The organism is Pseudoduganella umbonata (assembly GCF_014192225.1).
Lineage (GTDB): Bacteria > Pseudomonadota > Gammaproteobacteria > Burkholderiales > Burkholderiaceae_D > Rugamonas > Rugamonas umbonata.
The window spans coordinates 1-48,025 of the sequence record NZ_JACHXS010000020.1; the positions used below are offsets into that span (position 1 = coordinate 1).

General features: G+C 64.9%; 46 protein-coding genes, 1 tRNA gene and 1 other RNA gene. 27 read left to right on the plus strand and 21 right to left on the minus strand.

Annotated elements, in window-relative coordinates; translation table 11 throughout:
- Window positions 1-8 precede the first annotated feature (8 nt).
- Window positions 9-893, plus strand: coding sequence for an IS1595 family transposase (locus tag FHS02_RS30710; RefSeq protein WP_371870610.1), 885 nt, complete (start codon window positions 9-11; stop codon window positions 891-893).
- A 110-nt stretch (window positions 894-1,003) separates the two neighbouring features.
- On the opposite strand, the gene groL is transcribed toward FHS02_RS30710, so the two are convergent.
- On the minus strand, window positions 1,004-2,650 hold the full coding sequence (gene groL / locus FHS02_RS30715) for a chaperonin GroEL (protein ID WP_130187818.1): 1,647 nt from the start codon (window positions 2,648-2,650) through the stop codon (window positions 1,004-1,006).
- A gap of 38 nt (window positions 2,651-2,688) precedes the next feature.
- Window positions 2,689-2,979 carry a co-chaperone GroES gene (groES, locus tag FHS02_RS30720; protein ID WP_130187819.1) on the minus strand — a complete coding sequence of 97 codons (291 nt, stop codon included), beginning with the start codon at window positions 2,977-2,979 and terminating at the stop codon, window positions 2,689-2,691.
- 349 nt (window positions 2,980-3,328) lie between these two features.
- On the opposite strand from groES, the gene FHS02_RS31890 reads away from it, so the two are divergent.
- The 5 genes from FHS02_RS31890 (at window position 3,329) to FHS02_RS30740 (ending at window position 5,004) form a co-directional block, all read left to right on the plus strand.
- The gene (locus FHS02_RS31890; RefSeq protein WP_259772414.1) at window positions 3,329-3,463 is read left to right on the plus strand and encodes a hypothetical protein; all 135 of its coding nucleotides are present in this window, start codon (window positions 3,329-3,331) and stop codon (window positions 3,461-3,463) included.
- A 170-nt stretch (window positions 3,464-3,633) separates the two neighbouring features.
- Window positions 3,634-3,864 (plus strand): hypothetical protein, encoded by a 231-nt coding sequence (locus tag FHS02_RS30725; RefSeq protein WP_137314413.1) that lies wholly within the window; start codon window positions 3,634-3,636, stop codon window positions 3,862-3,864.
- Entirely contained in the window at window positions 3,861-4,172 is a 312-nt protein-coding gene (locus tag FHS02_RS30730; protein ID WP_137314412.1) for a cell division protein ZapA, read from the plus strand. Before FHS02_RS30725 ends, FHS02_RS30730 begins: the two co-directional genes overlap by 4 nt.
- Before the next feature lie 56 nt (window positions 4,173-4,228).
- A non-coding RNA gene (gene ssrS, locus FHS02_RS30735) (6S RNA) lies at window positions 4,229-4,409 on the plus strand.
- A gap of 130 nt (window positions 4,410-4,539) precedes the next feature.
- On the plus strand, window positions 4,540-5,004 hold the full coding sequence (locus tag FHS02_RS30740) for an EVE domain-containing protein (protein ID WP_229422712.1): 465 nt from the start codon (window positions 4,540-4,542) through the stop codon (window positions 5,002-5,004).
- 123 nt (window positions 5,005-5,127) lie between these two features.
- Here the strand turns inward: FHS02_RS30740 and lgt are convergent, their stop codons facing one another.
- Both lgt and FHS02_RS30750 read right to left on the minus strand, forming a co-directional pair.
- Complete coding sequence (lgt, locus tag FHS02_RS30745) at window positions 5,128-5,946, minus strand: prolipoprotein diacylglyceryl transferase (RefSeq protein WP_137314411.1); 819 nt, start codon at window positions 5,944-5,946, stop codon at window positions 5,128-5,130.
- Complete coding sequence (locus tag FHS02_RS30750) at window positions 5,947-6,843, minus strand: LysR family transcriptional regulator (protein WP_137314410.1); 897 nt, start codon at window positions 6,841-6,843, stop codon at window positions 5,947-5,949. It lies immediately after the preceding gene.
- Between the two features lie 146 nt (window positions 6,844-6,989).
- Here FHS02_RS30750 and ilvD point away from each other — a divergent pair, with 146 nt between their 5' ends.
- Window positions 6,990-8,852: a dihydroxy-acid dehydratase gene (gene ilvD / locus FHS02_RS30755; RefSeq protein WP_137314409.1), complete on the plus strand. Its 1,863-nt coding sequence runs from the start codon at window positions 6,990-6,992 to the stop codon at window positions 8,850-8,852.
- A 200-nt stretch (window positions 8,853-9,052) separates the two neighbouring features.
- Here ilvD and FHS02_RS30760 read toward each other — a convergent pair whose 3' ends face one another.
- Window positions 9,053-9,283, minus strand: a complete 231-nt coding sequence (locus tag FHS02_RS30760; RefSeq protein ID WP_137314408.1) for a TIGR04438 family Trp-rich protein — start codon at window positions 9,281-9,283, stop codon at window positions 9,053-9,055.
- 188 nt (window positions 9,284-9,471) lie between these two features.
- On the opposite strand from FHS02_RS30760, the gene FHS02_RS30765 reads away from it, so the two are divergent.
- Window positions 9,472-9,783, plus strand: a complete 312-nt coding sequence (locus tag FHS02_RS30765) for a c-type cytochrome (protein WP_137314407.1) — start codon at window positions 9,472-9,474, stop codon at window positions 9,781-9,783.
- 73 nt (window positions 9,784-9,856) lie between these two features.
- Here the strand turns inward: FHS02_RS30765 and FHS02_RS30770 are convergent, their stop codons facing one another.
- The 6 genes from FHS02_RS30770 to folD form a co-directional block, all read right to left on the minus strand.
- Complete coding sequence (locus FHS02_RS30770) at window positions 9,857-10,987, minus strand: branched-chain amino acid ABC transporter substrate-binding protein (protein WP_137314406.1); 1,131 nt, start codon at window positions 10,985-10,987, stop codon at window positions 9,857-9,859.
- A gap of 108 nt (window positions 10,988-11,095) precedes the next feature.
- Window positions 11,096-12,232 (minus strand): branched-chain amino acid ABC transporter substrate-binding protein, encoded by a 1,137-nt coding sequence (locus FHS02_RS30775; RefSeq protein ID WP_137314405.1) that lies wholly within the window; start codon window positions 12,230-12,232, stop codon window positions 11,096-11,098.
- Between the two features lie 170 nt (window positions 12,233-12,402).
- Window positions 12,403-12,969: a hypothetical protein gene (locus FHS02_RS30780; RefSeq protein WP_137314404.1), complete on the minus strand. Its 567-nt coding sequence runs from the start codon at window positions 12,967-12,969 to the stop codon at window positions 12,403-12,405.
- Entirely contained in the window at window positions 12,966-13,427 is a 462-nt protein-coding gene (locus FHS02_RS30785) for a DNA polymerase III subunit chi (protein WP_137314403.1), read from the minus strand. The genes FHS02_RS30780 and FHS02_RS30785 overlap by 4 nt, the downstream gene beginning before the upstream one ends.
- A gap of 87 nt (window positions 13,428-13,514) precedes the next feature.
- Entirely contained in the window at window positions 13,515-15,593 is a 2,079-nt protein-coding gene (locus FHS02_RS30790) for a M3 family metallopeptidase (RefSeq protein WP_137314402.1), read from the minus strand.
- 47 nt (window positions 15,594-15,640) lie between these two features.
- Window positions 15,641-16,486, minus strand: a complete 846-nt coding sequence (gene folD / locus FHS02_RS30795) for a bifunctional methylenetetrahydrofolate dehydrogenase/methenyltetrahydrofolate cyclohydrolase FolD (RefSeq protein WP_137314401.1) — start codon at window positions 16,484-16,486, stop codon at window positions 15,641-15,643.
- Between the two features lie 428 nt (window positions 16,487-16,914).
- Between folD and aceE the strand changes: the two genes are divergently transcribed.
- Genes aceE through lpdA form a run of 3 tightly spaced genes read left to right on the plus strand, consistent with a single transcriptional unit; the run spans window position 16,915 to window position 23,163 of the window.
- Window positions 16,915-19,611 carry a pyruvate dehydrogenase (acetyl-transferring), homodimeric type gene (aceE, locus tag FHS02_RS30800; RefSeq protein WP_137314400.1) on the plus strand — a complete coding sequence of 899 codons (2,697 nt, stop codon included), beginning with the start codon at window positions 16,915-16,917 and terminating at the stop codon, window positions 19,609-19,611.
- A gap of 21 nt (window positions 19,612-19,632) precedes the next feature.
- Window positions 19,633-21,297: a dihydrolipoyllysine-residue acetyltransferase gene (aceF, locus tag FHS02_RS30805; RefSeq protein WP_137314399.1), complete on the plus strand. Its 1,665-nt coding sequence runs from the start codon at window positions 19,633-19,635 to the stop codon at window positions 21,295-21,297.
- Between the two features lie 12 nt (window positions 21,298-21,309).
- Window positions 21,310-23,163: a dihydrolipoyl dehydrogenase gene (gene lpdA, locus FHS02_RS30810; protein WP_137314398.1), complete on the plus strand. Its 1,854-nt coding sequence runs from the start codon at window positions 21,310-21,312 to the stop codon at window positions 23,161-23,163.
- A gap of 259 nt (window positions 23,164-23,422) precedes the next feature.
- Here the strand turns inward: lpdA and FHS02_RS30815 are convergent, their stop codons facing one another.
- Window positions 23,423-24,442 carry a GlxA family transcriptional regulator gene (locus tag FHS02_RS30815; RefSeq protein WP_229422710.1) on the minus strand — a complete coding sequence of 340 codons (1,020 nt, stop codon included), beginning with the start codon at window positions 24,440-24,442 and terminating at the stop codon, window positions 23,423-23,425.
- 80 nt (window positions 24,443-24,522) lie between these two features.
- Between FHS02_RS30815 and FHS02_RS30820 the strand changes: the two genes are divergently transcribed.
- The 4 genes from FHS02_RS30820 to FHS02_RS30835 all read left to right on the plus strand — a co-directional run bounded on the left by FHS02_RS30820 (window position 24,523) and on the right by FHS02_RS30835 (window position 26,614).
- Window positions 24,523-24,831 (plus strand): DUF1272 domain-containing protein, encoded by a 309-nt coding sequence (locus tag FHS02_RS30820; protein ID WP_137314397.1) that lies wholly within the window; start codon window positions 24,523-24,525, stop codon window positions 24,829-24,831.
- Between the two features lie 132 nt (window positions 24,832-24,963).
- Window positions 24,964-25,581 (plus strand): glutathione transferase, encoded by a 618-nt coding sequence (yfcF, locus tag FHS02_RS30825; RefSeq protein ID WP_137314396.1) that lies wholly within the window; start codon window positions 24,964-24,966, stop codon window positions 25,579-25,581.
- A gap of 29 nt (window positions 25,582-25,610) precedes the next feature.
- A complete protein-coding gene (locus FHS02_RS30830; protein WP_175424821.1) occupies window positions 25,611-25,823 on the plus strand; it encodes a hypothetical protein in 213 nt (70 codons plus the stop codon).
- A 110-nt stretch (window positions 25,824-25,933) separates the two neighbouring features.
- Window positions 25,934-26,614 carry a hypothetical protein gene (locus FHS02_RS30835; RefSeq protein WP_137314394.1) on the plus strand — a complete coding sequence of 227 codons (681 nt, stop codon included), beginning with the start codon at window positions 25,934-25,936 and terminating at the stop codon, window positions 26,612-26,614.
- A 143-nt stretch (window positions 26,615-26,757) separates the two neighbouring features.
- On the opposite strand, the gene FHS02_RS30840 is transcribed toward FHS02_RS30835, so the two are convergent.
- The 4 genes from FHS02_RS30840 to FHS02_RS30855 form a co-directional block, all read right to left on the minus strand.
- Window positions 26,758-27,993, minus strand: a complete 1,236-nt coding sequence (locus FHS02_RS30840) for an MFS transporter (protein WP_229422823.1) — start codon at window positions 27,991-27,993, stop codon at window positions 26,758-26,760.
- Window positions 27,994-28,200: 207 nt separating this feature from the next.
- Window positions 28,201-29,523, minus strand: a complete 1,323-nt coding sequence (locus FHS02_RS30845; protein ID WP_137314392.1) for a GH1 family beta-glucosidase — start codon at window positions 29,521-29,523, stop codon at window positions 28,201-28,203.
- Between the two features lie 193 nt (window positions 29,524-29,716).
- The gene (locus FHS02_RS30850; protein WP_131144221.1) at window positions 29,717-29,896 is read right to left on the minus strand and encodes a hypothetical protein; all 180 of its coding nucleotides are present in this window, start codon (window positions 29,894-29,896) and stop codon (window positions 29,717-29,719) included.
- A gap of 120 nt (window positions 29,897-30,016) precedes the next feature.
- On the minus strand, window positions 30,017-30,685 hold the full coding sequence (locus FHS02_RS30855; protein ID WP_229422708.1) for a TetR/AcrR family transcriptional regulator: 669 nt from the start codon (window positions 30,683-30,685) through the stop codon (window positions 30,017-30,019).
- Between the two features lie 160 nt (window positions 30,686-30,845).
- Between FHS02_RS30855 and FHS02_RS30860 the strand changes: the two genes are divergently transcribed.
- Genes FHS02_RS30860 through FHS02_RS30870 form a run of 3 tightly spaced genes read left to right on the plus strand, consistent with a single transcriptional unit; the run spans window position 30,846 to window position 35,155 of the window.
- Window positions 30,846-32,015, plus strand: a complete 1,170-nt coding sequence (locus tag FHS02_RS30860) for an HlyD family secretion protein (RefSeq protein WP_137314391.1) — start codon at window positions 30,846-30,848, stop codon at window positions 32,013-32,015.
- A 12-nt stretch (window positions 32,016-32,027) separates the two neighbouring features.
- Window positions 32,028-33,647 (plus strand): DHA2 family efflux MFS transporter permease subunit, encoded by a 1,620-nt coding sequence (locus FHS02_RS30865; protein WP_137314390.1) that lies wholly within the window; start codon window positions 32,028-32,030, stop codon window positions 33,645-33,647.
- A gap of 17 nt (window positions 33,648-33,664) precedes the next feature.
- Complete coding sequence (locus tag FHS02_RS30870; RefSeq protein WP_137314389.1) at window positions 33,665-35,155, plus strand: efflux transporter outer membrane subunit; 1,491 nt, start codon at window positions 33,665-33,667, stop codon at window positions 35,153-35,155.
- Between the two features lie 3 nt (window positions 35,156-35,158).
- Here the strand turns inward: FHS02_RS30870 and FHS02_RS30875 are convergent, their stop codons facing one another.
- The gene (locus FHS02_RS30875) at window positions 35,159-36,079 is read right to left on the minus strand and encodes a LysR family transcriptional regulator (protein ID WP_137314388.1); all 921 of its coding nucleotides are present in this window, start codon (window positions 36,077-36,079) and stop codon (window positions 35,159-35,161) included.
- A gap of 116 nt (window positions 36,080-36,195) precedes the next feature.
- On the opposite strand from FHS02_RS30875, the gene FHS02_RS30880 reads away from it, so the two are divergent.
- Window positions 36,196-36,831 (plus strand): nitroreductase family protein, encoded by a 636-nt coding sequence (locus tag FHS02_RS30880; protein WP_137314387.1) that lies wholly within the window; start codon window positions 36,196-36,198, stop codon window positions 36,829-36,831.
- A gap of 42 nt (window positions 36,832-36,873) precedes the next feature.
- Here the strand turns inward: FHS02_RS30880 and FHS02_RS30885 are convergent, their stop codons facing one another.
- Window positions 36,874-37,755, minus strand: a complete 882-nt coding sequence (locus tag FHS02_RS30885) for a LysR family transcriptional regulator (protein WP_137314386.1) — start codon at window positions 37,753-37,755, stop codon at window positions 36,874-36,876.
- Between the two features lie 96 nt (window positions 37,756-37,851).
- On the opposite strand from FHS02_RS30885, the gene FHS02_RS30890 reads away from it, so the two are divergent.
- From FHS02_RS30890 to FHS02_RS30915, 6 genes are all read left to right on the plus strand, one after another.
- A complete protein-coding gene (locus FHS02_RS30890) occupies window positions 37,852-38,451 on the plus strand; it encodes a short chain dehydrogenase (RefSeq protein ID WP_137314385.1) in 600 nt (199 codons plus the stop codon).
- A gap of 252 nt (window positions 38,452-38,703) precedes the next feature.
- Window positions 38,704-39,402 (plus strand): hypothetical protein, encoded by a 699-nt coding sequence (locus FHS02_RS30895; protein WP_137314384.1) that lies wholly within the window; start codon window positions 38,704-38,706, stop codon window positions 39,400-39,402.
- 100 nt (window positions 39,403-39,502) lie between these two features.
- Entirely contained in the window at window positions 39,503-40,417 is a 915-nt protein-coding gene (locus FHS02_RS30900) for a BON domain-containing protein (protein WP_137314383.1), read from the plus strand.
- Window positions 40,418-40,588: 171 nt separating this feature from the next.
- Window positions 40,589-41,542, plus strand: coding sequence for an alpha/beta hydrolase (locus tag FHS02_RS30905; RefSeq protein ID WP_137314382.1), 954 nt, complete (start codon window positions 40,589-40,591; stop codon window positions 41,540-41,542).
- Between the two features lie 86 nt (window positions 41,543-41,628).
- Window positions 41,629-42,489, plus strand: a complete 861-nt coding sequence (locus FHS02_RS30910; protein ID WP_137314381.1) for a PhzF family phenazine biosynthesis protein — start codon at window positions 41,629-41,631, stop codon at window positions 42,487-42,489.
- Complete coding sequence (locus FHS02_RS30915) at window positions 42,489-43,478, plus strand: lysozyme inhibitor LprI family protein (RefSeq protein WP_175424820.1); 990 nt, start codon at window positions 42,489-42,491, stop codon at window positions 43,476-43,478. Before FHS02_RS30910 ends, FHS02_RS30915 begins: the two co-directional genes overlap by 1 nt.
- Window positions 43,479-43,494: 16 nt before the next feature.
- Here FHS02_RS30915 and FHS02_RS30920 read toward each other — a convergent pair whose 3' ends face one another.
- Window positions 43,495-43,824 carry a DMT family transporter gene (locus tag FHS02_RS30920; protein ID WP_137314379.1) on the minus strand — a complete coding sequence of 110 codons (330 nt, stop codon included), beginning with the start codon at window positions 43,822-43,824 and terminating at the stop codon, window positions 43,495-43,497.
- A gap of 139 nt (window positions 43,825-43,963) precedes the next feature.
- On the opposite strand from FHS02_RS30920, the gene FHS02_RS30925 reads away from it, so the two are divergent.
- A complete protein-coding gene (locus tag FHS02_RS30925) occupies window positions 43,964-45,094 on the plus strand; it encodes an L-dopachrome tautomerase-related protein (protein ID WP_137314378.1) in 1,131 nt (376 codons plus the stop codon).
- A gap of 100 nt (window positions 45,095-45,194) precedes the next feature.
- Here the strand turns inward: FHS02_RS30925 and FHS02_RS30930 are convergent, their stop codons facing one another.
- Entirely contained in the window at window positions 45,195-45,917 is a 723-nt protein-coding gene (locus FHS02_RS30930) for a PEP-CTERM sorting domain-containing protein (RefSeq protein ID WP_137314377.1), read from the minus strand.
- 269 nt (window positions 45,918-46,186) lie between these two features.
- On the opposite strand from FHS02_RS30930, the gene FHS02_RS30935 reads away from it, so the two are divergent.
- Complete coding sequence (locus tag FHS02_RS30935) at window positions 46,187-47,380, plus strand: acyltransferase family protein (RefSeq protein ID WP_137314376.1); 1,194 nt, start codon at window positions 46,187-46,189, stop codon at window positions 47,378-47,380.
- Window positions 47,381-47,779: 399 nt separating this feature from the next.
- On the opposite strand, the gene FHS02_RS30940 is transcribed toward FHS02_RS30935, so the two are convergent.
- Window positions 47,780-47,855, minus strand: a tRNA-Lys gene (locus FHS02_RS30940).
- Window positions 47,856-48,025 lie beyond the last annotated feature (170 nt).

Consider the following 48,025-nt stretch of genomic DNA (forward strand, 5'->3'; position numbering starts at 1 on the left):
TGCGTGCCCTGCTCGAGTCGGCGTCCTCACTGGCGACCTGTCTTGAACTGATCGAGAAGTTCGGCCGGCCCTGCGATCGTTGTCCGCATTGCGCGACTACCCGCATCCATCGTCACGGCAGCACTGGTGGGCTGCAACGCTACCGCTGCGTAGCGTGCCGCCGCACCTTCAATGCGTTGACTGGCACACCCTTCGCTTTCTTGCGCCTGCGCGGCAAATGGCTGCCGTTCCTGGAGGCGGTGCTGGATTCGCGCACGGTCCGGGGCGCCGCCGAAAACATCGGCATCCACCGCAATACCAGCTTTCGCTGGCGCCATCGTTTCATGGGCGCAGCACGGCACGACCGGCCACCCCGGCTGCAAGGCATCGTCGAGGCGGATGAGACCTACCTGCTCGAATCGCAGAAAGGCAGCCGGCACCTTGACCGGCCGGCGCGCCGGCGTGGCGGCAAGGCCAGGCGGCGCGGCATCTCCAAGGAACTCGATTGCATCCTCGTGGCACGCGACCGTGACGGCAAAACCCGGGATTTCGTCTGCGGCCGAGGCCCGGTCACGGCGCACCAGCTGGCGCGCCACCTGTCCCCAGTGTTGGCCGCCGATGTCTTGCTGGTGTCGGACAGCGCTGCCGCTTACCGCACGTTCGCGCGCCGCGCCGGCATCCTGCATCAAGCAGTCAATCTGAGGGCAGGCATGCGCACCCGCGTCGCCATCCACCTGCAACATGTGAACGGTTATCACAGCCGTTTTCACAGCTGGCTGTCGCGGTTCAATGGCGTAGCGAGCAAATACCTGCCGAACTACCTGGGTTGGCGCCATGGCCTCGACGGGCGGCGCTGGCTTGCTCCTGCAGACTGCCTGATCGCTGCGCTGCGCGGCAATGACACTCTTTCTTGATGACCTGGCGAAACTTCCAAAGGTTCGGGTGACAGCGCCAATAAAAAAGGCCGCTTCCGAAGAAGCAGCCTTTCAAGGTGCAGCCGACCGGAGCCGGCTTGACCGCATGATTACATCATGCCGTCCATGCCGCCCATGCCACCCATGCCGCCCATGCCACCCATGCCGCCGGCTGGCTTGTCTTCCACCACTTCGGCCACCATGCAGTCGGTCGTCAGCATCAGGCCGGCGATCGACGCGGCGTTCTGCAGTGCCGAGCGGGTTACCTTGGCCGGATCCAGCACGCCCATTTCCACCATGTCGCCATAGGTGCCGTTGGCAGCGTTGTAGCCGTAGTTGCCGGTGCCGCCCAGGACAGCGTTGACCACCACCGACGATTCTTCGCCGGCGTTCTGCACGATCATGCGCAGCGGCTCTTCCATCGCGCGCAGCACGATCTTGATGCCGGCTTCCTGGTCAGGGTTGTCGCCCTTCACGGTCAGCGCAGCGCGGGCACGCAGCAGGGCCACGCCGCCGCCAGGAACGATGCCTTCTTCCACGGCAGCGCGGGTGGCGTGCAGTGCGTCTTCCACGCGGGCTTTCTTTTCCTTCATTTCGACTTCGGTGGCAGCGCCAACCTTGATCACGGCAACACCGCCGGCCAGCTTGGCCACGCGTTCCTGCAGTTTTTCACGGTCGTAGTCCGAGGTCGCTTCTTCGATCTGCGCGCGGATCTGGCGAACGCGGCCTTCGATGCCGGCAGCTTCGCCAGCGCCGTCGATGACGATCGTGTTTTCCTTGCCCACTTCGATGCGCTTGGCCTGGCCCAGTTCGGCCAGCGTGACTTTTTCCAGCGTCAGGCCGACTTCTTCAGCCACCACCTGGCCGCCGGTCAGCACGGCGATGTCTTCCAGCATGGCCTTGCGGCGGTCGCCGAAGCCCGGAGCCTTCACTGCGCAGGTCTTCAGGATGCCGCGAATGTTGTTGACCACCAGGGTCGCCAGCGCTTCGCCTTCGATGTCTTCGGCGATGATCAGCAGCGGACGGCCGGCTTTCGCCACTTGCTCCAGTACCGGCAGCAGGTCGCGGATGTTCGAGATTTTCTTGTCGAACAGCAGGACGAACGGGTTCTCCAGGACAGCGACTTGCTTTTCCTGGTTGTTGATGAAGTACGGCGACAGGTAGCCGCGGTCGAACTGCATGCCTTCCACGATGTCCAGCTCGTCGTTCAGCGACTTGCCGTCTTCCACGGTGATGACGCCTTCCTTGCCCACTTTTTCCATCGCTTCAGCGATGCGCTCGCCGATCGAGTAGTCCGAGTTCGCGGAGATCGCGCCAACCTGGGCGATTTCTTTCGAGGTGGTGCATGGCTTGGCGATCTTCGTCAGTTCTTCGACGGTGGCGGCGACAGCCTTGTCGATGCCGCGCTTCAGGTCCATCGGGTTCATGCCGGCGGCAACGAACTTCATGCCTTCGCGCACGATGGCCTGGGCCAGCACGGTTGCGGTGGTGGTGCCGTCACCGGCGTTGTCGGAGGTCTTCGATGCGACTTCCTTCACCATCTGCGCGCCCATGTTCTGGAGCTTGTCTTTCAGTTCGATTTCTTTGGCGACCGAAACGCCGTCCTTGGTCACGGTCGGGGCGCCGAACGAGCGCTCCAGCACCACGTTGCGGCCTTTCGGGCCCAGCGTGACTTTGACCGCGTTGGCCAGGATGTTGATGCCTTCAACCATTTTGGCGCGCGCTGCGTCGCCGAAAATCACTTCTTTAGCTGCCATGTTGGAAATCTCCAGATTCTATGTAAGGGGTCGGCCGATTACTTGTTGACGATCGCCAGGATGTCTTCTTCGCGCATCACCAGCAGCTCTTCGCCGTCAACCTTGACAGCCTGGCCGGAGTATTTGCCGAACAGAACGCGATCGCCAACTTTGACTTCCAGTGCGCGCAGCGTGCCGTTGTCGGCAACCTTGCCGTTGCCCACTGCCAGCACTTCACCCTGGTCCGGCTTCTCGGCGGCGGCATCAGGAATGATCAGGCCCGACGCGGTCTTGGTTTCCTGGTCCAGGCGTTTAACGATGACGCGATCGTGCAAGGGGCGAAGGTTCATACAAAACTCCTTATGTGTACAGTGAGGTTGATTCGTTGTTAGCACTCTCGACTAACGAGTGCCAACAATTATAGGGATGGTCATAAGTGATTTCAAGAGAATTCATATTAGGAAAATTTCTAGGGGCCGGCGGGCATGCCCGGGCATCGATGGCCGGGACCACGGCGAAGCCCGTTTGTGTTTTGACAAAGCCTCGCGGGAGGTGCAAACTGTCCTACGCATTTGGAAGCATCATCCAACACTGCACCAGCAACACTGCTTAGCAACACACCAGCAACACTGCACCAGCGATTCCCAAGAAATTGCATTGAAAACATTGCATTGATATCTTTGTTTTGCGGAGGCTGCGATGTTCCAGACGAAATTCCCGAGAGACTTGCATGCGCCCGAGTGGGTGCGTGTCGCGATCAACGTGGCTGCCGGTGCCGCGCTGGGCGTGCTGGCTGGCGCCATGCTGCTGCTGGCCTTGGGCACGGTCACCTGACGTTCCCGGCAATTCTCGCCATGCCGCCGCCCGGTGGCATGGTTCCAGACGCATGGCCCAGCCGCTTGCTGCGGCTGTCTTATCGTCACGTTCCCTTATTAAGATGTAATTAAGTGTAGAACGCTGCCGATTCGGTTGACCATGTTATCGCGCCGCCCTATAGTGGCGGGATGATTGCAGACTTCCAAGAACTTTCCGACAAGATCGAGCAGTTGGCCGAACTGACGCAATCGCTGCGTCGCGAAAACGCGCAGCTGCGCCAGGCCAACGCTGCGCTGGTGGCTGAAAACCTCGGTCACCAGAAGCGCCTGGCCGAAGCGCATGCACGCGTGTCGGCATTGCTGGAACATATTCCGCCGCTGGAAACGGCAACCCCCGAGAAAGAGGACATCCAGTCATGAGCAATGTGGACGTCAACATCCTCGGTTCGTCTTACCGCCTGGTCTGCAAGGAAGGCGAAGAACGCGCGCTGCGCGAAGCGGCCGCGCTGCTGGACAAGAAAATGACCACCATTCGCGACACCGGCAGGGTGAAGGGCAACGACCGTATCGCCGTGATGGCGGCGCTGTCGATGGCGGCCGAATTCCTGACGGCGAAGGCGCCGGCCGGCCCGCTGTCGGAGATCTCGCTGCTCGAAGTGCAGCACAAGATCGCCGCGATGCACCGCGTGCTCGACAGTGCGTTGACCCCCCAGGAAAATCTGTTCTAGTGCTTCCATTTGCACGATAAGACTTTCCCTCAGGCCGTTTGAGGAGTAAACTGCGTCTCACCCTGCGGTGTTCGAGAAGTGCCATATATTCCTTGAACCATTAACACGCATAGGTCGCGGAACATTGTTCGGCGGGTGTGAGCGTCGCTAGTCCGATGAACCCGAAGTTGAACTGACTGTGGCCGCCTTGAACCGTTAGGTTCAGGATGCCGGCATGACGGCACAGGCGGGGCCCTATACTGCAGTACTGAAAGCGGTTGTCGCACTGAAAGGTGCGCAGCCGCTTTTTTACGCCCAGCTTTTTTACGCTCAGATTTTTGGGCCCAGCTTTCTCGCGTCCATCCTATTCATGTCCGGAGCCGTGCCGATGCCGAAACAGTACTGGCTGATGAAGTCCGAACCCGACGACGTCAGTTTCGACGACGTGCTCGCCTCGAAGAACCAGACCACGTCCTGGTATGGCGTGCGCAATTACCAGGCCCGTAACTTCATGCGCGACGCCATGCAGGTCGGCGACGGCGTGCTGTTCTATCACTCCAGCTGCGCGGTACCGGGGATCGCGGGCATCGCGGAAATCGCCAGCACGCCATATCCGGATGCCACGCAGTTCGATCCGGCCAGCCCTTACTACGACGCCAAGGCCACCGCGGAAAACCCGCGCTGGACCGGCATCGACGTCAGGGCGGTGAAGCAGGGGCGCTATGTGGAGCTGAAGGAGTTGCGCAGCCATCCCGAGCTGGAGAACATGCGCCTGCTGGCCAAGGGCAGCAGGCTGTCCGTGATGCCGGTGGAAGCGGACGAGTGGCGCTTCATATTGAAGCTGATCGGCTGAAGGGCCAGCCGGGAGACTGGCCGAGGAACTGGCCGAGGACTAACTGAAGGACCGGCGATGAAGGACCGGCCGTGAGACCGGCGGCGCAGGCTTGACCGCCTGCGCATGCGGCGACAGGGCGCGCTAGGCGTGCGCCGGCGCCACGCCGTAGCTTTTGCGCCGGTACGACCACACCAGCATCGCGATGGCCGCAACGATCATCGGCAGCGACAGCACCTGGCCCGACGTGATCGGCAGCCCCAGTACCGTGGTTTCCCAGTCCGGCGTGCGGAAATACTCGGTGAAGAAACGCGCGCAGCCATACAGCAGCGTGTACATGGCGCCTACCGCGAGGCGCGGCCGGGCATGGCGGGCGAACATCCACAGGATGATGAACACGAGGATGCCGTCCACCAGCATCTGGTAGATCGGCGACGGGTGGCGCGGCAGCGCGTCCACGTTCGGCCAGATCATCGCCCACGGCAGGTTCGGGTCGAGTACCGGGCGGCCAGGCAGTTCGGCGTTGATGAAATTGCCGAGGCGCCCGGCGGCATACCCGAGCGGCACCATCGGCGCGATGAAGTCATACACGTCCAGCAGGTTGCGCTTCGCCTTGCGCGCCCAGAACCACATCGCGATCAGCACGCCCAGGAAGCCGCCGTGGAAACTCATGCCGCCTTGCCAGACCTTGAAGATCTCCAGCGGCGTGGCGAACAGGTGCGGCTGGTAGAAGATCACTTCGCCCAGCCGGCCGCCGACCACCACGCCCAGCATGCCGTAGAACAGCATGTCGTCCAGGTCCTGGTTCTTCCAGCCCAGCGCGGCGATGTGCGGCTGTTTGATGCGCACGCGGCCCAGCGCGATGAACAGCGCGAATGCCAGCACGTACATCAGGCCATACCAGTGGATCGCGACCGGGCCGAGATGCAGGGCGACGGGATCGGGCATCGGGTGGATCAGCATTCAGAGTCTCTTTCTCATCAAGTCCAGGAAGCCCTTGAGGACAGGGGATGTATTGTCTCGGCGCCATGCCAGGCCCGTCTCGACGAGCGGCGTGGCCTGCGCCAGCGGGCGGTATTCTACTCCCGGGCGGCGCAGGTTGGAGACCGATTGTGGCACAAGTGCGATGCCCATGCCGGCCGACACCAGGCTGACGATCGTTTGCATCTGGATGGCTTCCTGCCCGATGATCGGCGTGATGCCGGCGGCGCGGAACACGGCCAGGATCGCGTCGTACAGCCCCGGCGAAATCGCGCGCGGGAAAATGATCAGCGGCAGTGGCGGCAGCGTGCGCAGGTTGGCTTCGGGCTTGCCGCGCAGTTCCGGCAGGCTGGCCGGCGAGGCCAGGATCAGGGGCTCGTTGAGTACCGGCAGGTAGTCGAGATCCGCTTTCGCCTTGTCCGGCAGCGGCGGGATCAGCAGGCCCGCATCGACGCGGCCGTGCAGCAGTTCTTCCAGCTGCAGGTCGGAGGTGGCTTCCTGCAGCGTGATCTGCACCTGCGGAAAGGCGGCGCGGTAGGCCCGCAGCGAAGGCGGCAGCACGCTGTAGTCGGCGGACGACACGAACGCCAGTACCAGCTTGCCCGTGGTGCCCGACGCGGCCCGCTTGACCAGGCCCGGCAGTTCTCCGGCCTGGGCCAGCAGGCGGCGCGCTTCGGGCAGCAGCGCTTCGCCGGCCGCGGTCAGTGCCACGCCGCGGCGGTTGCGGTCGAACAGGGCGGCGCCCAGCAGGTCCTCCAGCGCGAGAATGGTCTGCGACAGCGGCGGCTGCGTCATGTGCAGGCGCTTGGCCGCGCGGCCGAAGTGCAATTCCTCGGCAACGGTGACGAAGTAGCGCAGCTGGCGTAGTTCAATGTTCATTTCAGTGATATCTCCAGGCTCTCACAGGGCATTAAATCATATATTTGACAACTGATGGCAACGCGCGCAAGCTGATGCCCTTTCGCGCATCTGTCCGCGTGTGCCGCGGTTGCTGCTGTTTATATAAGTCCGAGGAGACATCCATCATGCCAACCTACCGTTCCTACACCACCACCCAGGGCCGCAACATGGCCGGCGCCCGCGCGCTGTGGCGCGCCACCGGCATGAAGGATGGCGATTTCAGCAAGCCGATCATCGCCGTCGTCAACTCGTTCACGCAGTTCGTGCCGGGCCACGTGCACCTGAAGGACCTGGGCCAGATGGTCGCGCGCGAGATCGAGGCCGCCGGCGGCGTGGCCAAGGAATTCAACACGATCGCCGTGGACGACGGTATCGCGATGGGCCACGGCGGCATGCTGTACTCGCTGCCGTCGCGCGACCTGATCGCCGATTCGGTCGAGTACATGGTCAATGCGCACTGCGCCGATGCGATGGTGTGCATCTCGAACTGCGACAAGATCACCCCGGGCATGCTGATGGCCGCGATGCGCCTGAATATCCCGACCATCTTCGTGTCCGGTGGGCCGATGGAAGCGGGCAAGGTCGTCAAGGTCGTCAACTCCGACAAGAAGATCATCAAGCTGGACCTGGTGGACGCGATGATCAAGGCGGGCGATGCCACCGTGTCGGATGCCGACGTGGCGGAGATCGAACGCTCGGCCTGCCCGACCTGCGGCTCCTGCTCCGGCATGTTCACCGCGAACTCGATGAACTGCCTGACCGAGGCGCTCGGCCTGTCGCTGCCGGGCAATGGCACGATCCTGGCCACCCACTCCGACCGCAAGGAGCTGTTCCTGCGTGCCGGCCGGCTGATCGTGGAGATCACCAAGCGCCACTACGAGCAGGACGATTACTCGGTCCTGCCGCGCAATATCGCCTCCAAGGCCGCCTGGGAAAACGCCATGGCGCTGGACGTGTCGATGGGCGGCTCGACCAACACCGTGCTGCACCTGCTGGCCGCCGCGCACGAAGCCGAGGTGTCGTTCACGATGGCCGACATCGACCGCATCTCGCGCAACGTGCCGTGCCTGTGCAAGGTGGCGCCGATGACGGACAAGTACCACATCGAGGACGTGCACCGCGCCGGCGGCATCATCGCGATCCTGGGCGAGCTGGCCCGTGCCGGCCTGCTCGACACGTCGCTGCCGACCGTACATTCCAGGACGCTGGGCGAGGCGATCGAGAAATACGACATCAAGCGCAGCGACGACCAGGCGGTGCATCAGCTGTTCCGCGCCGCGCCGGGCGGCGTGCCGACCCAGACGGCGTTCTCGCAATCGGAACGCTTCGAGGCCAACGACCTCGATCGCACGGCCGGCTGCATCCGCGACCGCGAGCATGCCTATTCGCAGGATGGCGGCCTGGCCGTCCTGTACGGGAACATCGCCGAGAAGGGCTGCATCGTGAAAACGGCCGGCGTCGATGAAAGCATCCTGAAGTTCTCCGGCAAGGCGCGCGTGTTTGAAAGCCAGGACGCGGCGGTGGAAGGCATCCTGGGCGACACGGTCCATGCGGGCGACGTCGTCATCATCCGCTACGAAGGCCCGAAGGGCGGCCCGGGCATGCAGGAAATGCTGTACCCGACCTCGTACATCAAGTCGAAGGGCCTCGGCAAGGCTTGCGCGCTGTTCACCGATGGCCGCTTCTCCGGCGGCTCCTCGGGCCTGGTGATCGGCCACGCCTCGCCGGAAGCGGCCGAAGGCGGCGCCATCGGCCTGGTGGAAGAGGGCGACATGATCGACATCGACATCCCGAACCGCACGATCAACCTGCGCGTGACGACCGAGGAACTGGCGCATCGCCGCGGCAAAATGGAAGACAAGGGTGCCGCCGCCTGGCATCCGGTCAACCGCGAACGTGCCGTCTCCCAGGCACTGCGTGCCTACGCCGCGCTGACCACCTCCGCCGACCGCGGCGCCGTGCGCGACCTGTCGCAGCTGAAGCGGTAATTTTTAAACGGTCGAGGCCGTGTCCGCGTGCCAGGCACGGTGACACGGCCTCAGCGGCAACGTTATTTATTTTCCGCGAGCCGAACCCGTGTCCGCGTGCCAGGCACGGTGACACGGCCTCAGCGGCAACGTTATGCATTTTCCGCGAGCCGAACCCGTGTCCGCGTGCCAGGCACGGTGACACGACCTCAGCGGCAACGTTACTTCTTTTTCCGCGAGCCGAACCGGCCGGCGACGCGGTCCTTGCGGCGTTGTGCATCCACGTCGTGCGCCTTGCGCTTGTCCAGCCCCAGCATCGGTTCGACGAACTCGAACCAGATGAACGCAACACCCATCAGCCCCACGATCCACCACCACGACAGGTCGGCAAAGCGCCAGACTTCGAAAAAGCGCAGTGTGCAAAGTACAATGATGGCAAGGATGATCGGCATGGCTGGCTCCGGTGAGCGGTCCATGGTACTTACAAAATTTACGTATTGCAACAATTCGAGGTCAACGGACTGCCGGGGCAACCCGTTGTGGCAATAGACGCTATACGTACCCCGCCATACGTACTCGCCGATGCGAAACGCGTTAGAATCACCGCGGGTTTAATGTAGAGAAATCGTTGGAGAGATCGATGAAACGTTTCGTGATGGGTGCAATGGTAGTGGGCGCGGCGTTCGTGTCGCAGTCGGCGATGGCGAATGCGGACCTGGCGAAGGCAAAGAACTGCATGGCTTGCCACGCTGTTGCGAACAAGCTGGTGGGTCCGGCCTACAAGGATGTGGCCGCCAAGTACGCGGGCCAGAAGGATGCCGAAGCCAAGCTGGTCGGCAAGGTGATCAAGGGCGGTTCCGGCGTGTGGGGCGCGATCCCGATGCCGGCCAACCCCCAAGTGAGCGAGGCGGATGCGAAAACGCTCGTCAAATGGATCCTGGCGCAGAAGTAATCTTCCGCGCCGTAGCAATAAAAAACCGGGCAATGCCCGGTTTTTTTACGCCAGCTCGTTCACAGCCGCATGCTTATTTCACCACCTCGATCAGCGTCTTCTTCCCGCCGCGGAACGTGAACAGTGTCAGCGCGCCATCCTTGATGTCGCCGGCGGCATCGAAGGCGATCGTGCCGGTAATGCCCGGATAGCTCACTTTCGACAGGGATGGCAGGTATTGCTTCGGATTGGCCGACTTCGCGTTCGCCATCGCCGTGGCCATCGCCATCACCGCGTCATACGAATACGGTGCGTAGATCTGCAGCTCCTGGCCATAGCGCTTCTTGTAGCGGCCGGCGAATTCTTCCATTTTCTTTTGCTGCGCCGGCGTCACGCCGCCCGCCTCCGCGCACACGATCGCGTCGTCGCCCGCGGTCGGGCCGGCCAGTTTCGGCATGGCTTCGGTGCAGATGCCGTCGCCGCCCATCAGCTTGGTCTTGATGCCCAGCGCCTTCATCTGGCGCAGCAGCGGGCCGCCCACCGAATCCATGCCGCCGAAGAAGACCAGGTCGGGATTCTTCGACTTGATGCTGGTAAGGATCGCGTTGAAATCGGTGGCCTTGTCGTTGGTGAACTGCTTGTCGACGATCTGCGCGCCTTTCGCAGCCTTGATGAATTCCGTCGCCACGCCCATGCCGTAGGCGGTGCGGTCGTCGATCACGGCGATCCGCTTCGCGCCCAGTTTCTGCACGGCGTACGTGCCCAGCGTGCCGCCCAGCTTCAGGTCGTTGGCGACCACGCGGAACGTGGTGTTGAATTTCTGGCGCGTGTAGACAGGGCTGGTAGCCGATGCCGAGATCTGCGGGATGCCGGCGTTGTAGTAGATGCGCGACGCGGGAATCGACGTGCCGGACGTCTGGTGGCCGATCACGCCGTTCACTTTCTGGTCGGCCAGCTTCTGTGCGGCCGCCGTCGCCTGCTTCGGCTCGGCGGCGTCATCTTCGGCCAGCAGCACGAACTTGACGGCCTTGCCGTCGATCTTGAAGCCCTTGGCGTTCAGGTCTTCCACGGCCAGCCGCGCGCCGTTCGACGTGTCCGTGCCCAGGTGGGCGGACTGGCCCGACAGCGGGCCCACATAGCCGATCTTGACCACTTCCTGCGCCATCGCGCCGCCAGCGGAGAGCAGGGTGGCGCCGATGGCCAGGGAAATCAGCTTCTGTTGCATATACGGTTTACTCCAATACTTATGCGGCCAGCAAATAAGGGCCGCTGAAAAAACAAAAGGCCGTCCACCAGGGGACGGCCGCACGGTTTGTCTCCGTCGTTATCCTGTTTACTTGACCACTTCCATCCGCGTCTTCTTGCCGCCGGTGTACGTGAACAGCGTCAGCGCGCCATCGTTGATGTCGCCGAACTGGTCGAACGTGATCAGGCCCGTCACGCCCTGGTACTTCACCTTCTTCAGGAACGGCAGGTATTTCTTCGGATCGCTCGATCCGGCATCCTGCATCGCCTGCGCCAGCGTCATCACGGAATCGTACACGTACGGCGCATACAGCTGCACTTCCTGGTTGTAGGCCTTCTTGTAGCGGGCGCGGAAGTCGTCCATGTTCTTTTGCAGTTCCGGCGGCACGCCGCCCGCTTCGGCGCAGGTCACCACGCCATCGGCGGCCGCGGTGCCGGCCAGGCGCGGCAGCGCGTCGGTGCAGACGCCGTCGCCGCCCATGAACTTGGCCTTGATGCCCAGCGCCTTCATCTGGCGCAGCAGTGGGCCGCCCACCGCATCCATGCCGCCGAAGAACACCAGGTCCGGGTTCTTCGCCTTGATACTGGTGAGGATCGCGTTGAAGTCGGTGGCCTTGTCGTTCGTGAACTGCTTGTCGACGATCTGCGCGCCCTTGGCGCCCTTGATGAACTCGGTTGCCACGCCCATGCCATAGGCGGTGCGGTCATCGATCACGGCGATCTTTTTCGCGGCCAGCTTGTCCACCGCGTACTTGCCCAGCGTACCGCCCAGCTTGGCATCGTTGGCGACCACGCGGAACGCGGTGTTGAACTTCTGCTTCGTATAGACAGGGTTGGTGGAGGCCGGCGAGACCTGCGGGATGCCGGCATTGTAATAGATGCGCGATGCCGGCACCGTGGTGCCGGAGTTCAGGTGGCCGACCACGCCGTTGACCTTGGCATCGACCAGCTTCTGCGCCACGGTCGTGCCCTGTTTCGGGTCGGCACCGTCGTCTTCCAGGACGAGCACGAATTTCACCGGCTTGCCGCCGATCTTGATGCCCTTCGCGTTCAGGTCGCTGACCGCCATGTTGGCGCCGTTCTCGTTATCCTTGCCGAGGTGCGACTGGGCGCCGGAGACCGGGCCCACGTGGCCGATCTTGATGATTTCCTGCGCGCCTGCCGGCACTGTGGCGACAGCCGCGAAGGCTACTGCGATGGCTGCTGCGATGGACTTCGTCTGCATTCTCGTCTCTCCAATGAAAGTGGTGGACGCCTCGTGAGCGTCATTCTGGCAGAAGGTACAACAAATTTTTCGATTGGCAAAGGTGCAAATGGCGATTGTTGCGGCGCGCACCGGCAGGGGGCATGCATGCACCGCTCCGGGCGCTTCTTCAGGCGCATTTCACCGTGCTTTCACTCTGCTGGTGCCTGCAGCGCCGCAAGCTCCTGCCGCACGGAAGCCGCCACGGCCTGGGCGATCGATTCGCCGAGACCGGACTGCAGGTCGGCGGCGAGATGCTGCAGGACCCGGTCGAGACGTTCGGCGACCAGCGCATCGACGCGCGGCATCAATTGCCGCACGATGCGTTCGCTGAGCGCCTGCTCGATGGCGGCCAGATCAACGGCGGCCAGATCAATGGCGGCCTGCGGTTCGGCGGCCTGCGGTTCGGCGGGCGCGGCGGTTTCCCTGGCCGGTTCCGCGGCCATCGCCGGTTCAGCCGCGGTCGCCGGTTCCCCTTCCATGCCGGCCTCGACGTCGGCATCGGCCGGCACGACCAGGTCGATCACCGGTGCCGGCGCAGGCACGGTTGCGGCTACCCCCGCGCCGGTGCGCCAGACCGCCGGCCTGGAGGCGGGAGCCGGCGTCGCCGCATAGGAAGCGGCGGACGCAGGGGCCGAAGTCGGAGCAGGAGCGGGCGCAATCTCCTGCAGCACTTCCGTCAGCACCGGGATGCCGGCATCGAACGGTCCCGGGCTCACGATTTGCCTACGCTGAGGTGGGTGGGCTGGAAGTCCTGCCGTTTATAGGCGACGAAACGGATGCGCCCGGCGGCCGCGTCGTCTTCGTCGGTGGACACCACTTCGATCAGGCGGGGAAAGCTTTCGAACTGCACGGGAGCACGGCGTGCCAGGTTCACCAGCAGGTCGGCCGGCGGCAGTTCCACGCTGTCGCTGTCGGCCAGCACGATCGGCGTATCGGGCGCCAGCGGGTCGTTGGCGTGCACGTGGGGCAGGAAGTCGACGTCGGAAAAGCTCCACAGCGCCGCATCGAGCGCCGCCAGCTGCGCGCCGTCTTCCGTCATCACGACGATGCGGTTCTTCGCGCCGGACGAGCTCGAAGCGTTGGACGAGCTCGAAGCGTTGTAGGCCTTGCGCAGCAGGCGGCACGCGTAGGCGATCTTGTCGGGAACGTTGGTGTGGAAATCGATGCGGGTCATGGGCGCTATTGTAGCGCGGTGGGGCAGGGGAAACCGGTGTCGGACACCCGTTGGGTGTCCGACACCATGGCGCTTACTTCGGCCGCATCATGCTGCCATGCCGCTGTGCCGGAGGAGCGCGTCGATCTGCGGCTCGCGGCCGCGGAAGGCGGTGAACGATTCCAGCGCCGGCCGCGAACCGCCGACGGACAGGATCTCGTGCAGGAACTTGCGGCCCGTATCGACCACGCGCTCGTCGGCGCCTTCCAGTTCCGCCGCTTCCTCGAACGCCGCATACGCGTCGGCGGACAGCACCTCGGCCCATTTGTAGCTGTAATAGCCCGCCGCGTAGCCGCCGGCGAAGATGTGGCCGAACGAGTTCTGGAAGCGGTTGAACGCCGGCGGGACGATGACGGCGAAGCGGCTGCGCACTTCGTCGATCACGTCCTGTACCGACTTGCCCGATTCCGGTTGATAGTCGTAGTGCAGGTGCATGTCCAGCAGCGAGAACTCGACCTGGCGCAGCGTCTGCAGGCCGGACTGGAAATTCTTCGCCGCCAGCATCTTGTCGTACAGCGCGCGCGGCAGCGGCTCGCCCGTCTTCACGTGCGCCGTCATGTGCGACAGCACGTTCCACTCCCAGCAGAAGTTTTCCATGAACTGCGACGGCAGCTCCACCGCATCCCACTCCACCCCGGCGATGCCGGACACGCCCAGTTCCTCGACGACGGTCAGCATGTGATGCAGGCCATGGCCGAATTCGTGGAACAGCGTGATCACCTCGTCGTGCGTGAACAGCGAAGGCTGCACCTTGCCGTCGATGACGGCCGGTTCCGTGAAGTTGCAGGTCAGGTAGGCGATCGGCGTCTGCAGCTGGCCGGCTTCCACGCGGCGGCTGCGCGCATCGTCCATCCACGCGCCGCTGTTCTTGCCGGGGCGGGCGTACAGGTCCAGGTAGAACTGGCCCACCAGGTTGCCGTCGCGTTCGATGCGGAAGAAGCGCACGTCCTTGTGCCACGTGGGCGCCTGGTCCGGCAGGATCTGCACGCCGAACAGGTTCTGCACCAGCTTGAACAGGCCGTCGATCACCTTGTGTTCGGGGAAGTACTGCTTGACCTCCTGCGCCGAGAATGCATAGCGGTGCTGCTGCAGCTTCTCGGAAGCGTAGGGCAGGTCCCATGCGTTCAGTTCCGTCAGGCCCAGGTGTTCGGCCGCGAAGGTCTTCAGTTCCTCCAGGTCCTTCTCGGCATAGGGGCGGGCGCGCTTTGCCAGGTCTTCGAGGAAGCCGATCACCTGTTCGGGGCTCTGCGCCATCTTCGGCACCAGCGAGACCTCGGCAAAGTTCTGGTAGCCCAGCAGCTGCGCCTCTTCGGCGCGCAGCTGCAGCAGTTTCACGATGTTCGCGCCGTTGTCCCACTTGTCGCGCTCGCTGAACACGTCGCCCAGCTCGGAAGCCTTGGTGGCATTGGCGCGATACACCTTCTCGCGCAGCGCGCGGCTGTCCGCGAACTGCAGGATCGGGTAATACGACGGGAAATGCAGCGTGAACTGCCAGCCCTGCTTGCCGTCTTTCTCCGCCAGGGTTTTCGCGGCGTGCTTCACGTCGTCCGGCAGGCCGGCCAGCTCGGCTTCATCCTCGACCAGCAGTTTCCAGTCGTTGGTGGCGTCCAGCACGTTTTCCGAGAAGCGCGTCGACGTGGCGGCATGCTCTTCCTGGATCTGCGCGAAGCGTTCCTTCTGCTCGGCCGGCAGCTCGGCGCCGCCCATGCGGAAATCGCGGATCGCATTTTCCACGATGCGCTTGCGCGCCGGCGACAGCGTGGCGAATTCCGGCGAGGCCTGCAGCGCCTTGTACTTGGCGAACAGCGCCTCGTTCTGGGCCAGCTCGGTCCAGAACTCCGTCACCTTCGGCAGGTTCTCGTTATAGACCGCGCGCAGCTCGGGCGTGTCGGCCACGTTGTTCAGGTGACTGACGATCCCCCATGCACGGCCCAGCAGTTCGGTGGCGTTTTCCAGCGGCGTCACGAAGTTCTGCCACGTCACCGGGTCCACCGGCGCTTCCAGCTGCGTCACCACGGCGCGGTTTTTCGCCAGCAGTTCGTCGATGGCCGGCGTCACGTGTTCCGGCTTGATCGCGTCGAAACGCGGCAGGCCGCCAAAGTCCAGCAGGGGGTTGTCAGTCGTCATCGGTCATTCCTATGGTTGAGAGCCGTGCCCGGCTCATTCGATACTGTTCAGCCGCGTTCTGCGGACTCGATGGTATTCATCAACAACATCGTGATCGTCATCGGGCCGACACCGCCGGGTACCGGCGTAATGTGCGCGGCCACTTCCTTGATGCCGGCAAAATCCACGTCGCCGCACAATTTGCCATTATCGTCGCGGTTCATGCCTACATCGATCACGATTGCGCCCGGCTTCACCATGTCGGCGGTCAGCGTGTTGCGGCGGCCGACGGCTGCCACGACCACGTCGGCCTGCTTCGTATACACGGAGAGGTCCGGGGTAGCACTGTGGCAGATGGTGACGGTGGCGTTGGCCTGCAAGAGCAGCAGGCCCATCGGCTTGCCGACCGTGTTGCTGCGGCCGATCACCACCGCGTGCTTGCCGCGCAGGTCGACGCCGGTCGATTCGATCAGCTTCATGCAGCCGTACGGCGTGCACGGGCGGAAGCCTTCCAGGCCGGTCATCAGTTCGCCGGCGGACAGTACCGAATAACCGTCGACGTCCTTGGACGTGGAAATGGCTTCGATGACCTTGTGCGGATTGATGTGCTTCGGCAGCGGCATCTGCACCAGGATGCCGTGGATCGCCGGATCCGCGTTCAGTGCCGCGATACGGTCGAGCAGGGCCTGTTCGCTCAGGTCGGCGTCGTATTTTTCCAGCACCGAGTGGATGCCCACGTCGCCGCAGGCCTTCACCTTGTTGCGCACGTACACCTGGCTGGCCGGGTCTTCGCCCACCAGGATCACGGCCAGGCCGGGCTGCTTGCCGTTGGCGGTCAATGCGGCAGCGCGGGAGGCGATTTCGGCGCGCAGTTTCTGGGAGAGGGCGATTCCGTCGATGAGTTGGGCAGACATGATGATTGGCTAAGGTGGGATGAAAGACCGCCATTATAAATGCGCGCTGCCGGCTGCCGGCACTTCCCGTCTCGTCATAGGGTGGGAAAGCGCGCGCAGCCGTCTCGCGGCTAGCCGGCGAAAACAACCGCTGGTTTTCGCCGCCTGCGGGTGGTCCATCCATCGCGGCGCCGGAAACGCTTCCGCTCCGCTCAAACAATTGATTTATTGCTCTCGAAAAGTGAGCGGAAACCGCGCGTTTATGCGGCATTGCAGCATTTTTTCATAGGGAGATTTCACATTGTAAAAACATCTTCCATATTTTGAAAATGGGGAAATTCACTGTTAGAATCCTCACACTTCGTAAAAGTCTTGGTAAATAATCACCCCCTCGCGTCCGCCACGATCACCGCATCGGTTCGGGCCAATTCACTCAGGAGACTAGATAGATGTCAGCTCAACTTGACCAGGTCACGGCCCAAATCGCCAATGATCCGGACGCACTGGAAACCAAGGAATGGCTCGAGGCGCTCGATGCCGTATTGCAGAATGAAGGGCCGGAACGCGCCCAGTACCTGATGGAGCGCCTGGTCGACCTGGCGCGCCGCCGCGGCGCCGATATTCCGTTCTCCGCCAATACCGCGTATGTAAACACCATCCCCGCCGACGTGGGCGCGCACTGCCCGGGCAACCTGGAATACGAAGAGCGCCTGCGCTCGTGGATGCGCTGGAACGCGATGGCGATGGTGGTGCGTGCCAACCGCGCCGACGGCGACCTGGGCGGCCACCTGTCCTCGTTCGCCTCGCTGGCGAACATGCTGGGCATCGGCTTCAACCACTTCTGGAAAGCCGCGAGCGAAGAGCACGGCGGCGACCTGCTGTACATCCAGGGCCACTCGTCGCCCGGCGTGTACGCGCGCGCCTACCTGGAAGGCCGCCTGACCGAAGACCAGCTGATCAACTTCCGCAAGGAAGTGGACGGCCGCGGCCTGTCGTCGTACCCGCACCCGAAACTGATGCCGGACTTCTGGCAGTTCCCGACCGTGTCGATGGGCCTGGGCCCGCTGATGGCGATCTACCAGGCGCGCTTCCTGAAGTACCTGCATGCGCGCGGTATCGCCAACACCGACGGCCGCAAGGTCTGGGCCTTCTGCGGCGACGGCGAGATGGACGAGCCGGAATCGCTGGGCGCGATCGGCATGGCTGCCCGCGAGATGCTGGACAACCTGGTCATCGTCGTCAACTGCAACCTGCAGCGCCTGGATGGCCCGGTGCGCGGCAACGGCAAGATCATCCAGGAACTGGAAGGCGAATTCCGCGGCGCCGGCTGGAACGTCGTGAAAGTCATCTGGGGCCCGGGCTGGGACGAGCTGCTGGCCAAGGACAAGGAAGGCATCCTGCAGCGCGTAATGATGGAAACGCTGGACGGCGAATACCAGAACTACAAGGCCAAGGATGGCGCCTACGTGCGCAAGCACTTCTTCGGCAAGCATCCGAAGCTGCTGGAAATGGTCGCCAACATGAGCGACGACGACATCTGGCGCCTGACCCGTGGCGGCCACGACCCGCACAAGATCTACGCCGCGTTCAAGGTGGCGCAGGAAGCGAAGGGCAAGCCGACCGTGCTGCTGGTGAAGACCGTCAAGGGCTACGGCATGGGCAAGTCCGGCGAGGCGCGCAACACCGCCCACCAGACCAAGAAGCTGGACGACGAGGCGATCCGCGAAATGCGCGACCGCTTCAACATTCCCATCCCGGACGACAAGCTGGCCGAGATCCCGTTCTTCAAGCCGTCCGACGACGCGCCTGAAATGAAGTACCTGCACGAGCGCCGCAAGGCCCTGGGCGGCTACCTGCCGGCACGCCGCATGAAGGCCGATGAAACGCTGGTCGTGCCGCCGCTGGAAGCGTTCAAGAACGTGCTGGAGCCGACCGCGGAAGGCCGCGAAATCTCGACGACCCAGTCGTTCGTGCGCATCATCACCGCGCTGCTGCGCGACCAGAGCCTGGGCCCGCGCGTGGTGCCGATCCTGGTCGACGAATCGCGTACCTTCGGCATGGAAGGCCTGTTCCGCCAGATCGGCATCTTCAACCAGCAGGGGCAGCTGTACGAGCCGGTCGACAAGGACCAGGTGATGTACTACCGCGAAGACAAGGCCGGCCAGATCCTGCAGGAAGGCATCAACGAAGCGGGCGGCATGAGCTCGTGGATCGCGGCGGCCACGTCGTACTCGACGAACAACCGCGTGATGATCCCGTTCTTCACGTACTACTCGATGTTCGGCATGCAGCGCGTGGGCGACCTGGCCTGGGCGGCAGGCGACATGCGCGCCCGCGGCTTCATGATGGGCGGCACCGCCGGCCGTACCACGCTGAACGGCGAAGGCCTGCAGCACGAGGATGGCCACAGCCACCTGTTCGCCGCGGCGATCCCGAACTGCCTGCCGTACGACCCGACCTTCGGCCACGAGCTGGCGGTGATCGTCCATGACGGCCTGCGCCGCATGGTGACGGAACAGGAAGACGTGTTCTACTACATCACCATCATGAACGAGAACTACGCTCATCCGGGCCTGAAGGCCGGCCAGGAAGAGGGCATCCTGAAGGGCATGTACCTGCTGCAGGAAGGCGCCGCGAACGCCGGCCAGCGCGTACAGCTGATCGGCTCCGGCACGATCCTGCGCGAGTCGATCTTCGCCGCCGAGTTGCTGGAAAAGGACTGGGGCATCGCCGCCGACGTCTGGTCCGCACCGTCGCTGACGCTGGTGGCGCGCGACGGCCAGGATGCCGAGCGCTGGAACCTCGTCAACCCGACCAAGGAACAGCGCGTGCCGTACGTGACCGGCCTGCTGAAGGATACGCAGGGCCCGATCATCGCCACGACCGACTACATGCGCCTGTACGCCGAGCAGATCCGTGCCTTCATGCCGAAGGACCGCACCTACCGCGTGCTGGGCACCGACGGTTTCGGCCGCTCGGACAGCCGCGCCAAGCTGCGCGAGTTCTTCGAAGTGAATCGTTACTACATCACGGTTGCCGCGCTCCGTTCGCTGGCCGACGAAGGCAAGATCGACCTCGCCGTGGTGGAACAGGCTGTCGTCAAGTACGGCCTGAACCCGAACAAGCCAAATCCGGTGACCCAATAACGAGAATACGGAGCTAACGCTATGAGCATTGTGGAAGTCAAAGTCCCGGATATCGGTGATTTCAAGGAAGTCGAGATCATCGAGCTGATGGTGAAGGTCGGCGACACGATCAAGGTCGACCAGTCGCTGGTCACCGTCGAATCGGACAAGGCGTCGATGGAGATTCCATCGTCGTCGGCCGGGGTCATCAAGGAAATCAAGGTCAAGGTCGGCGACAAGGTCGCCGAGGGTTCGCTGCTGTTGCTGGTGGAAGGCGAAGGCGCCGCCGCTGCGCCGGCATCGGCGCCTGCCGCCGCTGCTCCGGCACCTGCCGCGGCCGCCGCGCCGGCACCGGCGCCGGCACCGGCCGCTGCTCCGGCAGCCGCCGCCGGCCCGGTCGACGTCAAGGTACCGGACATCGGCGACTTCAAGGAAGTGGAAGTCATCGAACTGATGGTCAAGGTGGGCGACACGATCAAGAAGGACCAGTCGCTGATCACCGTGGAATCGGACAAGGCGTCGATGGAAATCCCGTCGTCGCACGATGGCGTGGTCAAGGAAATCAAGGTCAAGGTGGGCGACAAGGTCGCCGAAGGCTCGCTGGTGCTGGTGGTTGAATCGACCGGTGGCTCGGCCGCTCCTGCCGCCGCCGCTCCGGCACCTGCCGCTTCTGCTCCTTCCGCGGCTCCCGCTGCTCCGGCACCTGCCGCTGCCGCTGCTCCGGCACCGGCGCCTGCCGCCGCGCCGGCAGCCCCGGCAGTATCGGGCAAGCTGGCCCACGCATCGCCGTCCGTCCGCAAGTTCGCCCGCGAACTGGGCGTGGACGTGGCGAAAGTGCCGGGTACCGGTCCGAAAGGCCGAATCACCCAGCAGGACGTGCAGAACTACGTGAAGGGCGTGATCGCCGGCGCCGCCGCTGCGCCGACCGCTGCCGCCGCACCGGCCGGCGGCAGCGGCGCGGGCCTGAACCTGCTGCCATGGCCGTCGCTGGACTTCTCCAAGTTCGGCGAAACGGAACTGCAGCCGCTGCCGCGCATCAAGAAGATCTCCGGCCCGAACCTGCACCGCAACTGGGTGATGATCCCGCACGTGACGCAGTTCGAGGATGCCGACATCACCGACCTGGAAGCGTTCCGTGTCGACACCAACAACGCCAACGCGAAGAACAAGGATGCCGCCAAGCTGACGATGCTGGCCTTCGTCATCAAGGCATCCGCTGCGGCGCTGAAGAAATACCCGGCGTTCAACTCTTCGCTGGACGCGAAGGGCGAGAACCTGATCCTGAAGAAGTACTACAACATCGGCTTCGCCGCCGACACGCCGCAAGGCCTGGTGGTACCGGTGGTGAAGAATGCCGACCAGAAGAGCGTGTCGCAGATCGCCCGCGAGATGACGGAACTGTCGCTGGCGGCGCGCGAAGGCAAGCTGAAACCGGCCGACATGCAGGGTGCCACTTTCACGATCTCGTCGCTGGGCGGTATCGGCGGCTCGCACTTCACGCCGATCGTGAATGCGCCGGAAGTGGCGATCCTCGGCCTGTCGAAGGCTTCGATGAAGCCGGTGTGGGACGGCAAGCAGTTCGTGCCGCGCCTGATGATGACGCTGTCGCTGTCGTACGACCACCGCGTGGTCGACGGCGCGTCCGGTGCCCGCTTCGCAGTCTACCTGGCAGAAGTGCTGGGCGACATGCGCAAAGTGCTGCTGTAAGGAGCCTGCTACATGAGCATCGTTGAGGTAAAAGTACCGAACATCGGCGACTTCAAGGAAGTCGAAGTCATCGAAGTGATCGTCAAGGTGGGCGACACGATCAAGGTCGACCAGTCGATCGCCACCGTGGAATCGGACAAGGCTTCCATGGAGATTCCGGCGACGCACGCCGGCGTGGTCAAGGAGCTGAAGTTCAAGGTGGGTGACAAGGTGTCCGAAGGCTCGTTGCTGCTGTTGCTGGAAGAAGCCGCTGGCGCTGCTGCTCCTGCTGCTGCACCTGCACCAGCTGGCGTTCCCGCGGCGCCGGTTGCCACGCCTGCCGAAAAAGGCGAGGCGCCGGGCCAGGCGGCGCCGGTGTACGGCGGCCCTGCCGTGCCGGCACCGGCCGCGGCACCGGCATCGTCCGGTCCCGCGCCGGCGGCTGGTTCGTACACCGGCAATGTCGACATCCAGTGCGACATGATGGTGCTGGGCGGCGGTCCTGGCGGCTACTCGGCCGCGTTCCGCGCCGCCGACCTTGGCCAGAACACCGTGATCGTCGAGCGTTATGCAACGCTGGGCGGCGTGTGCCTGAACGTGGGCTGCATCCCGTCGAAAGCGCTGCTGCACCTGGCTTCCGTGATCGACGAGACGTCGCACCTGGGCAAGCATGGCGTGAAGTTCGCCAAGCCTGAAGTGGACATCGACGAAGTACGCAAGTACAAGGAAGGCGTGATCTCGAAGATGACCGGCGGCCTGTCGGGCATGGCCAAGGCGCGCAAGGTGCAGGTGGTGCAGGGCGTCGGCCAGTTCGTCAGCCCGAACCACATCGAAGTCACCGGGGCCGACGGCACGAAGAGGGTCGTGCAGTTCAAGCACGCCGTTATCGCGGCCGGTTCATCCGTCGTCAAGCTTCCGTTCGTGCCGGAAGATCCGCGCATCGTCGATTCGACCGGCGCGCTGGAACTGCGCTTCATGCCGAAGCGCATGCTGGTGATCGGCGGCGGCATCATCGGCCTGGAAATGGCCACCGTGTATTCCACGTTCGGCGCGCGCATCGACGTGGTCGAGATGATGGATGGCCTGATGCAGGGCGCCGACCGCGATGCCGTGAAGATCTGGCAGAAGTACAACGCGGCGCGCTTCGACAACATCATGACCAAGACCAAGACCGTCGGCGTGGAAGCGCTGCCGGAGGGTATCAAGGTCACGTTCGAAGCCGCCGAAGCCGGTGCCACCGCGCCGGAACCGCAGATCTACGACATGGTCCTGGTGGCCGTGGGCCGCAGCCCGAACGGCAAGAAGATCGCCGCCGACAAGGCCGGCGTGCAGGTGACCGACCGGGGCTTCATCAACGTCGACAGCCAGATGCGCACCAACGTGCCGCACATCTTCGCCATCGGCGACCTGGTGGGCCAGCCGATGCTGGCGCACAAGGCCGTGCATGAAGGCCACGTGGCCGCCGAAGCGGCCGCCGGCCAGAAGTCGCACTTCGATGCGACGGTCATCCCGTCGGTCGCCTACACCGATCCGGAAGTGGCATGGGTCGGCCTGACGGAAGACGAAGCGAAGGCCAAGGGCATCAAGGTCGAGAAGGGCCACTTCCCGTGGGCCGCCTCCGGCCGCGCCGTGGCCAACGGCCGCGACGAAGGCTTCACGAAAGTGCTGTTCGATGCCGAAACGCACCGCATCGTGGGCGGCACCATCGTCGGCACGCACGCCGGCGACATGATCGGCGAGATCGCGCTGGCCATCGAGATGGGCGCCGACGGCACCGACATCGGCAAGACGATCCACCCGCACCCGACGCTGGGCGAGTCGATCGGCATGGCCGCCGAAGTGTACGAAGGCGTCTGCACCGACCTGCCACCAGTGCGCAAGCGCTGATCGCAATCCCCCGCAGCACCCCAAACGCCACCTTCGGGTGGCGTTTCTACAACAAAAACTGTTGCAACCCTGCTGGGGACAGTCCCTCTGGGCGGGACAGTCCCCGGTGTTGATCGCAATCCCCCGCAGCACCCCGAACGCCGCCTTCGGGTGGCGTTTTTGCAACGAAAACTGTTGCAACCCGGCTGGGGACAGTCCCCCTGGGCGGGACTGTCCCCGGTGTTGTTTTGAGACCAGCTGGTCAGTTGCGGTGGGGCTGTCAGGCGAAGCGGGCCCGGTAGTCGCTGGGCAGCACGCCCAGCCGGGCCATGAAGGCGCGGCGCAGGTTGTATTCGCTGCCGTGGCCGCTGCGCCGGGCGGCTTCCTTGACTGTCATCCGTGGCCGTTCCAGCAGGCTGCAGGCCAGTTCCATCCGCAAGCGCGCCAGCAATTGCGCCGGCGTGACGTCCGCCTCCTGGCGCAGGCGGCGGTGCAGGGTGCGCACGGAGAGGGCGCAGGCGGATGCCATCTGGTCGACATCGAGCTGCCGCGCAAGACGAGGGCGCAGCCATGCGGTCAGCTGCGCGGTGACGCCTTCCGGCGCCGACTGGGCCAGCAGCTCGGCGCTGAACTGCCGCTGGCCGCCGGGGCGCTTCAGGAACAGCACCATGCGCCGGGCCACCGCCAGCGCGGCCGTGCGGCCCAGGTCTTCCTCGACGAGGCTGAGTGCCAGGTCCATGCCAGCGCTGATGCCGGCGGAGGTGCGGAACTTGCCGTCGCGGACGTGGATCGCATCGTCCTGCACGTCGACCGCCGGATGCTGCGCGCGCAGGGCCGGCACGTCCTGCCAGTGCGTGACGGCGCGGCGGCCTTCCAGCAGCCCGGCACGGGCCAGCACGAAGGCGCCGGTGCAGACGGAGCAGCAGCGCGCCGCTTCCTCGCTTGTCCGGGCCACCCAGCGCAGCAGTGCACGTCCTTCGTCCGTCATGGAAGAAGGCAGGGCCGCGCTGCCGCCCCCGGACACGACCAGCGTGCCGCCCGCGATCCCGCGCCGCGGCAAGGGCGCCGCCAGCATGCTGACGCCGGCCGACGATTCGACCGCGCCGCCGCCCTGCGCCACCAGGTGGATGCGGTAGGGTTCCGGCAGGCCGGCATCGCGCGCCTCATCGTTGGCGCTGGCGAAGACCTGGATCGGCCCCGTGGCATCGAGCAGCAGGAAACCCGGGAACACCAGCAGCCAGATATCGACTGGCGAGACAGGCGGGGTTGGTGCGGCAGGCATGTCGGGGGAGGGGGGCATGTGGCAGATATTCAACCATCGCTGTCATTCCTGTCAAACGCCGCCGGCCTATCATCGGGTCGTCGATGAAAGGAGATGCCATGCTCGAACTCAGGCCCACCTGCGAACACTGCAACAAGGCGCTGCCGCCGCACGCGACGGATGCGCGCATCTGCAGCTACGAATGCACGTTCTGCGCCGGCTGTGTCGACAGCCTGCTGCAGGACGTCTGCCCGAACTGCGGCGGCGGCTTCGTGCCGCGCCCGGTGCGCCCGGCGCACAACAGGAAGAACGGCAATTACCTCGGCAACGACCCGGCGCGCACGGAACCGAAATACCGGCCCGTCGATCCGGCCGTGCACGCGGCATTCGCCGCGGCCATCCGCGCTATTCCACCCGCGGAGCGGTAGCCGGCGGGCGAAGCGGAATCTGCCGTGCCGGCGATGCGCCCCACGTGCAGGCCCGCCGGTCACGTTCTTTGCACGGCGGCCCGGGGCGATGCTATCGTCGATGTCCGTTCAACTGCCGATACCAAGGAAGCCATGCTCCTGTTTGCCGATGCCCAGTACACCAGCCCCTATGCCATGTCCGTGTTTGTCGCACTGACCGAGAAGCGCATTCCGTTCGAGCTGAAGACGGTCGACCTGGTGGCCGGCGCCAATCGTGGCGGGGAGTATGCCGCGCGTTCGCTGACGCAGCGCGTTCCCACGCTTGTCGATGGCGATTTCACGCTGTCCGAGTCGTCCGCCATCACGGAATACCTGGAAGAGCTGCAGCCCGAGCCTGCCCTCTATCCGGCAGACCTGAAAACGCGCGCCCTGGCCCGCCAGGTGCAGGCGTGGATCCGCAGCGACCTGTTGCCGATCCGGCAGGAGCGCTCGACTTACGTGGTGTTCTATGGACCGTCGGACGCGCCGCTGTCCGCCGGCGCACGGGATGCCGCCGGCAAGCTGTTCAAGGCGGCGCAGGCGCTGCTGGCCCATGGCGGCGAGCACCTGTTCGGTGCCTGGAGCATCGCCGACGTGGACCTCGCCCTGATGCTGAACCGCCTCGTGCTCAATGGCGACGAGGTGCCGCCGGTACTGCGCGAATTTGCCAGGCGCCAGTGGGACCGCGAGTCGGTCCAGGCCTGGGTGAACCTGGCACGTCCGCCAATGTAAAGGAGGCGAAGGAAGAAATCGTCGACCTGATGAACATCGCCGACCCGAAAGGGCTGGGCGGCGCGGCCACCATCGGCGGCGTGTTCACGTTCCCGTTCGAGACCGTGGAAGCGGTGCGCATCATCGACCGGCACACCCTCATGCTCGTCAACGACAACAACTACCCGGGCGGCTCCGGCGGGGGCGACCCGAAAAGGCGGGAGACGACGAGTTCATTCTCGTCAGGCTGCCGGTGGGCTTGAACGTGCAGCAGGCGATGGCCATTGTGACGATCCGCGCATTTTGATGGCCCGGCCGATGCTAAGATGGCAAGTTTGCATCGCATCGTCATTCTTTACAGGGAAGGGCCCCCATGAACAAGCGTTTCATCGCAATACTGCTGGCCGGCCTGCTGTCGGCCAATGCGTGGTCGGCGGATGCCGGCGCCGCTTTGTCTGCCGACCGGCCGGCAGCGCCGGCGGGGCGCCCGCTCATCGCCGACCAGCCATACAGCGCCACGCATACGTCGACGATGCGCCGCCAGCAGCGCGACGGCGCCGAATCGGCCCACCGGACGGTGACGAAGCTGTACCGCGACAGCGCCGGCAGGGTGCGCCGCGACCTGCTGGACGGCGAGGGCAACCCGACCCGTTCGTTCATCATCGACACCGATGGTGCGGTCATCGTGCTGGATCACCGCAACAGACTGGTTACCAGGCGCACGGCCAAGCGGGAAGTTCCGGTCGTCGAGGTGGCGGCAGTCGCGCCGTACAATGCCGAGGCCATGCCGCCCGTGGAGTCCCTGGGGGAACGCGACATCGAAGGCGTGACGGCGACCGGGGAACGTACCCGGCACCGCATCAAGACCGCTGCCGGGAGCTTCGAGATCGTCACCGAAAGCTGGACGTCGAAGGAACTGGGCCTCACGCTGCATGTCAGGAACAGCGACCCGAAAGGCGAATCCGTCATCGCCATCAGTGACCTCGAGCGCGGCGAGCCGGATCCGGCATTGTTCGCGGCGCCCGAGGATTACCAGCCGAAGCCTGAAGCGTGACGTTTCAAGGGTGAAGTCTCAAGCTGAACTCTCAAGCCTGAATTCTCAAGCCTGAATTCTCAAGCCTGAATTCTCAAGCCTGAACTCTCGAGCCTGAAGTCCCAAGCCCGGGCCTTCAAGCCCGGCGGGACCGGGCAGGGGCCTCAGCCCTCCTTGTGATGGAACGGCGCGAACCAGGTCACCAGGAACGATGGAATCGTGGCCGCCATCACGAACCAGAAGTAATTCACATAGCCCATCCACTCCTGCAGGTGGCCGGACACGGCGCCCGTCACCATCATGCACAGCCCCATCAGGCCGGTACCGAACGCATAGTGCGTGGTCGAATACTTGCCCGGCGCGAGCTGCTGCATCAGGTAGATCATGAAGCCCACGGAACCGAAGCCGTAGAAGAATTTTTCGATGGCCACGCCGGCGCTGATCGCGAGCAGGCTGGTGGGCTGGTACATCGCCATCAGCAGGAACGTCACGTTCGGGATGTTGACGGCGCAGCACAGCACGAACAGCGTGGGCTTCAGGCCCCGCTTCGCCACGAAGAAGCCGCCCAGCAGCGAGCCGACCAGCACCGCCACCAGGCCATAGGTGCCGTACACGATGCCCAGCAGTTCGTTGGACAGCCCCAGGCCGCCCTTGGCCACCGGGTCGACCATGAAGAACGGGCCGATCTTTTCCAGCAGCCCGATGGAGAGGCGGAACAGGAAGGCAAAGCCCACCATCAGCCACACGTCGCGCTTCTGGAAGAACGTGACGAACGAATCCCACAGGATGCTCAAGGCCTGCCCGATCGACGCCGGGGCGTTTTCCGCCCTGGAGCCTTCCGGCATCGTGCGCAGGTGCCATGCGGACATCACCAGCGTGATGCCGGCCACGATGAAGAACACGATGCGCCAGCTGTCGATCCACGCTTCGCCGAACACCTTCGGGTCGTGGCCGAACACGTTGGCGTGCAGCCAGCCGGACAGGTAAACCATGCCGCCGGAAGCGACGATCGGGCCGACGTTCCACGACAGGCTCTGGATGCCGCAGTACAGCGACTGCGTGCGCGTGTCGAGCGCCGTCACGTATACCCCATCGGAAGCGATGTCCTGCGTGGCGCCGACGAACGACAGCACGATGAACAGCCCGATCATGATCGCCATGTAGCCGGGCAGGGACATCGCCAGCGCCACCAGGCCGAAGCCGATGCCGATGACGAGCTGCGCGCACAGGACGAAGAATTTCTTGGTGCGGTACATTTCCACGAACGGCGCGAACAACGGCTTGATCGTGTAGGCCAGGATCAGGTAGCTGGCATATTCGGCCGCCTTGCCGTTGTCCATGCCTAGGTTCTTGAACATGATCGCCGTCACGCTGGTGAGCATGACGTAGGCCAGCGCCATCGTGAAATAGCCGGAAGGTACCCACAGCAACGGGCTGACCCGTTGCGCGGCACCGGTGGTGCCGTCGGCGGGCAGGGCACCCGGCGTGGCGGCTTTCGTGTTCATGTCGTCTCCTGTCCTGTCGTCATTGTCGCGGGCGGCTATGCTGCCGCTGTGCCTGCCACGCTGCCTGCCATGATAGCGCCAACAGCGTGGTTTTTCGCGTTATCAGCGGCGCTGCATGTCGATGAATTCGCGGTACCACAGCGCGCTGTCCTTCGGCGTGCGCTTCTGGGTCGCGTAGTCGACGTGGATGATGCCGAAGCGCTTGGCGTAGCCGGAATTCCATTCGAAGTTGTCCAGCAGGCTCCACAGGAAGTAGCCCCGCACATCGACGCCCTGCGCCATGGCATCCTTCAACGCCGCCAGGTGGCGCTCCACGTAGTCGATGCGCTTGGCATCGGCGACGCGGCCTTCGACCACTTCATGGTCGGGATTGGCCATGCCGTTCTCGGTGATGTAGATCGGCGGCAGGTCGTATTCACCCTTCAGCTTCACCAGCAGTTCGGTCAGGCCCTGCGGGTAGATTTCCCAGCCCATGTCCGTCGTGCCCAGCGCGGCGGGGGCCTGGCGCGGCGGCGTTTCGGCGCTGCAGAACGAGCGGAAGTAATAATTCACGCCGAGGAAGTCGATGCGCTGGCGGATGATGTCGAAGTCGCCCGCCTTGACTTCGGGGGCGTCGGCACCGTGGCCGCGCAGCGCGTATTCCGGGTAGTGGCCCTTGAAGATCGGGTCCATGAACCACTGCACCGAGCGGGCGTATTCCCAGGTGGCGAGGTCGCGGTCGGCCTGGCTGTCGGTGGCCGGATCGGCGGTCCACTGGTTCAGCACAATGCCCAGCTGTGCCGAGCTGCCGACGGCGCGCATCGCCTTCATCGCCAGCCCGTGCGACAGCAGCAGGTGGTGCGACACCTGTACCGATTGCTTGTTGTCCGCCACGCCGGGGGCGAATTGCGCATTGCCGTAGCCCAGGTTCGCCGTGCACCACGGCTCGTTGTGCGTTGCAATCGTTTTCACGCGGTTGCCGAAACGTCGCGCCACTTCGGCGGCATACGCGGCGAAGTGATAGGCGGTATCCCGGTTCAGCCAGCCGCCTTCGTCCTGCAGGCCTTGCGGCAGGTCCCAGTGGTACAGCGTGACGTGGGCCGCGATGTTCTTCTTGTCCAGCTCGTCCAGCAGGCGTTCGTAGAATGCAAAACCGGCCTCGTTCCATGCGCCCTTGCCGGCCGGCTGCACGCGCGCCCATGCCATCGAGAAACGGTAGGCGTCCACGTGCAGGTCCGCCATGATGCCGACGTCTTCCGCGTAACGGTGGTAGTGGTCGCAGGCCACGTCGCCGTTGCTGCCGTCGATCACCTTGCCAGGTGTGTGGCTGAACGTATCCCAAATGGACGGGCCCTTGCCATCGGCAGTGGCGGCACCTTCGATCTGGAACGAGCTGGTGGCCACGCCCCACGTGAACGAAGGCGGAAATTGCAGTGTGTCGGTCATTGTCTTAGTCGGCTGGAAGAGAAAAGTGGGCGTGCACGCAAATGCTTGAAAACGATTTCATGCACTGCGGAACATTAGACCGCAAGCCGATTCCCCTGTCAATTACAAAAAATCCGGTCCCCCGCACCATTTTTCACCAGCGAAAAAAAACCCGGGACGTCCCGGGTTTCGCATGTCGTGTTACTTGGAAATATCAGCTGGCGATGAAACGCGGCGGGATTTCCATGCCGGCGGAAGCCGCGTCGGCATACGCACGCAATTCATTGATCGCCAATTCAAGTTGTTCCTGGCTGGGATTGGCTTGGAAACCACGAATGCGTTCATTCAGCGCAGCGACTTTCTGCGTCCATTCCAGCCTGTCGAACTTGCTCATAGAGCCTCCCTGCAAAAATATATTCTTGAGGAAACTATTATCCCTCAGGGGTAGCACACCGTCAGTGCGGCAGCGCACAATTGCGCTGGTCACCAAGGATGAGTGACGGGCGCACCCCTGTCAAGCCTTCGCACCGTTGAGGAACAGGTCGACGCGCTGTTCGACCAGCGCCGTGTCCTGTTGCGGGGTACAGGCCGCCGGCGCGGCGAACAGGTAGCGCTTCAGGTGGTCCCCCATCAGGCAATTCATCAGGTGCACGACCAGCTGGTCGGCCGGAATGTCGCGCAGCTGCGCACGGATGTCCGGCCGGCTGAAGTAGCGCTCCAGCGCCAGGCGGGTTTGCCGCGGACCGGATTCGAAGAAAGCCTCGGCCATCTCCGGGTCGTGGTGCGCCTCGGCGATCACCATCCGGTACAGCTTGATCACGGCGCCGGACGACACCAGGTTGTGGAAGCGCGAGCCGAAGTCGAGCAGGACCTCGCGGATCGGCCGCTGGCTGGTCTCCAGGTCTTCCATCGTATCGAAATACACGCCGCGGCCGGAGGCCAGGATTTCACGGAACAGGCCGCTCTTGCCGCCGAACTTCACGTAGATCGTGCGCACCGCCACTCGGGCGCGGCGAGCGATCATTTCCAGGCTGACCTTCGAATAACCTTTTTCAAGGAACAGCTCGGCGGCGGCGCTCATCAGTTCCTGCGTGCGCGCTTCGGCGTCGCTGGCGCGCGGGCGCCCGGCACTTCGGGCCACGGCAGGGCAGGGGGAATCGGCAGTCACTTGCTCGTCAGACATGGGGCAGGGCATCTTCCAAAGAGGCGGGGAACGCCAAAGGCTATCAGAGGCCACCACTTTATTCCAGCTAGAAATGAAATGCAATCGTTTCATTTCTTGACTTCAGGCATTCGATGACCAATAATGCGCACAACCCATTTCATTTCTCGGAGCGTTTTCCATGTCCAACCAGGCAGAACAAAAAGTGCTGGGCACTACGGCGCCGGCCTCCGGCCAGGCTAACCCGCCCGCGGCCGCGCCGGCGAAGAAGCCGAACCCGCGCGTGCTGATCGTGGCCGGCCTGATCGCCGTGGCGGCCGTCGCCGGCGGCGGCCGCATGTGGTACCGCAGCGCGCATTTCGTGGAAACGGAAAATGCCTACGTGGCCGGCCACGTGCACCCGGTGTCGTCGCGCATTGCCGGCACGGTGACGAAGGTGCTGATCGACGATAACCAGTATGTGAAGGCAGGCGACGTGATCGCCGAACTCGATCCGTTCGACCAGCGCGTGAAGGTCGAGCAGATCCGCGCCCAGATCGCCAGCGCCGAGACGCAGGTGGTGCAGGCCGATGCCCAGGTGGCCCAGGTCAAGGCCCAGGCCAGCGCCAGCGCTGCCCAGGTCAAGCAGTCCGAGGCGCTGCTGGTGCGCGCGAACCAGGATGCCGAGCGCTACGGCCAGCTGTACACGAGCCAGATGAAGGCCGTCTCGAAGGCCGAGCTCGATGCCGCGAATGCCGGCCGCGCCAGCGCCAGCGCCGACGTGGCGGCCCGCAAGGACAGTGCCGCCGCTGCCAAGGCGCAGATCGCCGCGGCGTCGTCCGCGCGCGACGTGCTGAAGGCGCAGATCGGCGTGCTGAACGTGCAACTGAAGGAGGCCGAACAGCAGCTCTCCTACAACACCATCGTCGCGCCGGTCAGCGGCCGCGTCGGCAAGCGCAGCATCGAAGTGGGCCAGCGCGTATCGCCCGGCCAGCAACTGACGGCGCTGGTGCAGGACGACGTGTGGGTGACGGCGAACTTCAAGGAAACCCAGCTGGCCGACATGCACGTGGGCCAGGCGGTGCACATCAGCGTCGACGCGCTGCCGGGCAGGGAACTGACGGGCCGCGTGGACAGCTTCTCGCCCGCGTCCGGCAACCAGTTCGCGCTGCTGCCGGCCGATAACGCCACCGGCAACTTCACCAAGATCGTGCAGCGCGTGCCCGTCAAGATCACGCTCGACGACAAGGACCGCAAGGCGCTGGCCGGCCGCCTCGTGCCCGGCATGTCGGTGATTGCCGAAGTGGAAATCGGCGACAACGCGCAGCAGCATGCACAGGCCGCGTCGCCAGCCGGCACGCAAGTGCACTAACCGAAAGCTGCAATGAGCACGCAGACAAGCACGCAGGCGCCGGGTGGCGGCCTGCCCGGCGCACCGGCCTATGGCCAGGCCAGCGGCGCGGTATCCGGCCGCACCTGGATCGCGGTGGCCGCCGGCATGCTGGGCGCCTTCATGGCGGTGCTGGACATCCAGATCACCAACTCGTCGCTGAAAGACATCCTCGGCTCGCTGTCGGCCACGCAGGAAGAGGGCTCATGGATTTCCACCGCCTACCTGGTGGCCGAGATCATCGTCATTCCGCTGACGGCACTGCTGACGCGCGTGTTCTCGCTGCGCGGCTACATGCTGGGCACCACGGCGCTGTTCCTGGTGTTTTCCACGCTGTGCGGCTTCGCGTGGAACCTGGAGAGCATGATCGTCTTCCGCATGGCGCAGGGCTTTACCGGCGGCGCGCTGATCCCGATGGCGATGACGCTGGTGATGACCAAGCTGCCGCCGTCGAAACGGGCGGCCGGCATGGCGCTGTTCGGCCTGACGGCGACGCTGGCGCCGGCGATGGGGCCGACCCTGGGCGGCTACCTGTCCGAGCTGTATGGCTGGCCGTCGATCTTCTACATCAACTGGGTGCCGGGCGTGCTGCTGATGGCCGGCATCGCCTATGGCCTGGACAAGGAACGCTGGCACCTCGACCAGCTGTGGAACGCCGACTGGCTGGGCATCGCCTTCATGGCCATGGGCCTGGGCTGCCTGACGATTTTCCTGGAAGAAGGCAACAGCAAGGACTGGTTCGATTCCGCCTTCATCATCGCGTTCGCGGCGATGGCGCTGGTCGGCCTGCTGGGCTGGGTGGTCACCAGCGCGATGCGCGAGCAGCCGTTCGTCAACCTGGGCCTGTACGGCCAGCGCAACTTCCTGGTCGCCACCGTGCTGTCCGCGGTGATGGGCATGGGGCTGTACGGTTCCTCGTTCCTGCTGCCGCTGTTCCTCGGCCAGATCGCCGGCTACTCGCCGATGCAGATTGGCGAAGTGATCATGTGGGTCGGCCTGCCGCAGCTGTTCATCATGCCGTTCGCGGCCAAGCTGTCGGCAAAGGTCGACAACCGCATCCTGTGCTCGATCGGCCTGCTGCTGTTCGGCGGCTCGTGTCTGATGAACGCCTACATGGATGCGACGACGGGCTACGACCAGCTGATGCTGTCGCAGATCATCCGCGCGCTGGGCCAGCCGTTCGTGATGCTGACCCTGTCGAACTTCGCGATGAACGGCATCGCGCCGAAGGACATGCCGTCGGCATCGAGCCTGTTCAACATGACGCGCAACCTGGGCGGCTCGATCGGCATCGCCCTGCTGGCCACCGCGCTGTCGACGCGCGAACATTTCCACTCGGCGCGGCTGGGCGAATCGATTACCCGCTATTCGCTGGCCACGCAGCAGCGGCTCGACCAGATGACGCAGGCTTTCATCGGCCAGGGCTTCGACCCCGCCAACGCGGCCGACAAGGCGCTGAAGGCCGTCGACGGCATCGTGCGGCGCGAAGCCTACGTGATGGCCTACAACGACGGCTTCTTCATCGTCGGCGGCATCCTGCTGTCCTGCATCGCCATCCTGTGGCTGTCGGACCCGGTCAAATCGCCGTCCGGCGGCGGCGCCGGCGGTCATTGAATACAAGAGGTAACACCATGTTCATCAAGCAAAGCATCACCGTGGCGGTGGCATCCGCCGTCCTGTTCCTGTCCGGCTGCGCCACCGTCGGCAGCGACTTCACGGCGCCGGCCAACGTGGCCGATGCACACTTCCGCCATGCCCCGCAGGCCGGCGACGCAGCGGCAAGCATGCCGCAAGGCGTGGATGCCGCGGCAAGCCTGCCGCAGCAGTGGTGGAGCGTGTTCGGCGACGAGACGCTGAACCGGCTGGAGCGGCAGGCACTGGCCGACAGCCCGACCGTGAAGGCGGCCGCGCAGCGGCTGCTGCAGGCCGAGGCGCAACTGGGCGTCACCCGTGCCAGCGAACGGCCGCAGCTCAATGTCAGCGCGGGCGTGTCGAACACGCGCACGTCGGCCAATACGGCGCAGGGCATCGCGCTGGGCCGCCGCGCCGTGGCCGGCAATAACTACTCGATCGGCTCGTCGTTCTCGTACGAAATCGACTTGCTGGGCCGCGTGCGCCGCGCCGTGGAAGCAGCCGACGCGCAGGCGCTGGCCGCGCAGGCCGACCGCGACGGCGTGATGCTGCTGCTGACGTCGCAGGTCGCGACGACCTACTGGCAACTGCGCGGGCTCGATACGGAGATCGGCATCCTGCGCGGCGCGCTCGACACGCGCCGCGAGACCGAGCAACTGGTGAACGCGCGCTTCGATGCCGGCCTGTCCAATGAACTCGACACGTCGCGCGCGAAGATCGAACGGGCCAATGCCGAAGCCGACTTGGAAGAGGCCCAGCGCCAGCGCAACACGCTGGAACACGGCCTGGCAGTGCTGCTGGGCGCATCGCCGTCGGCGACGGTGGTGCCGCCCACCCCGGGTGCCAGCCTGCCGCAGCCGCCCGCGATTCCCGTCGGCCTGCCGGCCAGCCTGCTGGCGCAGCGCCCCGACCTGGCGCAAAGCGTGGCCACGCTGAAAGCGGCCAACGCCAATATCGGCGTGGCCGAAGGGGCGCTGTACCCGTCGCTGAGCCTGACCGGCAACTTCGGTTTCGCTTCCGAGAGCCTGTCCGAGATCGCCAGGGGCGGTTCGCGCCTGTTCAGCTTCGGCCCGCTGGCCCTGTCGCTGCCGGTGCTGGACGGCGGCCGCAACAAGGCCAACCTGGCCGCGGCGCAGGCGCGCTACGACGAAGCGGTGGCGAACCACCAGGACAGGCTGCTGACCGCCCTGCGCGAAGTGGAAGATGCGCTGTCGGACGTGCAGCAGCGGCAGCGGCAGGGCCAGGCCCAGGCGGTGTCGCGCGAAGCGGCGGAGCGCGCCTACCTGGTGGCGCGTGCCCGCTACGAACGCGGCCTGTCGACGTACCTGGACGTGACGGACGCGCAGCGCAGCGCGCTGGCCGCCGACCGCGCCGCCGCGCAGATCGACACGCAGCGGCTGCTGGCCGCCGTGTCCGTGGCCCGCGCGCTGGGGGCCGGCTGGCAGCCGGAAGGCAGGCTGGCCCAGCTGGCACAGGCGCCGCGGCAGTAACGATCAGCCGGTGTACGGCGTGGTTTGCTCGACCAGCAGGTCGATCAGGGCGCGCGCCGCAGGGGACAGCCCGCGGTGCGGCGCGTAGACCAGCGAGAAGGCGCGCGTGCGCCCGCCCAGCGCGGGCAGTACCTGCACCAGCTCGCCCGCGGCGATGCGTTCGGCGGCCATCAGCTGCGCGCAGATGGCCACGCCGAGGCCTTGCGCCGCCAGCGTGACGACACCCATCACGTCGTCCGACACGGTGATCGCCGGCGTGGGCAGCCAGTCGACATCCTTGCCGTCGACGCGCAGTTGCCACGGAATCACGCGGCCCGTGCTGGGGCGCACGAAGGCGATGCAGCGCTGGCGCTCCAGGTCGTCGAAGGTGTCGAGCCGGCCCGCATCTTGTACATAGGCAGGCGAGGCGACGAGGATCATCCGGCCTTCCTCCAGCTTGCGCGCGACCATGCTGCTGTCCGGCAGCGGGCCGGAGCGGATCGCCAGGTCGTAGCCTTCGGCAGCCATGTCGACGTTGCGGTTCGTGATGTTCAGTTCGACGTGCACGTGCGGATAGCGGCCGGCAAACACGGCCAGTATCGGTGCCAGCCGGCAGTGGGCATAGCTGGTGGGGACGCTGAGGCGCACTCGGCCGGTCAGTTCCTGGCGCCGCGTGCGGCCGCAGATCGCCTGTTCGGCTTTCTCGACCAGTGCAAAGGCCTGCCGGGTCTCCTCGACGTACTGGCGGCCCGCGTCGGTCAGGCTCTGGCTGCGCGTCGTGCGGCGCAGCAGCTGCGTATCCAGCCGGGACTCGAGCCGGGCGATGGCCCGGCTCAGAACCGATGGCGTAGTGCCCAGTACCACGGCGGCGTTGGTGAGCGAGCCTTCGTCGACGACGCGCAGCAATGCTTCCACGTCGGCCAGGTGGTCGAAACGGCGGGCCATTTTTGCCTTTCAAGAACAATCGATTTGTCGAAGGGCCAGTTTATCGGCGCTTCGGCGAAAAATACAATGTCTTTACTCCGCCAATTCGCTTGGCCAATCATCAAAAGGAACTACGCATGCCTTTACTGGAAAAACTGCAGTGGCGCTACGCCACCAAGAAAATGGATCCGAGCCGCCCCGTGGCAGCGGACAAGGTCGAACGCATCATCGAAGCGGCGCGCCTGGCACCGACCTCGAGTGGCCTGCAGCCTTATGAAATCCTGCTGGTGACGAATGCCGATGTGAAGAAGCGCATCGCCGAAGTGGCATGGAACCAGCAGCAGGTCGTCGACGGCTCGCACCTGCTGGTGTTCGCCGCATGGGACGACTACACGGCCGAGCGCATCAACCAGATGTTCGATTACACCAACGAAGTGCGCGGCTTCAGGAACGAAGGCTGGGAAGCCTACCGCCAGCAGTTGCTGGCTACCTATCCACAGCGTGGCGCCGACGTGAACTTCAGCCACACCGCGCGGCAGGCATTCCTGGGCCTGGGCGCGGCGCTGATCGCGGCCGCCTTCGAGGAAGTGGACAGCGTGCCGATGGAAGGCTTCGACCCGGCCGCCGTGGACGACATCCTGGGCCTGCACGCCCGTGGCCTGAAGAGCGTGGCGATGCTGCCGCTGGGCTATCGCGCCGATGCCGGCGACTGGCTGGTGGACCTGCCGAAAGTGCGCCGGCCGCGCGCGCAGTTCGTGACCGAAGTCGCTTAAAAAAACAGTGTAGAACACGGGCGGCCGCGGCCGGCGCGCCGTTCAGGGCCCGAAGCGCTCCAGCAGGAAATCGACGAACGTCGTCAGCTTCGGTGTCGCCCGCCGGTCGCGCGAATACACCAGGTGCATCGGGCGCGGCGCGGGCAGCCATTCCCGCAGCAGCGGGACGAGCCGGCCGGCGGCGATGTCGTCGGCCAAGATCAGTTCCGCCTGCATCACGATGCCGAAGCCGTTCAGCGCGGCCATCCGCAAGGCGGCCGTACTGTTGGCGCGGAAGCGTCCCGGCCGCACCAGGCGGCCATCCCGTTCTCCCTTCAGTTTCCACCGCGCCTGCGGCAGCCAGCCGGTGAATTCCAGGCATTCGTGGCGCGGCAAGTCTTCCGGCGTGCGCGGCGTGCCATGGTTTTCCAGGTACTCCGGCGACGCGCAGATCGCCATCCCGTAGGGCTTCAGCGGCCGTGCCACCAGCGTGGAATCGGGCAGCGGCCCGATGCGCACGGCGATATCGAAACCTTCTTCCACCAGGTCGACCGTGCGGTCGTTCAGGCTCAGGTCCACTGTCACGTCCGGATAGCGCGCCAGGTAGTCGGCGATCGCGGGGCTCAGCCACTGCGCGCCGAACGACACCGGTGCCGTGGCCTTGACAAGTCCGCGTGGTGCGGCGCGCATCGCTTCGGCCACCGATTCCGCCGCGCCGACCTGCGCCAGGATCGCGCGGCATTGCTCGGCGTAGCGGCGGCCGATTTCCGTCAGCGCCTGGCGGCGCGTGGTGCGCGTCAGCAGGGCCGCGCCCAGCATCTGTTCGAGCGCCCGGATGTGCTTGCCAACCATCACCGCCGACATCGCACAACGGTGGGCGGCGCCGGCAAAGCTGCCGGCATCGACGGCGGCAATGAACACTTCCATGCTGCGCAGCTTGTCCATTGCGAATCCAGGGTTTGTAATGTCCGTCATGCTAGCGCATTTATTATTCCTATGACGCAGAACATACTGGCCGCTCACCTACTATCAGGAGCGGACATGAAAATCATCGTCATCGGTGCGGCGGGCACCATCGGCAAAGCCGTCGTCGAAAGGCTGGGACAGCGGCACGACATCATTACCGCAGGACGCGGCAGCGGCCAGGAGCAGGTGGCCATCGAGGATTACGCCAGCGTGCAGGCGCTGTTCGCCCGCACGGGGCCCGTGGATGGCGTGGTGGTGGCGGCCGGCGCACTGCACCTGGGACCCTTTGCGGAAATGACGCCCGAGCAGTTCCGAATCGGCCTGGATAGCAAGCTGATGGGGCAGGTGCACGTGGCGCTGGCCGCGCAGCATGCACTCAGCGATGGCGGTTCGATCACGCTGACCTCCGGCATTGACGCCTATCACGCGATCCGGCACGGCGCCAACGCCATGGCCGTCAATCTCGGGCTGGAGGGCTTCGTCGCCGGTGCCGCGCTGGACCTGAAGCGGGGCGTGCGCATCAACCTCGTGGCGCCGACGGTGCTGACCGAATCGGTGCCGCTGTACGGGCACCTGTTCCCCGGCTTCGAGTCCGCCGACGGCCGGCGCGTCGCGCTGGCCTACGAGCGCAGCGTCGACGGCCCGGAAACAGGCAAGGTCTACCGCGTCTACTGACGATCCCGGGATGGCGTGTTGCCTGTAGCCTACACGCCATTTGCGATGCCGCAAATCGGCTTTACTCGGGGAAATTACTGGCCCGTTCCCATGTAACTTCATCGTGTTTCTTCTCGTAAATTCCTGCAACGGTCCTTAACGTTGCTGCAAAGTTGTAAATTACGGCAAGAAAATAATTTGTAACAGCGATCGGTTGCCCGTAACAAATTGCCTTGCGGCATGTATAGTAATTCTTCCCGATGGAGTACTTTCATGCCGACGCTTTTTCGCCTTCTCGCCCTTGCCCCCGCACTGCTGACCTCCGCCAGTACCTTTGCCGCCCAGCTCACCGCGCTGGAAACCCGCTGGCTTGCCGCGGCCGCGCCCGTGCTGGACTATGCGAAAACGCTGCGGCTGCCGATCGACATCATCGTGCAGCCGAAGGCCGGCCCGAACGACGTGCCGCTGGCGATGGGGTTTGCCGACGGCCGTTGCAAGCTGGTGCTGTCGATGCGTGGCAACCCGCATGCGGAAACGATACTGGCCAGCGTGGCCGATGCGCGGCGCGACGTGCTGATCGAAGCGATGGCGGCGCATGAGGTCGGCCATTGCTGGCGCTACGCGCAAGGCAGCTGGCATGCGCTGCCGGCCGGGTTCACCGAAGTGGGGCAGGAAGTGGCCGACAATCCCGCCTTGCTGGAGTTGTCGAAACAGATGCGCGAAACGCGCCGCGAGGAAGGATTCTCGGACCTGGTGGCGCTGGCGTGGACACAGCGGCGCCACCCCGACCAGTATGGCCACGTCTACAACTGGATGCGCAAGGTGCGCGACGACCAGCCGACCGCGCACGGCTCGCACGATACCCGCGCATGGCTGCACCTGGCTCCGCACGGCGGCGTGTTCGCCGCCGGTGCCGGGCCGTTCGAACAGGCCACTGCCTTGTGGAGCAAGGGATTGCTCACCCACGAGTAACAAATAGACAACAAATTCCGGTCTGTGTACGGCCGCGCACAGAAGGAAAAGTTGCGGTAGCGTTTAATGGTCCCTGCCAACCATCCTAAGGGGACTTATCATGAAAAAAGCCGCATTCATCACGCTGGCCCTGGTCAGCGCATTTGCCACCGCCCAGACCGCGAACAACTCGGCCTACAAGGCGGCACACGACAAGGCCGAAACCAACTACAAGGCCGCCAAGGAACGCTGCGACAAGCTTAAGGATAATGCCCAGGACGTGTGCGAGGAAGAAGCCAAGGTCGCGCAGGCCCAGGCCGAACGCGATGCCGTGGCCAAGCACAAGAACACCGGCAACGAACTGCAGCGCGCCGAGCGCAAGCTGGCCGAGGCCAAGTTTGAACTGGCCCAGGAAAAATGCGACGACCTGACCGGCGACGCCAAGGATTCCTGCCAGGCCCAGGCCCGTTCGATGAAAGCCAACATGACCGCATCGACGGCCGGCGATGGCCGCACCGCCGTGCTGGTCGATAACGGTACCGGTGCCGCCGTGGCAGGCACTGGCGCCGCCGTGGCCGGCACTGGCGCCGCCGTAGCGGGCACCGCCGCCGACGTGCGCGACCGCACCGCTGCCGCCGCCGAGCGCGCGGGCGACCGCACCGCCGCCGCCGTGGACCGTGCCGGCGACCGTACCGCCGCCGCCACCGCGAATGTCCGTGAAAAAGCGTCCGACCTGGCCGAGAACGCCAAGGAAAAAACCTCCGACATGGCACAAACGGCCCGCGAAAAGACCGCTGGCGCCACCGGCACCGCCCAGGCTGCGATGTCCGACACGATGATCACCGCGAAGGTGAAGGCCGACATGGCTGCCGACAAGACCGTGAAGGCGATGGATGTGCACGTGGAAACCCAGAAGGGCGTGGTGATGCTGAGCGGCTTCGTGCCGTCGAAAGCGGAGGCCGAACGTGCCGTCGAACTGGCCAAGGGCGTGCAGGGCGTGACGGACGTGAAGAGCTCCATCCAGGTCAAGAAATAAGCATCGGCGATTACAGCATCTCCGGTCTGGCCCGCTTCGCGCGGGCCTTTTTTTTGCGTGCCGCGCCGGGCGGAGCGCACTGCGTGATACCTGCTATCGCAATTGACGGCTTTGCAGCCAGCCGGAACCTGCCTAAGCTCATTGGTCATTCCAACAACGACGGAGACCCCAATGAAGCTGGCACTGATTGCCACCCTGGCCGGCAGCCTGCTGCTGGCCGCCCCTGCCATCGCGCAGGACGGCGCCCCGAAGAAGCCCATGACCATGCGGGACATGACGGCGCACCTGGCCGCCAATCCGCCCAGGCCCATCAGCCCTGCCAGCGAAAGTTCGATCCCGCTGTCGTCCGCCGGATCGGCCGGCACCGAAGTGTGGGTGGAAATGTTCGGCCACCGCGTGGTGCGCAACGTGACGCAGCCGGCCCTGTATCCGGTGCGCCCCGCACCGGGCAAGGCGAATGGCGCGGCAGTCATCATCGCCCCGGGTGGTGCCTTCCTGAGTCTGGCATTCGACAACGAAGGCCTGATGGTGGCGAACTATCTCGCCGAACAGGGCGTGACGAGCTTCGTGCTCAAATACCGGCTCGACACGACACCGGCGGACAGCGGCCAGTTCCTCAAGGTGGTGGGTGAACGCATGCGCGGCGCCGATCCGCGCAGGACGCATCGGGATGCCGCCGAGAGCCGCGCGATCCCGCTGGCGCAGGAGGACGGCCTGGCCGCGGTGCGCTGGGTGCGCGCCCATGCCGGCGACTATGGCATCGATCCCGCCAGGATCGGCATCATGGGCTTTTCCGCCGGCGGCATGACGGCCATGAATGTCGCCACCGCCTACGATGCGGCCAGCCGGCCCGATTTCGTCGGTGTGATCTACGGTGCTTCGCCGCAGCGGGCCGTGCCGAAGGATGCGCCGCCCGTGTTCGTCGCGGTTGCCGCCGACGATGGCATCATGGCGTATGCGAGCGTGCCGATCTTCGAGGCGTGGCGTGCGGCCGGCCGGTCCGCCGAACTGCATGTCTACTCCGCCGGGGAGCATGGCTTCAGCATGCGCAATGTGGGTACCAGCGCCGATCACTGGAACGAGCACTTCGTGCAATGGCTGAAAAGCAGGAAGATCGTTCCCTGACGGCGTCCGGAGCGGCCACGACGCCGCGGGCCGGGGCCTGTCGTGTGGTCATGGCCGGGCTATACTGGTCATCGGGAGGATGACCAATGATCGATGGAGTAAAACGGGTGGCGGCGTTCTGCGCCGGTGATGCGGGCAGCAGCTTCGGCGGCAATCCCGCGGGTGTGTGGACCGGTGCGGCGCTGCCGCCGGAGGAGACGATGCGGCAGGTCGCCGCCGAAGTCGGCTATTCGGAGACGGTGTTCGCGGCGCGCGACCAACCTGACGGGCACTGGCGGGTACGCTACTTCTCGCCCGAATCGGAGGTGCCGTTCTGCGGCCACGCGACGATCGCGCTGGGCGCCGTGCTGGCGCTCGAACACGGCGCCGGCACGTTCGCGCTGCAGACCAATCACGCCCGCGTGACGGTCGAAGGCAATGCCGAAGGCGGCACGATTACCGCCAGCCTCGTATCGCCTGCCGCTACCGGCACAGCGGCCCCGCAGGCGATCGTCGACGAGGCGCTGGCATTGTTCGGCTACACCCGCGCCGATCTCGATGAACGCATTCCGGCGGCGCTGGCCAACGGCGGTGCCGGCCACCTGATCCTCGCGTTGCGTTCGCGCGCGGCGCTGGCGGCGATGCGCTACGACCTCGCCGCCGGCCGCACGCTGATGCGGCGCGAAGGCTGGGCCACGATCGCACTGGTGCATGCCGAAACCCCGCAGTATTTTCATGCGCGCAACCCATTCGCCTCCGGCGGTGTCTACGAAGACCCGGCGACGGGCGCCGCCGCCGCCGCGCTGGCCGGCTACCTGCGCGACAGTGGCTGGCCGGAAACGGCGATCGACATCGTGCAGGGAGAAAACATGGGCGTGCCGTGCCGACTGCAGGCACGGGCGTTGCCGGGGCACGGGGCGCCGGTCCGCGTCGCCGGCCTGGCGCGGCTGATCGGAGAAGGTGCGTGATGCGGCCAGCGTTCCTGGCAGGCATCCTGCTGGCGGCCAGCGCGGCGGCCAGCGCGGCGGCCAGCGCGGCGGCCAGCGCGGCGGCCAGCGCGGCGGCCAGCGCGGCACCGGCCGCCTGTCCCTTGCCGGATGCCGAGCTTCCGTCCATCTTCGACGGCCACGAAGGCTGCAACCCGCTTGGCAAGTATTACGGTGCGCTGCAAGCTGCCAGGCCTGACTGGCAGGCGGTGCATCGCTGCGCGGTCAAGGACCGCAACGATGCCGTGCTGATGATGCTGTACGCGAACGGCTACGGCGTGCCGCGCGACGTCGACCGCGCGATCGGCCACGCCTGCCGGGTCGACAGCGCGCCCGCGGAACTGGAAGGCCGGCTCGAGCATCTGCAGCGGATGAAGGGCGGCCAGGAAAGGAAACGCTTCGACCTGTGCGACGACATCACCAGCGGCATGATGATGGGCTTTTGCGCAAACATCGCCGAGGATGCCGCCGGCGCGCGGCGCAACGAGGCGCTGGCAAGGCTGGGCGCAGCATTCCCGGCTGCACAGCAGGCCCGCTACGCGGCGCTGCGCAAGGCCACCGATGCGTTCGCGCAAAGCGTGGGCGGGAACGAGACGGATCTTTCCGGTACCGCGCGCGGCGCAATGTCGATCGGTGCCACGGCCGCCGTGCAGGATGAGCTGCTGGCCGACCTGCGCGCGGCGGAGCAGGGCAAGCTACCCCCGGGTACCGGCGCGGGCTTCGCCGCTGCCGACAAGGCCCTCAACGATGCTTATCGCAAGGTAATGGCACTGCCCGCCGACAGCGAAGGCAGGGTGGCCCACACCACGGTGACGAAGGCGGATATCCGTACCACGCAACGGGCCTGGATCACCTACCGCGATGCCTGGAGCGCATTCGCCCAGGCCCGCTATCCGGGAGTGCCGGCCGATGCCTGGAAGACCCGCCTGACCGAACGCCGCACGGCGCAGCTGCGCACCTGGCTGCAGTAGGACGGACGACGGCGTATCAGTGCGCCGTCGCCTTGGAAAACAGCTGCATGACCAGCACGCCGGCCACGATCAGGCCGATGCCGACCAGCGCCGGCAGGTCGAGCCGCTGGCGGAACATGAAGTAGCCCACCAGCGTGATCAGCACGATGCCGGCGCCGGACCAGATTGCGTAGACCACGCCCATCGGGATCGTGCGCAGCGTCAGCGACAGCATGTAGAACGCGATCCCGTAACCGATGACCACCAGCGTCGCCGGAACCGGCCGCGTAAAACCTTCGGACGCCTTCAGCGCGGAGGTGGCGATCACTTCGGCCACGATGGCGATTGCCAGGTACAGCCAGTTCATGGGGGCTCCTTGTTTGCGAAAGCGGCACTGTACACCCTGTTCCGCTACCTTGCCGCAACATGCATCGTGTATGTCATCATCGCGCGCATCCGTATGCCACCGCATGCCTCCGATCGATCACATTCAGAAAGGAAATCCGATGTCATCCCGCGTGCTTGCTTCCTTCCTCGTGCTGGCCCTGGCCGGCACTGCCGCACCTGCCATTGCGCAGAGCTTTCCGTTCTTGAAAGGCGTCAGCCTGGAAAAGGTGGCGGACTTCGATCACCAGGTCACCGGCGTGACCGTGGCGGAGGACGGCCGCACCTTCGTCAACTTCCCGCGCTGGACGGAGGATTCGCCGGTGTCGGTGGCCGAGGTGAAGGACGGTGCCGTGGTGCCGTTCCCGAACGAGCAGTGGAATGCCTGGCGCAATGCCCGCAAGGATGAGCTGTCGCCCGGCGAGCACTGGGTATGCGTGCAAAGCGTGGTGGCCGACAAGCAGGGCAATGTGTGGGTGCTGGATCCTGCCGCGCCGGCGCAGGGGCCGATCGTGCCGGGCGGGCCGAAGCTGGTGCGGGTCAGCCTGGCGTCGAACGCGGTGCTGCAGAACATCCGTTTCGACGAGAGCGTGGCCACGCAGGGCTCGTACCTGAACGACGTGCGCTTCTCGCCGGATGGAAAATGGGCCTACATTACCGATTCCGGCGTGCGCGGCGCGATCGTGCTGGTGGACCTGGGCACGGGCGAGGCCAGGCGTCTGCTGGACGGCGATCCGTCCACGCAGCCGAAGAAGGGGCTGGTCGTGACGGCGGACGGCAAGCCGCTGCGCCGGCCCGATGGCAAGGGCATCGAGTTCGCCGCCGACGGCATTGCCCTGTCGCCCGATGGCCAGTACCTTTACTGGCAGGCGATCAAGGGCGACACGCTGTACCGCATCGCCACCCGCGTGCTGGCCGAGGAAGGCTGGCGTGGTGACGATATCGGCGGCAAGGTGGAAACCGTGGGCCGCAACGGCGTGGCGGACGGCTTGCTGATCGACCGCGGCGGCAGGCATATGTACATCACCTCGCCGGAGGACGATTCGGTCAAGGTGCGCAGCCTGCTGGCTCCCGGTACCGAACCGCGCGTGCTGATCCGCGACCCGCGGCTGCGCTGGCCGGATACGTTCAGCCAGGGACCGGACGGCACCGTGTATGTGACGACGTCGCGCATCCAGGATTCCGCGTTCTTCAAGCCCGGCGCGCCGATCGCGTTGCCGACCTCGCTGTGGCGGCTGAAGAGCGGCCGGTAAGAGGCCTTCACGGCGCCGCGCCGCCGCGACAATAAAAAAGCCAACCGATGCGGTTGGCTTTTTTGTCGTGTACGGCGCCGTGCCTTGGGCCTGGTGTGGCTCATGAACGCCCGGCGCGGCGCAGCCGCCAGCCCAGGCCGGCAAGACCCAGCGTGAGCAGTGCTACCTGCGATGGTTCCGGTACCGGGCTGACGCCGGCATAGGCGCCGGCTGCGTAGCCGAGCTCGCCTTCGAGCGCCGCGTTGGCGCTCGAGAACGTCACGGACAGCAGGCCTTGCTGGGTGTCGCCGAGGTAGCTGACCACGAAGTCTTCGGTCTGCGTCGGATCGCCCGTGACTGGATCGTACGTGATGCCGAACAGCGTGCTGTAACTCGTTCCCCCGTATTGCCCGCTGCTGCCGACGCCGCCCATGGCGCTGCCGTCCGCATACAGCACCACTTGCGTATTCGCCGTCAGCGCAAACGAATGGCCGATGGCGATGGTGCTGAAGAGCTCACCCTCGGTGCCGCTGAATTGTGCCGACACATCGGCCGTGCCGTTCGCCAGCGTGCCCGTCGAGCTGCCGGCGCCGACCGTGGCCGTCACGGTGCCGTCTTCCGTCAGGAAATCGAAGGGGTCTGGCATGCCGCTGCCGTTGTAGTAGCCGGCACTCAGCACTTTGCCGCCTTCGTCCAGCGTCAGTGCGGCGGTGATCCCGTCGTTCAGGTCGAGATCGATCACCTCGAAACGGAAATTGCTGATCTGCGCGCTGGAGGTGACATCGGCCAGGGCGGTCAGCGGCAGGGACAGCGCGAGTGCGGCGGCGATAACGGACAGTTTCACGATAGCTCCGGAAATGTTGAGGAAAGGTCATCATCTTAGCCGGGCGGTGATTTTACTTTTAAGTTATTTATAAGTTGATTTGTCGGAAAAATGCATCTTCGCCGGCTCGCGGGCGGTCGCTTCCGTGCTGTGCCAGGGCTGGGGCGTCGGCCAAAGTCTTTTGATGCGCCACGGATGGGCTAACTCGGCTATCCTCCCGTCCTTTATCAAATCGTCACGGTTGTTCGGACCGGCGAGCTGTGTAAGGGAAGTGGATGCAAGGGAAGTGGATGAAGTTGGCAGACAAGCCGGCCGGCGCGCCGGCAAGCAGGGGGAATGATGCGTTGCCTGGTGCTGGTGGGACAGGGAAGCCCGGGGCAGCGCCGGAATTTGCACTGATCAATTTGCTGAAGGCCGTGGCCGCGCAATTGATCGTGCTGCATCACCTGGCGTTCTATGGCCCGATGGCCGATCACGCGCGCCCCCTGTTGCCCGAGGTGATGGACTGGCTGGGCGATACGGCACGCATCGCCGTGCAGGTATTCCTCGTGATCGGCGGCTTCCTTGCCGCGAAGTCGCTGAGCCCGGACGGGCAGGGCGGGCTGGTCGATCCGCGCGCGGCCTTGTGGCGGCGCTATGTGAAGCTGGCGCCGCCATTCCTGGCCGCCACGCTGCTGGCGGCCGTCGCTACCGCATGGGCCGCGGCCTGGATGGTGCATGACTCGATCTCCGCGCCCGCCACGTTCGCGCAGTTGTGCGCCCATGCGGTATTGCTGCACGGGGTGCTGGAGTATGAGTCGCTGTCGGCGGGCGCGTGGTATGTCGCGATCGATTTCCAGCTGTACGCGGCGCTGGTCCTGATGCTGTGGCTGGCGGGCCGGGTGGCGGACCGGCGACCGCTGCCGTGGCTGGTGCCGTGCGCTGTTGCGGCAGGCATCGCGGTGTCGCTGTTCTACTTCAATCTCGATGCCGGCTGGGACGACTGGGCCCCTTATTTCTTCGGCAGCTATGGCCTGGGGGCGATGGCCTGGTGGGCCGGCGACCGCCGGCGCAGTGGCCGCGCCGTGGCCCTGCTGGTGGCACTTGCCGTGCTGCCGGTGCTTGCCGCGCTGGTGCTTGAATTCCGCGGCCGGATCGCACTGGCGCTGGCGGTTGCCTGCGTGCTGTTCCTGTTCGGACGCGTGCGGACGCTGCCGAGCGGCCTGGCGACGTCGGCTGTAAGCGGGCTGGGGCGCATTTCGTATGCGATCTTCCTCGTGCATTTCCCTGTGTGCCTGGTCGTCAACGCGGCGTTCACGCGTTTCGTGCCGGCCGAGCCGCTCTGGCAGCTGGCCGGTGTGCTGTGCGCATGGGCCGCGAGCCTCGCGGTGGGCGCCATGTTCTACCGGTGGGTGGAAGTGCCGCTGGGCCGCATGGTGCGTGCCGCGACGACGCGGATCGCCGCGCCCGTGTGGACGGGAGAAAAAGTCACGCTGCGGTCGTGACGAATGGGCGGTGTAAAAAGGCGCTGCCCGCGTCGGACAGCGCCAAAAAAAAGGCCAACTGCGCAGGTTGGCCAAAGTAGGGAGGGTAGTGCTGTGCTGCTCAGGGCTTACTTCAATTTGCGCAGTTGCGGATGCCCGTTCGTGCTTGCGCGGTGAAACGCTCCGATGCGCAAGCCGGTAAATGGGGCGATGTCATGAATCGATCCGACAACATTGAATGACCGCCATCGTAGCTGAGCTCGGTATCTATTTTTGAGGGATTGTTAAGCGAAATTGTCATGAATGTATGACAGCGCTCAGTACAGCCAATTGCACGACATGTTCACGCAGGGCTGTATTCGCATGCGCGCTGAAAACAAAAAAGCCAACCGCGAACGGTTGGCTTCTCTGATCTATTCGTGGTAGGCCGTGCGGGATTCGAACCTGCGACCAACGGATTAAAAGTCCGCTGCTCTACCAGCTGAGCTAACGACCCGAAAGAGGCCGTATTATATACGCGTCATTGCGCTCTGCCAAGTGCTGCGCTTTTAAAAGGCGCTGTTCGCTTTAACTGAGGGAACTTCTCCCCGGAACTGCTGTCTGATCTCCTGTTGAGATACTTCATGTATATCAGGAGGCCGTATGGGTGCAGCAGAGCTCGGCGCC

Excerpts from the sequence above, each read along its gene's own strand:
- groL (WP_130187818.1), bottom strand. The coding sequence starts at position 2,650 with ATGGCAGCTAAAGAAGTGATTTTCGGCGACGCAGCGCGCGCCAAAATG.
- groES (WP_130187819.1), bottom strand. The coding sequence starts at position 2,979 with ATGAACCTTCGCCCCTTGCACGATCGCGTCATCGTTAAACGCCTGGAC.
- FHS02_RS31890 (WP_259772414.1), top strand. The coding sequence starts at position 3,329 with ATGTTCCAGACGAAATTCCCGAGAGACTTGCATGCGCCCGAGTGGGTG.
- FHS02_RS30725 (WP_137314413.1), top strand. The coding sequence starts at position 3,634 with ATGATTGCAGACTTCCAAGAACTTTCCGACAAGATCGAGCAGTTGGCC.
- FHS02_RS30730 (WP_137314412.1), top strand. The coding sequence starts at position 3,861 with ATGAGCAATGTGGACGTCAACATCCTCGGTTCGTCTTACCGCCTGGTC.
- FHS02_RS30740 (WP_229422712.1), top strand. The coding sequence starts at position 4,540 with ATGCCGAAACAGTACTGGCTGATGAAGTCCGAACCCGACGACGTCAGT.
- lgt (WP_137314411.1), bottom strand. The coding sequence starts at position 5,946 with ATGCTGATCCACCCGATGCCCGATCCCGTCGCCCTGCATCTCGGCCCG.
- FHS02_RS30750 (WP_137314410.1), bottom strand. The coding sequence starts at position 6,843 with ATGAACATTGAACTACGCCAGCTGCGCTACTTCGTCACCGTTGCCGAG.
- ilvD (WP_137314409.1), top strand. The coding sequence starts at position 6,990 with ATGCCAACCTACCGTTCCTACACCACCACCCAGGGCCGCAACATGGCC.
- FHS02_RS30760 (WP_137314408.1), bottom strand. The coding sequence starts at position 9,283 with ATGCCGATCATCCTTGCCATCATTGTACTTTGCACACTGCGCTTTTTC.
- FHS02_RS30765 (WP_137314407.1), top strand. The coding sequence starts at position 9,472 with ATGAAACGTTTCGTGATGGGTGCAATGGTAGTGGGCGCGGCGTTCGTG.
- FHS02_RS30770 (WP_137314406.1), bottom strand. The coding sequence starts at position 10,987 with ATGCAACAGAAGCTGATTTCCCTGGCCATCGGCGCCACCCTGCTCTCC.
- FHS02_RS30775 (WP_137314405.1), bottom strand. The coding sequence starts at position 12,232 with ATGCAGACGAAGTCCATCGCAGCAGCCATCGCAGTAGCCTTCGCGGCT.
- FHS02_RS30785 (WP_137314403.1), bottom strand. The coding sequence starts at position 13,427 with ATGACCCGCATCGATTTCCACACCAACGTTCCCGACAAGATCGCCTAC.
- FHS02_RS30790 (WP_137314402.1), bottom strand. The coding sequence starts at position 15,593 with ATGACGACTGACAACCCCCTGCTGGACTTTGGCGGCCTGCCGCGTTTC.
- folD (WP_137314401.1), bottom strand. The coding sequence starts at position 16,486 with ATGTCTGCCCAACTCATCGACGGAATCGCCCTCTCCCAGAAACTGCGC.
- aceE (WP_137314400.1), top strand. The coding sequence starts at position 16,915 with ATGTCAGCTCAACTTGACCAGGTCACGGCCCAAATCGCCAATGATCCG.
- aceF (WP_137314399.1), top strand. The coding sequence starts at position 19,633 with ATGAGCATTGTGGAAGTCAAAGTCCCGGATATCGGTGATTTCAAGGAA.
- lpdA (WP_137314398.1), top strand. The coding sequence starts at position 21,310 with ATGAGCATCGTTGAGGTAAAAGTACCGAACATCGGCGACTTCAAGGAA.
- FHS02_RS30815 (WP_229422710.1), bottom strand. The coding sequence starts at position 24,442 with ATGCCCCCCTCCCCCGACATGCCTGCCGCACCAACCCCGCCTGTCTCG.
- FHS02_RS30820 (WP_137314397.1), top strand. The coding sequence starts at position 24,523 with ATGCTCGAACTCAGGCCCACCTGCGAACACTGCAACAAGGCGCTGCCG.
- yfcF (WP_137314396.1), top strand. The coding sequence starts at position 24,964 with ATGCTCCTGTTTGCCGATGCCCAGTACACCAGCCCCTATGCCATGTCC.
- FHS02_RS30830 (WP_175424821.1), top strand. The coding sequence starts at position 25,611 with ATGAACATCGCCGACCCGAAAGGGCTGGGCGGCGCGGCCACCATCGGC.
- FHS02_RS30835 (WP_137314394.1), top strand. The coding sequence starts at position 25,934 with ATGAACAAGCGTTTCATCGCAATACTGCTGGCCGGCCTGCTGTCGGCC.
- FHS02_RS30840 (WP_229422823.1), bottom strand. The coding sequence starts at position 27,993 with ATGGCGCTGGCCTACGTCATGCTCACCAGCGTGACGGCGATCATGTTC.
- FHS02_RS30845 (WP_137314392.1), bottom strand. The coding sequence starts at position 29,523 with ATGACCGACACACTGCAATTTCCGCCTTCGTTCACGTGGGGCGTGGCC.
- FHS02_RS30850 (WP_131144221.1), bottom strand. The coding sequence starts at position 29,896 with ATGAGCAAGTTCGACAGGCTGGAATGGACGCAGAAAGTCGCTGCGCTG.
- FHS02_RS30855 (WP_229422708.1), bottom strand. The coding sequence starts at position 30,685 with ATGTCTGACGAGCAAGTGACTGCCGATTCCCCCTGCCCTGCCGTGGCC.
- FHS02_RS30860 (WP_137314391.1), top strand. The coding sequence starts at position 30,846 with ATGTCCAACCAGGCAGAACAAAAAGTGCTGGGCACTACGGCGCCGGCC.
- FHS02_RS30865 (WP_137314390.1), top strand. The coding sequence starts at position 32,028 with ATGAGCACGCAGACAAGCACGCAGGCGCCGGGTGGCGGCCTGCCCGGC.
- FHS02_RS30870 (WP_137314389.1), top strand. The coding sequence starts at position 33,665 with ATGTTCATCAAGCAAAGCATCACCGTGGCGGTGGCATCCGCCGTCCTG.
- FHS02_RS30875 (WP_137314388.1), bottom strand. The coding sequence starts at position 36,079 with ATGGCCCGCCGTTTCGACCACCTGGCCGACGTGGAAGCATTGCTGCGC.
- FHS02_RS30880 (WP_137314387.1), top strand. The coding sequence starts at position 36,196 with ATGCCTTTACTGGAAAAACTGCAGTGGCGCTACGCCACCAAGAAAATG.
- FHS02_RS30885 (WP_137314386.1), bottom strand. The coding sequence starts at position 37,755 with ATGGACAAGCTGCGCAGCATGGAAGTGTTCATTGCCGCCGTCGATGCC.
- FHS02_RS30890 (WP_137314385.1), top strand. The coding sequence starts at position 37,852 with ATGAAAATCATCGTCATCGGTGCGGCGGGCACCATCGGCAAAGCCGTC.
- FHS02_RS30895 (WP_137314384.1), top strand. The coding sequence starts at position 38,704 with ATGCCGACGCTTTTTCGCCTTCTCGCCCTTGCCCCCGCACTGCTGACC.
- FHS02_RS30900 (WP_137314383.1), top strand. The coding sequence starts at position 39,503 with ATGAAAAAAGCCGCATTCATCACGCTGGCCCTGGTCAGCGCATTTGCC.
- FHS02_RS30905 (WP_137314382.1), top strand. The coding sequence starts at position 40,589 with ATGAAGCTGGCACTGATTGCCACCCTGGCCGGCAGCCTGCTGCTGGCC.
- FHS02_RS30910 (WP_137314381.1), top strand. The coding sequence starts at position 41,629 with ATGATCGATGGAGTAAAACGGGTGGCGGCGTTCTGCGCCGGTGATGCG.
- FHS02_RS30915 (WP_175424820.1), top strand. The coding sequence starts at position 42,489 with ATGCGGCCAGCGTTCCTGGCAGGCATCCTGCTGGCGGCCAGCGCGGCG.
- FHS02_RS30920 (WP_137314379.1), bottom strand. The coding sequence starts at position 43,824 with ATGAACTGGCTGTACCTGGCAATCGCCATCGTGGCCGAAGTGATCGCC.
- FHS02_RS30925 (WP_137314378.1), top strand. The coding sequence starts at position 43,964 with ATGTCATCCCGCGTGCTTGCTTCCTTCCTCGTGCTGGCCCTGGCCGGC.
- FHS02_RS30935 (WP_137314376.1), top strand. The coding sequence starts at position 46,187 with ATGAAGTTGGCAGACAAGCCGGCCGGCGCGCCGGCAAGCAGGGGGAAT.